The 56,968-nt window shown below is 53.3% G+C and carries 55 protein-coding genes, 3 tRNA genes, 1 pseudogene and 1 other annotated feature (2 of these 60 only partly in view); of the genes and pseudogenes, 29 read left to right on the top strand and 30 right to left on the bottom strand.

Annotated elements, in window-relative coordinates; all coding sequences use genetic code 11:
* Positions 1-769 carry the beginning of an EcoAI/FtnUII family type I restriction enzme subunit R gene (hsdR, locus tag OGX80_RS02040; protein WP_115182030.1) on the bottom strand. 1,655 nt of this gene lie to the left of the window's left edge, so only the first 769 of its 2,424 coding nucleotides appear in the window; its start codon is at positions 767-769; its stop codon lies off the left edge, out of view.
* Positions 770-910: 141 nt separating this feature from the next.
* Between hsdR and OGX80_RS22345 the strand changes: the two are divergent.
* Positions 911-1,879, top strand: a pseudogene (locus OGX80_RS22345) (hypothetical protein).
* A 117-nt stretch (positions 1,880-1,996) separates the two neighbouring features.
* Here OGX80_RS22345 and yjiA read toward each other — a convergent pair.
* From yjiA to btsT, 3 genes are all read right to left on the bottom strand, one after another.
* On the bottom strand, positions 1,997-2,953 hold the full coding sequence (yjiA, locus tag OGX80_RS02025) for a GTPase (protein WP_024130743.1): 957 nt from the start codon (positions 2,951-2,953) through the stop codon (positions 1,997-1,999).
* Between the two features lie 11 nt (positions 2,954-2,964).
* Positions 2,965-3,168, bottom strand: a complete 204-nt coding sequence (locus tag OGX80_RS02020) for a YbdD/YjiX family protein (protein WP_024130742.1) — start codon at positions 3,166-3,168, stop codon at positions 2,965-2,967.
* 131 nt (positions 3,169-3,299) lie between these two features.
* On the bottom strand, positions 3,300-5,450 hold the full coding sequence (btsT, locus tag OGX80_RS02015; protein WP_047459136.1) for a pyruvate/proton symporter BtsT: 2,151 nt from the start codon (positions 5,448-5,450) through the stop codon (positions 3,300-3,302).
* 366 nt (positions 5,451-5,816) lie between these two features.
* Here btsT and tsr point away from each other — a divergent pair, with 366 nt between their 5' ends.
* Positions 5,817-7,481, top strand: a complete 1,665-nt coding sequence (gene tsr / locus OGX80_RS02010; protein ID WP_012134223.1) for a methyl-accepting chemotaxis protein — start codon at positions 5,817-5,819, stop codon at positions 7,479-7,481.
* A gap of 134 nt (positions 7,482-7,615) precedes the next feature.
* On the opposite strand, the gene OGX80_RS02005 is transcribed toward tsr, so the two are convergent.
* From OGX80_RS02005 to OGX80_RS01975, 7 genes are all read right to left on the bottom strand, one after another.
* On the bottom strand, positions 7,616-8,131 hold the full coding sequence (locus OGX80_RS02005; protein ID WP_115182029.1) for a GNAT family N-acetyltransferase: 516 nt from the start codon (positions 8,129-8,131) through the stop codon (positions 7,616-7,618).
* Positions 8,132-8,197: 66 nt separating this feature from the next.
* Complete coding sequence (gene opgB, locus OGX80_RS02000; protein WP_115182028.1) at positions 8,198-10,489, bottom strand: phosphatidylglycerol--membrane-oligosaccharide glycerophosphotransferase; 2,292 nt, start codon at positions 10,487-10,489, stop codon at positions 8,198-8,200.
* Between the two features lie 254 nt (positions 10,490-10,743).
* Positions 10,744-11,235 (bottom strand): YjjA family protein, encoded by a 492-nt coding sequence (locus OGX80_RS01995; protein WP_104867807.1) that lies wholly within the window; start codon positions 11,233-11,235, stop codon positions 10,744-10,746.
* A gap of 63 nt (positions 11,236-11,298) precedes the next feature.
* The gene (gene dnaC, locus OGX80_RS01990; RefSeq protein ID WP_049008305.1) at positions 11,299-12,036 is read right to left on the bottom strand and encodes a replicative helicase loader DnaC; all 738 of its coding nucleotides are present in this window, start codon (positions 12,034-12,036) and stop codon (positions 11,299-11,301) included.
* Between the two features lie 2 nt (positions 12,037-12,038).
* The gene (dnaT, locus tag OGX80_RS01985) at positions 12,039-12,578 is read right to left on the bottom strand and encodes a primosomal protein DnaT (RefSeq protein ID WP_115182027.1); all 540 of its coding nucleotides are present in this window, start codon (positions 12,576-12,578) and stop codon (positions 12,039-12,041) included.
* Between the two features lie 124 nt (positions 12,579-12,702).
* A complete protein-coding gene (locus OGX80_RS01980) occupies positions 12,703-13,176 on the bottom strand; it encodes a threonine/serine exporter (RefSeq protein WP_012134217.1) in 474 nt (157 codons plus the stop codon).
* The gene (locus tag OGX80_RS01975) at positions 13,167-13,943 is read right to left on the bottom strand and encodes a threonine/serine exporter family protein (protein ID WP_024130740.1); all 777 of its coding nucleotides are present in this window, start codon (positions 13,941-13,943) and stop codon (positions 13,167-13,169) included. The genes OGX80_RS01980 and OGX80_RS01975 overlap by 10 nt, the downstream gene beginning before the upstream one ends.
* A gap of 569 nt (positions 13,944-14,512) precedes the next feature.
* On the opposite strand from OGX80_RS01975, the gene OGX80_RS01970 reads away from it, so the two are divergent.
* On the top strand, positions 14,513-15,235 hold the full coding sequence (locus OGX80_RS01970; RefSeq protein ID WP_058668534.1) for a LuxR C-terminal-related transcriptional regulator: 723 nt from the start codon (positions 14,513-14,515) through the stop codon (positions 15,233-15,235).
* Positions 15,196-15,864: a DNA-binding transcriptional activator BglJ gene (bglJ, locus tag OGX80_RS01965; RefSeq protein ID WP_049008312.1), complete on the top strand. Its 669-nt coding sequence runs from the start codon at positions 15,196-15,198 to the stop codon at positions 15,862-15,864. Before OGX80_RS01970 ends, bglJ begins: the two co-directional genes overlap by 40 nt.
* A 64-nt stretch (positions 15,865-15,928) precedes the next feature.
* Here bglJ and OGX80_RS01960 read toward each other — a convergent pair whose 3' ends face one another.
* Entirely contained in the window at positions 15,929-16,387 is a 459-nt protein-coding gene (locus OGX80_RS01960) for a YbaK/EbsC family protein (protein ID WP_012134213.1), read from the bottom strand.
* A 363-nt stretch (positions 16,388-16,750) separates the two neighbouring features.
* Between OGX80_RS01960 and OGX80_RS01955 the strand changes: the two genes are divergently transcribed.
* Positions 16,751-18,094, top strand: a complete 1,344-nt coding sequence (locus OGX80_RS01955) for a PTS sugar transporter subunit IIC (protein WP_115182026.1) — start codon at positions 16,751-16,753, stop codon at positions 18,092-18,094.
* A gap of 30 nt (positions 18,095-18,124) precedes the next feature.
* Here the strand turns inward: OGX80_RS01955 and fhuF are convergent, their stop codons facing one another.
* Positions 18,125-18,913, bottom strand: coding sequence for a siderophore-iron reductase FhuF (fhuF, locus tag OGX80_RS01950; RefSeq protein WP_115182025.1), 789 nt, complete (start codon positions 18,911-18,913; stop codon positions 18,125-18,127).
* A 122-nt stretch (positions 18,914-19,035) separates the two neighbouring features.
* Positions 19,036-20,103, bottom strand: coding sequence for a GGDEF domain-containing protein (locus OGX80_RS01945; RefSeq protein ID WP_012134209.1), 1,068 nt, complete (start codon positions 20,101-20,103; stop codon positions 19,036-19,038).
* Between the two features lie 252 nt (positions 20,104-20,355).
* Here OGX80_RS01945 and OGX80_RS01940 point away from each other — a divergent pair, with 252 nt between their 5' ends.
* On the top strand, positions 20,356-20,592 hold the full coding sequence (locus tag OGX80_RS01940; RefSeq protein WP_080516675.1) for a DUF1435 domain-containing protein: 237 nt from the start codon (positions 20,356-20,358) through the stop codon (positions 20,590-20,592).
* A gap of 39 nt (positions 20,593-20,631) precedes the next feature.
* Here OGX80_RS01940 and OGX80_RS01935 read toward each other — a convergent pair.
* The 4 genes from OGX80_RS01935 to rsmC all read right to left on the bottom strand — a co-directional run bounded on the left by OGX80_RS01935 (position 20,632) and on the right by rsmC (position 22,186).
* Positions 20,632-20,718, bottom strand: a tRNA-Leu gene (locus OGX80_RS01935).
* Positions 20,719-20,750: 32 nt separating this feature from the next.
* Positions 20,751-20,837, bottom strand: a tRNA-Leu gene (locus OGX80_RS01930).
* 27 nt (positions 20,838-20,864) lie between these two features.
* Positions 20,865-20,951: transfer RNA gene (locus OGX80_RS01925), tRNA-Leu, on the bottom strand.
* 206 nt (positions 20,952-21,157) lie between these two features.
* Positions 21,158-22,186, bottom strand: a complete 1,029-nt coding sequence (gene rsmC / locus OGX80_RS01920) for a 16S rRNA (guanine(1207)-N(2))-methyltransferase RsmC (RefSeq protein WP_047459087.1) — start codon at positions 22,184-22,186, stop codon at positions 21,158-21,160.
* A 103-nt stretch (positions 22,187-22,289) separates the two neighbouring features.
* Between rsmC and OGX80_RS01915 the strand changes: the two genes are divergently transcribed.
* The 8 genes from OGX80_RS01915 to OGX80_RS01880 all read left to right on the top strand — a co-directional run bounded on the left by OGX80_RS01915 (position 22,290) and on the right by OGX80_RS01880 (position 28,699).
* The gene (locus OGX80_RS01915) at positions 22,290-22,703 is read left to right on the top strand and encodes a DNA polymerase III subunit psi (RefSeq protein WP_024130737.1); all 414 of its coding nucleotides are present in this window, start codon (positions 22,290-22,292) and stop codon (positions 22,701-22,703) included.
* Positions 22,672-23,118: a ribosomal protein S18-alanine N-acetyltransferase gene (gene rimI, locus OGX80_RS01910; protein WP_012134203.1), complete on the top strand. Its 447-nt coding sequence runs from the start codon at positions 22,672-22,674 to the stop codon at positions 23,116-23,118. The genes OGX80_RS01915 and rimI overlap by 32 nt, the downstream gene beginning before the upstream one ends.
* 14 nt (positions 23,119-23,132) lie before the next feature.
* A complete protein-coding gene (yjjG, locus tag OGX80_RS01905) occupies positions 23,133-23,810 on the top strand; it encodes a pyrimidine 5'-nucleotidase (RefSeq protein WP_024130736.1) in 678 nt (225 codons plus the stop codon).
* A 92-nt stretch (positions 23,811-23,902) separates the two neighbouring features.
* Complete coding sequence (gene prfC, locus OGX80_RS01900) at positions 23,903-25,492, top strand: peptide chain release factor 3 (protein ID WP_012134201.1); 1,590 nt, start codon at positions 23,903-23,905, stop codon at positions 25,490-25,492.
* Between the two features lie 329 nt (positions 25,493-25,821).
* Entirely contained in the window at positions 25,822-26,439 is a 618-nt protein-coding gene (gene osmY / locus OGX80_RS01895; protein WP_115182024.1) for a molecular chaperone OsmY, read from the top strand.
* Between the two features lie 128 nt (positions 26,440-26,567).
* Positions 26,568-26,729 carry a DUF1328 domain-containing protein gene (locus OGX80_RS01890; protein ID WP_047459078.1) on the top strand — a complete coding sequence of 54 codons (162 nt, stop codon included), beginning with the start codon at positions 26,568-26,570 and terminating at the stop codon, positions 26,727-26,729.
* Between the two features lie 123 nt (positions 26,730-26,852).
* Complete coding sequence (locus tag OGX80_RS01885; RefSeq protein WP_047459075.1) at positions 26,853-27,926, top strand: patatin-like phospholipase family protein; 1,074 nt, start codon at positions 26,853-26,855, stop codon at positions 27,924-27,926.
* Entirely contained in the window at positions 27,923-28,699 is a 777-nt protein-coding gene (locus OGX80_RS01880; RefSeq protein ID WP_115182023.1) for a metal-dependent hydrolase, read from the top strand. Before OGX80_RS01885 ends, OGX80_RS01880 begins: the two co-directional genes overlap by 4 nt.
* A 126-nt stretch (positions 28,700-28,825) precedes the next feature.
* On the opposite strand, the gene OGX80_RS01875 is transcribed toward OGX80_RS01880, so the two are convergent.
* Positions 28,826-29,680: a YjjW family glycine radical enzyme activase gene (locus OGX80_RS01875; protein ID WP_115182022.1), complete on the bottom strand. Its 855-nt coding sequence runs from the start codon at positions 29,678-29,680 to the stop codon at positions 28,826-28,828.
* Between the two features lie 71 nt (positions 29,681-29,751).
* On the bottom strand, positions 29,752-31,338 hold the full coding sequence (locus tag OGX80_RS01870; RefSeq protein ID WP_115182021.1) for a YjjI family glycine radical enzyme: 1,587 nt from the start codon (positions 31,336-31,338) through the stop codon (positions 29,752-29,754).
* A gap of 263 nt (positions 31,339-31,601) precedes the next feature.
* Here OGX80_RS01870 and deoC point away from each other — a divergent pair, with 263 nt between their 5' ends.
* The 4 genes from deoC to deoD all read left to right on the top strand — a co-directional run bounded on the left by deoC (position 31,602) and on the right by deoD (position 35,934).
* Positions 31,602-32,381: a deoxyribose-phosphate aldolase gene (gene deoC, locus OGX80_RS01865; RefSeq protein WP_024130733.1), complete on the top strand. Its 780-nt coding sequence runs from the start codon at positions 31,602-31,604 to the stop codon at positions 32,379-32,381.
* 135 nt (positions 32,382-32,516) lie between these two features.
* Positions 32,517-33,839 (top strand): thymidine phosphorylase, encoded by a 1,323-nt coding sequence (gene deoA / locus OGX80_RS01860; protein ID WP_024130732.1) that lies wholly within the window; start codon positions 32,517-32,519, stop codon positions 33,837-33,839.
* Positions 33,840-33,891: 52 nt separating this feature from the next.
* Positions 33,892-35,115, top strand: a complete 1,224-nt coding sequence (gene deoB / locus OGX80_RS01855; protein ID WP_024130731.1) for a phosphopentomutase — start codon at positions 33,892-33,894, stop codon at positions 35,113-35,115.
* A 99-nt stretch (positions 35,116-35,214) separates the two neighbouring features.
* Entirely contained in the window at positions 35,215-35,934 is a 720-nt protein-coding gene (deoD, locus tag OGX80_RS01850) for a purine-nucleoside phosphorylase (protein WP_233644201.1), read from the top strand.
* Between the two features lie 58 nt (positions 35,935-35,992).
* Here deoD and OGX80_RS01845 read toward each other — a convergent pair whose 3' ends face one another.
* The 6 genes from OGX80_RS01845 to OGX80_RS01820 all read right to left on the bottom strand — a co-directional run bounded on the left by OGX80_RS01845 (position 35,993) and on the right by OGX80_RS01820 (position 42,616).
* Positions 35,993-36,559: a DUF1120 domain-containing protein gene (locus tag OGX80_RS01845; protein WP_047459063.1), complete on the bottom strand. Its 567-nt coding sequence runs from the start codon at positions 36,557-36,559 to the stop codon at positions 35,993-35,995.
* Positions 36,556-38,976, bottom strand: a complete 2,421-nt coding sequence (locus OGX80_RS01840; protein ID WP_286471082.1) for a fimbrial biogenesis outer membrane usher protein — start codon at positions 38,974-38,976, stop codon at positions 36,556-36,558. Before OGX80_RS01840 ends, OGX80_RS01845 begins: the two co-directional genes overlap by 4 nt.
* Positions 38,977-39,007: 31 nt before the next feature.
* Positions 39,008-39,718 (bottom strand): fimbria/pilus chaperone family protein, encoded by a 711-nt coding sequence (locus OGX80_RS01835; protein WP_047459060.1) that lies wholly within the window; start codon positions 39,716-39,718, stop codon positions 39,008-39,010.
* Between the two features lie 82 nt (positions 39,719-39,800).
* Positions 39,801-40,499, bottom strand: a complete 699-nt coding sequence (locus tag OGX80_RS01830) for a DUF1120 domain-containing protein (RefSeq protein ID WP_112001213.1) — start codon at positions 40,497-40,499, stop codon at positions 39,801-39,803.
* Positions 40,500-40,897: 398 nt separating this feature from the next.
* The gene (lplA, locus tag OGX80_RS01825) at positions 40,898-41,914 is read right to left on the bottom strand and encodes a lipoate--protein ligase (RefSeq protein WP_012134186.1); all 1,017 of its coding nucleotides are present in this window, start codon (positions 41,912-41,914) and stop codon (positions 40,898-40,900) included.
* A 54-nt stretch (positions 41,915-41,968) separates the two neighbouring features.
* A complete protein-coding gene (locus OGX80_RS01820) occupies positions 41,969-42,616 on the bottom strand; it encodes a YtjB family periplasmic protein (RefSeq protein ID WP_115182019.1) in 648 nt (215 codons plus the stop codon).
* Positions 42,617-42,733: 117 nt separating this feature from the next.
* On the opposite strand from OGX80_RS01820, the gene serB reads away from it, so the two are divergent.
* The 3 genes from serB to nadR all read left to right on the top strand — a co-directional run bounded on the left by serB (position 42,734) and on the right by nadR (position 46,573).
* Positions 42,734-43,702, top strand: a complete 969-nt coding sequence (gene serB, locus OGX80_RS01815) for a phosphoserine phosphatase (protein WP_024130729.1) — start codon at positions 42,734-42,736, stop codon at positions 43,700-43,702.
* 117 nt (positions 43,703-43,819) lie between these two features.
* Positions 43,820-45,202, top strand: coding sequence for a DNA repair protein RadA (gene radA / locus OGX80_RS01810; RefSeq protein ID WP_024130728.1), 1,383 nt, complete (start codon positions 43,820-43,822; stop codon positions 45,200-45,202).
* A gap of 138 nt (positions 45,203-45,340) precedes the next feature.
* On the top strand, positions 45,341-46,573 hold the full coding sequence (gene nadR / locus OGX80_RS01805) for a multifunctional transcriptional regulator/nicotinamide-nucleotide adenylyltransferase/ribosylnicotinamide kinase NadR (RefSeq protein ID WP_012134180.1): 1,233 nt from the start codon (positions 45,341-45,343) through the stop codon (positions 46,571-46,573).
* 88 nt (positions 46,574-46,661) lie between these two features.
* Here nadR and ettA read toward each other — a convergent pair whose 3' ends face one another.
* On the bottom strand, positions 46,662-48,329 hold the full coding sequence (gene ettA / locus OGX80_RS01800; RefSeq protein WP_024130727.1) for an energy-dependent translational throttle protein EttA: 1,668 nt from the start codon (positions 48,327-48,329) through the stop codon (positions 46,662-46,664).
* A 214-nt stretch (positions 48,330-48,543) separates the two neighbouring features.
* Here ettA and sltY point away from each other — a divergent pair, with 214 nt between their 5' ends.
* Positions 48,544-50,481, top strand: coding sequence for a murein transglycosylase (gene sltY, locus OGX80_RS01795; protein WP_012134178.1), 1,938 nt, complete (start codon positions 48,544-48,546; stop codon positions 50,479-50,481).
* 90 nt (positions 50,482-50,571) lie between these two features.
* Positions 50,572-50,901: a trp operon repressor gene (gene trpR / locus OGX80_RS01790; RefSeq protein ID WP_024130726.1), complete on the top strand. Its 330-nt coding sequence runs from the start codon at positions 50,572-50,574 to the stop codon at positions 50,899-50,901.
* Positions 50,902-51,092: 191 nt separating this feature from the next.
* Here the strand turns inward: trpR and yjjX are convergent, their stop codons facing one another.
* The gene (gene yjjX, locus OGX80_RS01785; RefSeq protein ID WP_012134176.1) at positions 51,093-51,608 is read right to left on the bottom strand and encodes an inosine/xanthosine triphosphatase; all 516 of its coding nucleotides are present in this window, start codon (positions 51,606-51,608) and stop codon (positions 51,093-51,095) included.
* A gap of 51 nt (positions 51,609-51,659) precedes the next feature.
* Between yjjX and gpmB the strand changes: the two genes are divergently transcribed.
* A complete protein-coding gene (gpmB, locus tag OGX80_RS01780) occupies positions 51,660-52,307 on the top strand; it encodes a 2,3-diphosphoglycerate-dependent phosphoglycerate mutase GpmB (RefSeq protein WP_012134175.1) in 648 nt (215 codons plus the stop codon).
* Here the strand turns inward: gpmB and robA are convergent.
* Positions 52,304-53,173, bottom strand: coding sequence for an MDR efflux pump AcrAB transcriptional activator RobA (gene robA / locus OGX80_RS01775; protein ID WP_012134174.1), 870 nt, complete (start codon positions 53,171-53,173; stop codon positions 52,304-52,306). The genes gpmB and robA overlap by 4 nt on opposite strands.
* 211 nt (positions 53,174-53,384) lie before the next feature.
* On the opposite strand from robA, the gene creA reads away from it, so the two are divergent.
* Positions 53,385-53,855 carry a protein CreA gene (gene creA, locus OGX80_RS01770; protein WP_024130725.1) on the top strand — a complete coding sequence of 157 codons (471 nt, stop codon included), beginning with the start codon at positions 53,385-53,387 and terminating at the stop codon, positions 53,853-53,855.
* Positions 53,856-53,963: 108 nt separating this feature from the next.
* Here creA and arcA read toward each other — a convergent pair whose 3' ends face one another.
* Complete coding sequence (gene arcA / locus OGX80_RS01765; RefSeq protein ID WP_001194359.1) at positions 53,964-54,680, bottom strand: two-component system response regulator ArcA; 717 nt, start codon at positions 54,678-54,680, stop codon at positions 53,964-53,966.
* A gap of 95 nt (positions 54,681-54,775) precedes the next feature.
* Here arcA and yjjY point away from each other — a divergent pair, with 95 nt between their 5' ends.
* The 4 genes from yjjY to thrA all read left to right on the top strand — a co-directional run.
* Positions 54,776-54,916: a YjjY family protein gene (gene yjjY, locus OGX80_RS01760; RefSeq protein ID WP_001541509.1), complete on the top strand. Its 141-nt coding sequence runs from the start codon at positions 54,776-54,778 to the stop codon at positions 54,914-54,916.
* Between the two features lie 398 nt (positions 54,917-55,314).
* Positions 55,315-56,001, top strand: coding sequence for a tRNA/rRNA methyltransferase (locus OGX80_RS01755; protein WP_115182018.1), 687 nt, complete (start codon positions 55,315-55,317; stop codon positions 55,999-56,001).
* A 212-nt stretch (positions 56,002-56,213) separates the two neighbouring features.
* Positions 56,214-56,279, top strand: a complete 66-nt coding sequence (gene thrL / locus OGX80_RS01750) for a thr operon leader peptide (RefSeq protein WP_060815970.1) — start codon at positions 56,214-56,216, stop codon at positions 56,277-56,279.
* Positions 56,215-56,335: a sequence feature (Thr leader region), on the top strand. Its footprint overlaps the gene before it by 65 nt.
* Before the next feature lie 25 nt (positions 56,336-56,360).
* A protein-coding gene (gene thrA / locus OGX80_RS01745; protein WP_112001209.1) for a bifunctional aspartate kinase/homoserine dehydrogenase I crosses the window boundary here: on the top strand, positions 56,361-56,968 show its 5' end (the start). It continues 1,855 nt past the right edge of the window; the window shows 608 of its 2,463 coding nt (coding positions 1-608); the start codon lies at positions 56,361-56,363; its stop codon lies beyond the right edge, outside the window.

The following is a 56,968-nucleotide window of genomic DNA, read 5'->3' as shown; positions in this document are numbered from 1 at the left end:
ATGCCGGGTCGATGGTGCGCCCGGTGACCTTGGTCATCGCCGTGCCAAACGGCAGGAAGTCATTATTTTTGGTCTGATCGACCAGAATGTTGCGATCGGCGAGGAACAGGATCCGCTTCTTACTTTTCGCTTTCCATAAGCGCCAGATAATCTGGAAGGCGGTGTAGGTTTTCCCCGTCCCGGTCGCCATCACCAGCAGAACGCGGTTCTGCCCGGCAGAGACCGCTTCAATCGTTTTATTGATGGCCTGTAGCTGATAGTAGCGCGGCGCTTTGCCACTGCCGTCATCGTAGTAGTCCTGGGTAATAACCGGAAGCTGAGTTTCGGTGTAACCTTTCCAGACGCAGTATTTTTGCCACAATTCGTCAGGCGTTGGGAATTCGTCGAGGGTAATTTCTCGCTCAATCGCGCCGATTGCCGTTTTATCGTGGAAGATAAAGCCATCGCCGTTAGAAGCAAACGCAAAGGGAACGTCCAGCAGGTGGGCATAACCCAGGGCCTGCTGCATGCCTTTGCCGATTTCATGTTTATTGGCTTTGGCTTCGATCACCGCCAGTGGCATGTTTAATTTGTGATACAGCACGATATCGGCAGATTTCACCGTTCTGCGCGCCGCGACTTTGCCGCGCACAATGACCTTACCGTCCCGGAGTTTGACCTCTTGTCTGATTTGCGTTGTGTCGTTCCAGCCAGCATCAAGGATGGCGGGCATAACGCGTTTGGTGATGATGTCTGCTTCCGTCAGGGTACTCAGGTTCAGGTCAGCCATTGGGGATTCTCATCAAATAGCGATGCGCGAATTCTACACAAAAAATCAGATGAAATCATTACACGCTATGTGCATTATTGGTGTTAAGTCTCTGTTTTAGATGAATTCGTGAATTCTGTACCCAACATATAAGGTTTTAATATGGAAGTTATTAATATTTGGAGATCCTTTCTTAAACATTTTAAACAGAAAAAATTAGACTCTGCGGTGGTTGTCTACGGCATGATCGCAATCTATTTAATTCCCTATAAGTTTCCTTTAAAAAGTTACTTGGTTGCATTTCTTTTTATATCTATTCTGATATTCTCTTGTACTCAAGAAAATCGAGTCAGGGAATATATTAGTTTCTTTATACGTACAGACAATAACCATTTATTGACTCGGTTTGCTGGTATTCTATCGCTAACTGCATGGCCAATTTTTTTGCTTTTGTTGTTGTCTGCTAATGTGTTTGTTAACACCATAACGTATTGGTTAGCAATTTTATTTTCAGTCTCTATCCTCATTAGTAGCATTTTGACTGTTTTAGATCTTGCCAGAAATAATACAGCAAAAACCCTTAAGGTAATCGGCCTGGCTGTTACCGCATTTTCAGGTATTTTTGCTTTTACTAGTAGTTACTCTGCCAGCATTTTCTGGTAAATTAGTAATCTGGCGCTATCCTCTTCTCCGTGGTTAGAATATTGTTGGAAAGCCACCGCATTTCTTATGTTTTTCTTGTGGTTATCACAACCTATTTGCTATGGGCTATTTCTGCGTTACGGTGATAAAGCAAAAGGGTATCGAATCTTTACATTAACGGGTGCCTTTATCATGTCAATATTTTTGTTTCTGCTTGTTCCTATGCTGATCGGTGATGCCACTTATTTTGTGCTAAAAAAGACCATCAACTATGAATGGCGTGATGAAGCAAAATGTGGTGAGCTAAAAATTAAGAATAAAAACGAAAAGTATTTTGATTTTAATACTAATAAATATACAGTCTTTTATTCAGATAAAAATGAAAAATGGGGGTTCTATGAGCTTACCTGCAAAAAAGGGAGTGACAGGAGAGATTCTTATATTGTAGAACCTTTGCCGGAATATAATATACCCTCGTGGTTAAGGTAGCTTGTATTTATCCTTATGTGGTGGTGTGCTGGTGATGGGAAGAGTACGACAACGGCGAATGGGGTGTTTCTTATCAGCTCAGCAGGGGCCACCATCCCGTGATGGCCCTGATACGCATTACTTCTTCAGCCCCGCAAACGCGGCTCTGATCTCGTCTTCCGGCAGTTGAATGCCGATAAACACCAGCGTGCTGTGCGGCTGTTCGTCGCCCCACGGGCGGTCCCAGTCGGCGCTGTACAGGCGCTGGACGCCCTGGAACAGCAGGCGGTTCGGTTCGCCTTCAATCCATAGCATTCCTTTGTAGCGCAACAGTTTCTCGGCGGACTCCAGCAGCAGGTTTTCCATGACGCGGGAAACGTCGCTGATGTCTACCGGATAATCCAGCTCCACCACAATTGATGAGATATCGTTTTGTTTGTCGGCGATAAAGTGGAAGCGCGGTGTGGCGCTGACCACGTTCTCCTCCAGCATAAAGCCGTTGGTGTCGAACAACAGGGAGAGGTCGATATCGCCGTGTGTGACGGTGTAAACCGGGGCGCGGGCATTGATGCGCGCTAAGCGTTCACGCAGTTTTTCGCTAACTCCCGCCACGTCGGTTTTGGTCAGCAGGATGCGGTCGGCATAACCGACCTGCGACTGGGCGATGGTGAACTGGTTCATCTGCTCGTCGGCGTGTACCGCATCGACCAGCGAAATCACGCCGTCCAGCAGGTAGCGCTGGCAAATCACGTCATGGGAGAAAAAGGTCTGAATGATCGGGCCGGGGTCGGCCATGCCGGTACACTCAATCACCAGACGGTCGAAATGGATGTTGCCCTGGTCGAGGTTGTCGAGCAGATCTAACAGCGCGTCTTCCAGTTCACTGGAGCGGGTACAGCAAATGCAGCCGTTAGTCAGGGTTTTGATCTGGGTGGCGCGATCGCCAATCAGCTGATCGTCAACGGAAACTTCGCCGAATTCGTTTTCGATAACGGCAATCTTGTAGCCGTGCTTTTCGTTAAGAATGTGGCGCAGCAGGGTGGTTTTACCCGCGCCGAGAAAACCGGTGAGTAGGGTAACTGCAATCGGGGTCATCAGTGCCTCCATTAACAGCAGCGCATGCCGCCTTTTCCGTCGCCGCCGTAACGTGCCTGCTGGCGCTCGCGGAAGAATTCTTCATAGCTCATGTACGGCTTGTCTGGATGGTTGGTTTGCATATGCTCGACATAGTTGTCGTAGTCTGGAATGCCAATCAACATCTTCGCCGCCTGGCCGAGATATTTTTTTGCCTGACCTAAGTTACCAAACATTTTCTCATCCAGATATGAATAAAGCCCAGCGAACCGGGCGTTGGTTTTGCCGGATGGCGGCTTGCGCCTTATCCGGCCTACGTTAACTGCATTTTGTAGGCCGGGTAAGCGTAGCGCCACCCGGCATCCGATTAATGGTGTGAAGAGGTCTTCACGCCGCCTTCCGGCACCGGTACATACGGCGTCTCTTTATCGGTACGACCGTTGATGGTGCGGGCTTTCTGCCAGGTACGGAACCCATAGAAGATGATGCTGTACACTACCACCAGGAACAGAATACTCAGGCCTGCGTTGGTGTAGTTGTTCACGACGATGTGGTTCATATTGGCAATTTGCTGCGCGGTCAGTTCGCTGCCGTTGGCAATCTTCTCTTTGTACTGGTTAGCCATGTAGAAGAAGCCTTCCATCTGCGGGTTGGTGCTGAACAGTTTCAGACCCAGCGCCCAGGTGGTGCAGATCAGCAGCCATACTGCCGGGATAACGGTAACCCAGATGTATTTGGTGCGCTGCATTTTAACCAGTACCACGGTGCCCAGAACCAGCGCCACGGCGGCCAGCATCTGGTTGGAGATACCGAACAGCGGCCACAGGCTCTTAACGCCGCCCAGCGGATCAACCACGCCCTGATACAGCAGGTAGCCCCACAGACCGACGCAACCCGCAGTACCGATGACGCCAGCAACCAGAGAGTCGGTTTTCTTCAGGAACGGGACGAAGTTACCCAGCAGATCCTGCAACATAAAGCGGCCGGAGCGGGTGCCCGCATCCAGCGCGGTCAGGATGAACAGCGCTTCGAACAGAATACCGAAGTGATACCAGAAGCCCATGTCAGCCATCGGCAACACTTTGTGGAATACGTGAGCGATACCGACTGCCAGCGTCGGTGCGCCACCTGCGCGGTTCAGTACCGACGGTTCGCCGATGTCTTTCGCGGTTTGCAGGATCTGCTCAGGCGAAATCACAAAGCCCCAGGAACTGACGGTTGCCGCCGCGTGTGCGGTGACGTCTTTCAGCTGCGCCATAATCAGCGGCGCGTTCTCGCCACCCATTTCGTGCAGGTTCGGCATGGTGATACCGAGGCCCGCCGGTGGGGTGTTCATCGCGAAGTAAAGACCCGGTTCGATGATAGACGCCGCAACCAGCGCCATGATCGCCACGAAAGACTCCATCAGCATTGCGCCATAGCCGATGAAACGCGCGTCGGTTTCACAAGCCAGCAGTTTCGGCGTCGTACCGGAAGAGATCAGCGCGTGGAAGCCAGATACCGCGCCACAGGCGATGGTGATGAACAGGAACGGGAACAGCGCGCCTTTCCACAGCGGGCCTGTACCGTCGATGTACTGGGTCATCGCTGGCATTTTCAGCTCTGGGTTGAGGATCAGAATCCCCAGCGCCAGACCGACGATAACGCCGATTTTCAGGAAGGTTGCCAGATAGTCGCGCGGGGCGAGGATCAGCCATACCGGCAGCAGTGCGGAAATAAACGCGTAACCGATCAGCGCGAAGGTAATGGTGGTGTCTTTAAAGGTCAGCGCCGGGCCCCAATACGGGTCGTGCGCAATCACGCCGCCGAAGTAAATAGAGGCAACCAGCAGCACGATGCCAATAACGGAGACTTCACCCACACGTCCCGGACGCAGGAAGCGCATGTAGATCCCCATAAACAGCGCGATAGGTACGGTTGAGCAAACGGTGAAGACGCCCCACGGGCTTTCGGCCAGCGCTTTTACCACGATCAGCGCCAGTACCGCGAGGATGATGATCATGATTAAGAAGCAGCCAAACAGGGCGATGGTGCCCGGCACCGGGCCCATCTCTTCTTTGATCATCTCACCGAGAGACGCGCCGTTACGGCGGGAAGAGATAAACAGCACCATGAAGTCCTGTACCGCACCGGCCAGCACTACGCCCGCCAGCAGCCACAGCGTACCCGGCAGGTAGCCCATTTGCGCGGCCAGAACCGGGCCGACCAGCGGGCCGGCGCCAGCGATAGCGGCAAAGTGGTGACCAAACAGTACGTAACGGTTTGTCGGGACGTAGTTCAGGCCGTCGTTATTAATGACCGCAGGCGTAGCACGCGTTGGGTCGAGTTTCATCACCTTCTGGGCGATGTACAGGCTGTAGTAGCGATAAGCCACCAGATAAACAGAGACGGAAGCGACCACGATCCACAGGGCGCTGACGTGCTCACCTCTGCGTAAGGCGACGACCGAGAGGCAGAATGCACCGATGATTCCAAGAATCACCCAGGGTATGTGCTTGAATATCTTTTTCGTATCCATAGTAAAACCTGGTTTTTAAGATTAATAATTGGCCGAAGCCGTTGGGTTTGAGTCTGTGTTTGAGGAGGTAAATTGACTGCTATGCTGAGGTGATCCTGCCAGAGATACGCGCGCGTAAAGTAAGGTAAATAAGTGAGTGGTTATATGTGGGCTTAAGCGGTCAGGAGTGTCAGTGAGTGGTTTTTCCGACGGAGGGATGCGGTCATTTATGTGATTGAGATCACTAATTAAAATCCAGCATTTCTTTTTCGTCGATCGTGAACGGAGAATCATTCGTGCTGATATCGTCCCAACCAGTACGAATTCGGTAAAGTTTTCCCTTTCCAGGCCGAAAATTCTGGTATCTGTCTAGCGGAAAGAGAAAACATGTTAAAACGAATCAAGATTGTGACCAGCTTGCTGCTGGTCCTGGCAATATTTGGCCTTTTACAACTCACCTCAGGCGGTTTGTTCTTTAACTCATTGAAGAATGACAAAGAGAACTTCACCGTTCTGCAAACCATTCGTCAGCAACAGTCCACGCTGAACGCCAGCTGGGTTGCGCTGCTGCAAACGCGAAACACCCTGAACCGGGCGGGTATCCGTTACATGATGGATCAGAACAATATTGGCAGCGGCGCGACCGTTACCGATCTGATGCAAATTGCGACGACCTCTCTGAAACTGGCGGAAAAACACTGGGCTGAGTACGAGGCGTTGCCTCGCGATCCGCGCCAGAGTGAAACGGCGGCAGTGGAGATCAAGCGTAACTACGATATCTACCATAATGCGCTGGCGGAGCTGATCCAGCTGTTGGGCGCAGGTAAGATCAACGACTTCTTCGATCAGCCCACTCAGGGTTATCAGGACGGTTTTGAGAAGCAGTATGTTAACTACATGCAGCAGAACGATCGTCTGTATGACATTGCGGTAGAAGATAATAACCGTTCATACAGCCAGGCGATGTGGGTACTGGCGAGCGTGTTAATCGTTGTGCTGCTGGTGATCGTCGCCGTCTGGTTCGGCATTAAGCTCTCCCTGATCGCGCCGATGAACCGTCTGATCGAAAGTATTCGTCATATTGCGAACGGCGATCTGGTGAAACGCATTGATGTGGAAGGCTCTAACGAAATGGGACAACTGGCGCAGAGCCTGCGTCATATGCAGGGCGAGCTGGTTCGTACCGTCGGTGATGTGCGTAACGGCGCGAATGCGATTTACAGCGGCGCCAGCGAAATCGCGATGGGCAACAACGATCTCTCTTCCCGTACTGAACAGCAGGCCGCCTCTCTGGAAGAGACCGCCGCCAGCATGGAAGAGCTGACCGCTACGGTGAAACAGAACGCCGAGAACGCGCGTCAGGCCAGCCATCTGGCATTGAGCGCGTCTGAAACCGCGCAGAAAGGCGGTAAAGTGGTGGATAACGTCGTGCAAACGATGCGTGATATTGCTTCCAGCTCGCAGAAAATTGCCGACATCATCAGTGTGATCGACGGTATTGCTTTCCAGACCAACATCCTGGCGCTGAACGCGGCGGTAGAAGCGGCGCGTGCGGGCGAACAGGGTCGTGGTTTTGCCGTGGTAGCGGGTGAAGTTCGTAACCTGGCGCAACGCAGTGCGCAGGCGGCGCGTGAGATCAAGAGCCTGATTGAAGACTCCGTCAGCCGTGTGGATGTGGGCTCAACGCTGGTCGAAAGCGCCGGTGAAACGATGGATGAAATCGTGAACGCGGTGACGCGTGTGACCGATATCATGGGGGAAATCGCCTCGGCATCTGATGAGCAAAGCCGTGGTATCGACCAGGTTGGCCTGGCGGTAGCGGAGATGGATCGCGTTACCCAGCAGAACGCCTCGCTGGTGGAAGAGTCTGCCGCCGCCGCTGCCGCGCTGGAAGAGCAGGCCAGCCGCTTGACGCAGGCTGTTGCCGTATTCCGCATTCAGCAGGAACAGCAGCGTGCGCGTGATGCCGCAGCGGTGAAACCGGCTTCTGCGTCTGTACTGCCGCGTAAAGCAGCCGTCGCGGATAGCGGTGATAACTGGGAAACCTTCTAAGCCGTCATGCCGGATGGCGCTGGCGCTTATCCGGCCTACGGGTAGGGAGCTGCTGTGATGCCGGATGAATCCGGCATACGGTATGGATGCGGTGCTATGTAGGCCCGATAAGGCGACAGCCGCCATCGGGCGCTTCAGACCAGCCTCAGGCGCATGGCGCAGCGTGATTCATACGCCAGACCGTGCGCCGCTTCTTCCTCTCGCTTTTGACGTAACCCTGGCGACAGGTTCTCATCATCCAGAACCTCAAATCCCATTCGCGCATAGAGCGGCGCATTCCACGCCACGTCCCGAAAGGTGGTAAGCGTCAGCGCATCAAAACCGCTGCTGCGCGCCTGCTCCGCGACGTACGCAATCAGTTGACGGCCAATGCCTTTTCCCTGCCATTCACACAGCAGAGACACCTCGGCGATAAACAGCGATGAATCCAGCGCTTCGGCCAGTAAAAAACCGACAGGACGCTCATCGGCCAGCGCCAGCCAGCTCAATCCTTTTGCGGTGTGTTCCCGGTGTTGTTCAACTGAAATAACAGGGCCGTCGGCTATCCATGCCAGCGCAGGCACGTCCCGAAAGCGTTGACCCGCAGAGCGTTCAATGGCGGGCATGACGGTGATATCAGCCAGCGTGGTAGGGCGAAAAGTCATCTTCATGCGCGGGAGTATAGCGTGGATTGCTCAGACCCGATAAACGTTGTGTTATCGGGCCTGTACTAAGGATTAGCCTTCGGCATTCACCACTTTAATCTCAACCATCCCGATACCGAGCTTACGCGGGGAGTGGCCGAGAATATTGCCTTCATTGGTCGATACCGGGTCGGGCGGCACAATCACCAGCGTACTGGCATTTGACGGGTTATCAAAATGCAGCGTTGTTGTGGTGACTTCGTTCTCTAACACCAGCGTCTGTTCTTCCTTGCCTACGCGAACAGGAATAGGGCGATTAGCATTCGCGCCAAAGGCTTTGGCGGTGATCACCAGATCGAATTTCTTCGGTAACGGCGTGTTGTATTCAATCTTCACCTCATCACCCAGTTGCGCATTAGACCAGCGCCCCCACGATTCCGGTCGTGAAATACCGCTGAACTGCTTCACCTCTTCCGGCGCGCCAGCCACGTTAAAGATAAAACTGTCGGCTTTATAACGAATGTCGTTATCGACGATCTTCAACGTATCAACGTTGCCTTTGTAACGTTCCATATCGATAACCGTATCTTTAAACGCCGTTTTGCCTTTCCACTGTGCTTTATCGACGTGCTGGACGCTTTGTTGCCCGCCCAGTTGCCCTTGTGAAACGCACCAGTCGGTGGAGAGCGCCAGCTCCGGCGCCCACAGCTGCGCCATTTTGTAGCAGCGATCGACCCAGACGAAGTTATCGCGCGGGGCAAAATTAGCCAGCTGGAAACGCAGCGGGGCGGAGTATTCACTTTCCGGCAGCGGTTCGACGCGCTTATCCGACACCCGCAACAGCAGCGGCAGGCGGAAGTGGCTTCCTGAGAAAGCGATCATGTCTTTATCCCGATCGACGGTAAAATCCTTCATCTCTTTCGGGAAGTTCCACAGGCGAATAATGTCCGGCTTCATCGCCAGGATTTTCTCTTTGCTGTTCAGGAAGACTTCCGACAGCGACTGACCGGAGAGGCTGCTGCGCCCCAGGCCGATAAAGTTATCCCCGCCCAGAATATCCAGCACGGTCGCGCCGTTATCCATCGTGTTGCGTTTCACCGCCAGCGTATCCTGCTGAGGCTGGTCGCCGCGCAGCACGAAAAACAGGTTGTTGCGATCCTGTTTGTTCAGGTACTTCCACGCGGTGTTGTTCATCGCCAGATGGTCGGAGGAAACCACGATGACGGTATTTTTAAACCACGGCGATGCTTTGATTTTATTGATAAATTCGGCAATGTTCTCCTGGCTGCAACTGACGGCGCTAAAGGACTGGTTCGGCTTACCGTCGAAGTCGTAACGCTTGCGGTTACAGGTGCGTGAGATAAACCCGTCCGGGTGGTGAGTATCCACCGTCAGCGTAAACAGCGAGAAACGCTGGCCGGAGCGAGAGAGTTCTTCAAACTTTTTCCATGCCTCGTCGAGCACCGTATCGTCGTAAAAGCCCCAGTCGTTACGGTAGCTCGGGTCTGCCACCACGGTTTTTAACTCTTCCGCACCATACAGGTGGTCGAAACCGTGGGATTTGAGGAACACGTCTTTTCCGGCGAAACGCAGATTTGCGCCCTGCACAAAATAGTTCTGATAGCCGGAGTTTTTCAGGATATCGCCCAGACAGATATTCTGCGGGAAGAAGCTGGATACGGAAGCCGACGCGTTGCCTTCAAACGGCGCAAACAGCGGGATGCCGCACTGCGAGGCGACCATTCCGGCGATGGTGTAATCTGTGCCCGGCAATTGCATGGTGTGGCTGAAATCCAGCCCTTCGTTTTTCAGCGCGCCGAGTTCCGGCGTGAGATCCGGGAAGGCATCGTTATCAAAATAGGTGCGCTCCAGGCTTTCACCGTAGATATAGACCAGGTTGAGCTGCGGATTCGGGATCGTTTTCGACGGCTCTTTGTAATAAGCCGGGAAGTCCGGGTCGCCATCGCGCGACTGGGATTTGACCAGTTCGGAGATCTGGCGAAATGCCGGGCTGGCATCCACCGATCCCAGCGCCAGTAAGAGCGCCAACAGGCTGTAGCCGAAATGGTGAGGATGGTGGCGACGCCTGCGCAGAACCCAGCCTAACGTGCCAAATACGGCGGCCAGCGCAAGTACGATGCCGGCGCCGGGCAGAATATATTTGCTGACGCCGGCACCCGTCAGGCTGTTGGTCAGCGTGTAGAGAACCGCATCGTTAATGCCGTCACCGGTAAAGTAATCACTGGCATAGAGCGTAATATTTAAGACAACAAAAAGCCCAAGTACCGCTAAAATGGCGGCAAACCACCAGGTGTTGCGACCCGCTTTCCACGCATAAATCAGCACGGACGCGAGAAACAGGGCGATGGAAAGTAACTCAGACAACTGATGATCCTCAATAAACCTGCATTCGGCAGGCGGCGTAATCTCTTTTCAGGACATACAATGTAATGGCGATGTCATATTGCTGCAATTATGGTGACATTAAAATGTGCAGTGATTAAGAATTGGTTTAGAACCTGGCTTTTTTGATCGTCGTCACTTCCCGTGATGCGGGGAAGGCGAGACAGAGAGAAGTAGAAAGAGAGAGGTCAGGCCGCGCTCAACGCTAAACGGTTGAAACGCGGCATGTTGGCGCATCAGGAAATGAAGTTCATCCCCTGTTTTAACACCAGGTCGCAGGCTTTGGTTTTCACTTTTTCCGCCAGCGGCGTGCTGCCAATGTTATCCAGGCTAAGCTGTTCGCCGTTTTGGGTATTCAGCAGACCCTGAATGCCATCCAGATAATTGGTGTCCTGCTTCTGTTCGGTGGCGCCGAGACCCAGTTTATCCAGCACCTGGTTTTTAACGTTTTCCGCATCGGTAACGGAAGTCAGTTTCTGTTTCGCGCAATACTGCAAAATACCTGCCGCGTTGTTCATGTTATCAGCGCTTAATGCCTGATTGCCGCCATTCAGCAGGCTGGTCAGAGAAGACAGCGACATGCCGCCCTGCTGTGAAGAGCTGCTTTGTTTGCTCAGTTCGCTGGCGGCGCTGGAGAGAGAATCCTGCCAGGACGCGGCGAAGGCGCTGGTGGCGATAAACGCGCTGGCGGCAACCGCGCAGCACAGAAGACGTTTTGTGGTTTTCATCGTTATGACTCGTGTGTGTGTACCTTTCGTCGCAGTATAGCGCTTGCCTGGGTCGGAATGGTCTTAATACTCTTTGCCGGTGACGCGGCTACGGTAGCTTTCCCAGTTGAAGATCACCCACAGACTGTTTCCCAGACGCATACGATCCATTACGCGCTCGCCAAGGAGTTTGGTCATCTCATCCATATTGCTGTTGGTTAACATCCCGGTAGGGCGTTTGGATGATGAACGGCGATCGACGATCTGGTTAATGATCACTTTTTCATAGCGGGATTCGGTCTGCATGCCGATCTCGTCGATCACCAGCAGATCCACATTGCTGAGATCGTTGAGCAACTGCTCTTCGCTGGTTTCGCGATTGCTAAAGGTGCCTTTCATCGCGGACATAATATCGGCGACGGTAATGATCAAAACCGATTTTCCGCGCAGCAGCAGTTCATTGCAGATTGCCGCCGCGAGATGGTTTTTCCCGGTGCCGGGTTTGCCCGAAAAGATAAAGCTGGCGATGTTGCCGTCGAACTCTTCGACGTACTGCCGCGCTTTGCTCAGCGCGTTCATCTGCCCGTCGTTCTCAACACGATAGTTATCAAACGAGCAGTTTTGATGCAGCGGACGGATGCCGGAACGGTTGAACGTGCGCTGCATTTTCATCGCCCGGTTTTCACGCGCCAGCGCTGCCGCACGCATTTCGCCTTGCTCTTTCTGCCATGCCAGCAGTTCTTCGCCCGTTTTGAATGCAGGCTCAACATTTGCTGGCATCATTTTTTGCAGACGTTTCATCAGGTCGCCAACGTTTTTCATCGTTACCCTCGAAAACCAGGTGGAATATGGTCGTCAGGTTCGCTGACGTTGTTCACATCACGTTTCGGCATACCGCCGTTACTGGCCCGGCTGATTTGCACGCTGCGCGCCAGTTTTTGCTGCCACTGGATGTGGTGAAAAATCTTACCTTCCGCTTGCCAGTAAGCCACAAACGAGGCCAGCTCTTCGGCGGTGACGGGTTCCCTTAGCGCGACGCCCCACAGCGCGGCCTGCCGCTGGAAGTCAGCATCCGGCTGCCAGTCTGCGTACATGGCGAATTTCCCCAGCGGAACGGCCACAGGCGCGGCCTGGGAGTCTTCGTAGAGTTGAGCATCCAGTGTGACATCGCTTCCCGGGTGCGATAACTTTTCCTCCAGTGCCAGCAGTTCCGCCAGACGTGCCGGCGTCACGGCATAAAACGCGGGCGCGTTATTGGCGAAGACCGCCACCGCGCCGCTTGCCGATTTTGCCAGCACCGCGTTGTGATCGTGTAATAAGGCGTCAATACCGATGACGTCCGGGGTCAAAATTCTGGAAGACATAATGTTTCTCAACAGGGAACCACAACCGAGAAGGAATACTGTTTTTATAGTAACACACAGACGGGAGATATCGGCAGGGTGAGGGAAAGCGGCCTCACCCTGCCTGAGCGCAGGGAGAAAAGCATCACACCCGTGGGCGTTTGCGATACAGCCACAGACCGGGAACGGAAAGCCCGATGGAAAGCGCGCCGACAATAGAGGAGGCTTTCAGGAAATTGGTCAGCAAAGTGATCATCAACGGTTCGCTGTAGCCAAAGTGGCTGATTTTAACGGCGGAGATCATTGCCGTATAGGCGGATATCCCCGGAAACATCGGGATGACTGCCGCGACGGTAAAGACTTTGGGGTGCGCCAGATACCAGCGCGACCACTGAATGCCGATGCTCCCTACCAGCAGCGAGGCCATAAATGTCGACCATTCGATATTAAACCCGGCGGTCATCATTACCATGCGTGAGCCGTGGCCCAGCGCGCCGAGCAACGCACACCAGGGGAGCGCCCGGTGCGGCACGTTGAACACCATCGCAAAGCCCACTGCCGGGATTGCGGAGAGGATCATGTCCTGCATCAGCGCCAGAAGAAAATCGATTACACCCATCCGCGTAGCCCCCACAGCGTCATCGACATCACCACGCCGACGCACGTCGCCAGCGTTAACAGACTGGCAATCGCCCAGCGCGCCAGACCGGTATTAATGTGGCCCTTAAACATATCCGCGACGGAATTAATCAGCGGAAACCCCGGCACCAGCAGTAAGACGCTGGCGGCCATGGCGATGGTCGGGGTATGGCTGAAAGTGGGCAAGCGAAGCAAAAGGCCGGAAATGGTGGTGGCGACAAAAGCGGTGATGCAAAAGTTGATTTGTGGGTGTAAATGCCGGTGCGCCAGCATCTGGCGAATATACATCGCCACCATGCTGGCGAAAAAGGTGATCACCGCGCCATCCCATCCGCCGTTATTCAGTTTGCAGAAACAGGCGCAGGAAAGCCCGACCATCAGCGACACCAGCCACCGCGGGTAGCGCAACGGTCTGAGCTGGCTAAAGCGCTTCTCTACGCCTTTTATATCCAGCAAATTATGTTCGGCCAGGATGACAATATGCTGCACCTCCGTGACAACGTGCATATTAATGCCGCGATCCTGGTTCTTACGTGTCGATGTCAGACACTGCCCATCTTTAATGGTGGTGAGAACGATAGCGTTGGAGGAGATGGCGCTTTCCACGCTGTCCATCCCTAACGCCAGCCCCAGGCGGGTGGAGAGTTCATCAACCAGCGCGCTCTCCGCGCCGTGTTGCAGTAAAAAAAGCCCGCATTGAATACATAACCGTGTAACCGTTCGCTGTAACGACTGCTCTGTTTGCATGACTCGCCCTGACTGAAAAGACGCGTTGCGTACCATCTGAATGACGAAAGTCTTCTTTGTATCATGAAGCCCGACCCTTTTGGCTCTGGCTAAGATCAATTTTGTGATGAAAAAAGAGGCAGGATGCCAGACAATCAGTCGCTGAATGTTATAATTGCAGTATATTGAATGCCTTACGTCGGAAGTGAATGACAGGGAATGAAGTATCGTCTGTAACCTCTGAAATTAATGAGACGATATTCTTTTCTTGTGCTTCCTGAAAGCATAACTATCTGATGCGAAACATAGCGTGAGTTTATTAAATTCCCCTTGCATATGTTAGAAATGCTAATGATCTAATTTAGTTAATTTAATTGTACCGCAATTATTTTTAGCGGTAATTATGCAATAATAGTTTGGTGATTTTATACTATGCGGATCATTGTATAGAGTCGTTATTGCTATAACATTTCAAATAAAAGCCAAGGATAAACAATTCACTTCGTCTATTACCACGTCTGTTTTTCTCATTAATTATATTATTTATTAATGAGTGAACAGGAGGGGAGACCTGTGGATATGGAGGAGATATGTTGCCAGGATGCCGCAAAAACATAATTATTATCAGTAAAATACCTGTTATACAGACGGGGTTAAAAGAGGTGGTGCAGGGCCATTTCCCTGCTTATGAACTGATGTACTGCCGTTCCGTAGAAGAACTGACATTAATGCAGCTGCGCCGCTCCGATGTAGTGATTACGGATTTAACGGGAGAATGTAAACATCCCCGCGCTGTCTGCGAGCAATTTTACGCTTTATTATCTCAATACCATGATATTCACTGGATATTTCTTGTTTCCCGTGCGTTTTACTCACAGGCGATTGAGCTTCTGATGAGCCCCTTCAGTACGTTGCTGTCTGACGTTGAACCGGTTGAGAATCTGGTAAACGTGATTGAAGCAGGCAATGCCCATACGGACAGGATCAGTAAGACGCTGCTATCTCCCGCTCTGCCAGACGTCTCGAGTTTTGGCCATCGTCCGGTTGTTCTTACGCTGTCGGAACGGAAAGTGTTACGGCTTCTGGGTAAGGGTTGGGGGATTAATCAGATAGCGATGTTGCTTAAGAAGAGTAATAAAACGATTAGCGCGCAGAAAAACAGTGCGATGCGGCGTCTGTCAATACACAGCAATGCTGAGATGTATGCCTGGATAAACAGTTCTCAGGGAGCAAGAGAATTGAATTTACCTTCAGTTTATGGAGATGCTACTGAATGGAAAACAGAATTGCCAAGGGAAATGTCGCACTCATAGAGAAGTGCGTAATGAGCAGTATTGGAATGAAGAGTTTATTTGACGCGTTTCCTGATTGCCAATATAAACTTCATATTTTTCCAACTCAATCTGCTTTCCAGAAAGCGATGTTAAGTACTCCCTTTTCCGTCGTTATTTTTTCACTTTCTGCGATGCGGGAAGATCGCCGGATGGGGCTGGCTTATCTGGCGGAACTGGCTGTGAATTTTCCTCGTGTGCGCCGACTGGTCATCGCGGATGATGATGCGGAAGCCCGGTTAATTGATTCGCTGTCGCCTTCGCCGTTAGATGGGGTCTTAAGTAAAGCGTCGTCACTGGCCAGTTTGCAGGAAAAGCTCTTTTTATTATTGAACAGTAAGCGAGAGGTGACGGAACACACTCTGAACCTCTGGTATCTCAATCAGAGTCGAATGATAAGCCCCACTGAGCGTGAAATTCTGCGTTTTATGTCGAATGGTTATTCGATGCCACAGATAGCCGTCCAGCTGGAACGCAATATCAAGACGATTCGCGCCCATAAATTTAATGTGATGTCTAAACTGGGCGTCAGCTCAGATGCCGGATTGCTTGATGCGGCGGATATCCTGCTGTCTCTGCGCGCCGAAAAGCCGGGTCGCTTATCCGCGTAATTCTGTAGTCGCTCTGTATTTACAGGTTGCTTGTGCCGGGTTTATCGCCCGGGCACAAATAGCATCACTGGCACACATCAATCCAGGTTGCTGAAGTGAGTTCTGCCATTCTGTCGGGGGAAATTCGGACTGCACTGTGCGTTGCCCCTGCTGCTGGTAAGACTTCAGCATAATGTTTTAATGAGACGTCGCAATAGACGGGCAGAGGCGTTTCCAGCCCGAAAGGGCAGACACCGCCGACCGGGTGCCCTGTGGCGATCACTACTTCATCGCTGCTGAGCATTCGCGCTTTTGCGCCAAACGTGCTCTTGAGTTTCTTATTGTCCAGGCGAGCATCGCCTTTGGCGACAACCAGAATAATGTCGTCTTTCACCTTAAGCGAAAGCGTTTTCGCTATCTGTCCTGGCGCGACATTGTGCGCTTTCGCTGCCAGTTCCACCGTCGCCGTACTCTGATTTAATTCGATGATTTCAATATCCGGGGCACGTTCGGCCAGAAACTGCCGTACCGATTGCAGACTCATTCTTTTCTCCTGACGCTGTATTAGCAGTCCTGTTTTTCAGAAAACCGCGTGGCGTAATTTGTCATAAGGAAAGCGGCACTGTAAATAATTTATGTAATAAACCAGCAGCATGAGCGATTTTTCGATCGTCTTCACATTCACAGAAACCGGTTACAGTAACCGGTTGCAGTCCGGCGGGCGGGGATTAATACTGAACCTGTCACTTCCTCTGTATCACATAATAAGAGCCATTTATGAAACTTCATTCTCTCTGCTGTATCGCTGGTGTTCTCCCCGGCGCGGTCGCGAAAAGTAGTAATGGACCCTTACACGGCGGTGCTGCTGCCAGCACGTCTATGTTGTTTTGACTGACAGGAGAACGCTATGTCTACCAACCATGCTGTGTTTAATGTGATTTTTCGGTTTGTCGAAAACTACGTAAGTCCCGTTGCCGGACGTATTTCCTCACAACGTCATGTTATGGCTATTCGTGATGGCTTCATTTCGGCAATGCCGTTTATGATTGTCGGCTCCTTCCTGCTGGTTTTCGCCTATCCTCCTTTCTCACCGGACACCACCTGGGGATTTGCCCGTGGCTGGCTGGCGCTGGCGAAACAGTTTGAAAGCCAGATTTTGACGCCGTTTGATATGACGATGGGGATCATGTCCATCTATATCTGTGCGGCCATTGCCTATAACCTGGGCAAACACTATGTTAAATCGCATCAGTTAGATCCGTTTATGTGCGCCATGCTCTCGATCATGGCCTTCTTGCTGGTTGCCGCGCCGAAAACAAACGGCACTATGCCAGTTGACAGCCTGGGCGGAACGGGGATTTTTACCGCGATTCTGGTGGCGATTTACTGTGTTGAAATGATGCGCTTCCTGAAGGCGCATAACATTGGCATTCGCCTGCCCGACCAGGTGCCGCCGATGATCAAGAACTCCTTCGATCTGCTGATTCCGGTGCTGGTGGTGGTTCTGACCTTGTATCCGCTGAGCCTGGCGGTCCAGTCGCAGTTCGATATGCTGATCCCACAGGCGATCATGGCGATCTTTAAACCGCTGGTTTCCGCTGCGGATTCGTTGCCCGCTATTTTGCTGGCGGTGCTGATTGGGCATCTGCTGTGGTTTGCGGGGATTCACGGAGCGGCGATTGTCTCCGGGATGCTGCAAATGTTCTGGCTGACCAATCTCGGTATGAACCAGACCGCGTTGGCGCAGGGGGCGCCGTTGCCGCACATTTTCATGGAAGCCTTCTGGACTTTCTTCATCGTCATTGGCGGTTCTGGCGCTACGATGGGGCTGGTGATTTGTTATTTACGCAGCCGTTCCGTACATTTGCGCTCTATTGGCCGCTTAAGCGTCGTGCCGAGTATCTTTAATATCAACGAACCGGTTATTTTCGGGACGCCGATTGTGATGAACCCGGTGTTCTTTATCCCGTTCCTGCTGGCGCCAATGGTGAACGCCGTGCTGGCGTGGGCGGCGATGAAGCTGGATCTGATTGGGCGGGTGATTTCCGTGGTGCCGTGGACTGCGCCCGCACCGGTTGGCGCTGCGTGGGCACTGGGCTGGGACTACCGTGCGGCGATCCTGGTGGTCATACTGGCGCTGGTGTCCGCCATCATATACTTCCCGTTCTTTAAGGTTTATGAGAAGCAGCTTCTGGCGCAAGAGGCAGAAGAGGCCGGGCGTGCAGAAGAGGAGAGTCAGCAGATGGCCTGACGTGTTGAACAAGGCGCTGCGGCGCCTTGTTTATTTCAGCGTACAGTCACCGCATTGCTGAACGTCTGGCAACCGGTAGCGTTGACAGCAGGTTCGGCGCACCAGCAGACCTTCACGAGGGACGACGGTACGCCACAGCGGGTTATCCTGACCGCTGGAAAGTTGCTTTTCGAAGAAGCAGCTCTGGCGCAGCGTTGCCAGCAAGGCTTCGCCAAGTAGCGGTTTCATTTCGGTCAGATACCAGTTGATCAGATACCCGGTGTTACTCCAGATAAGCTTACCGTTAATATCGCCGGTTGATTCCAGTGCCTGAACGACCGGCATCAGCGCAGAGACGATCAGCGTTTCCATTCTCTGTTGAGGAGAATGCGCGGTTGCCCGCTCGTCCTGATGCACATCAACCCAAAAACAGGCTGCGCGTCCGGTTTCGTGAAACTCAACGTGCATGTGCTCGGGCGAAACGTCAATGGCCCTTTCCTGGGTGAGCAGGGCAAGCATCAGAGGCGGTACCATCAGACCGATATACCATTGCGCCCAAAGTGAAATGAGCGGCTTATTTTCGCGTGGTTGCGTCGGTTGATGACGATAAATATGGTCGGAATAGATAGCCAGCAGGGAGCGCATCGTACCCGGTCGAGCCCACTGCGCCAGCGTCATGGCACCCGTTGGGTGCGGTTCGTCCAGCCGAATAAAATCAAGCAGATGTTCGCGCGTCCGGGTTATCGTTTCATGCACGGCTTCAGCCAGCGAGGGCATCTCAGGCTGGAGATGGGCTCGCCAGGTGACATCTTCAATGATCGGTGCGGAACGGTAAGGCATAGCGCTGTATATAAGGATAGTAATCTAAATGATAATGATTGCTAATCCTAATGATAGCGATAGTCGATGGCAAGCGCTTTGTCGTGACGCTGTGCGCGGTAGCACGATGATATCGCCCTGTGTCAGACCGTACGCAGTTCGTCACTCGCAAGAATGTTGTTGCGCCCCAGGTTTTTGGCTTCATACAGCGCTTTATCCGCCTTGACGATTGCAGCCTCCATGTCCTGACCCAGTAGCGGCGCGATGCCAACGCTGATGGTGACATTGGTCGCCACGCTGACATTAAACATATGTGGGATTTTGAGATCGTAGACCTTCTGGCGAATACGTTCGGCGGTCGTGCGCGCCTCCTGTGGATCGGTCGCGGTCAGCAGGACCATAAACTCTTCGCCGCCAAAACGGGTGACAATATCCCGGGAACGGACAGCGTCACGAATCGCGGCTGAAACGCGAATGAGAGCCTGGTCGCCCATCATGTGCCCATAGTGATCGTTATAAGCTTTGAAGTGATCGATATCCAGCAGCAATACGTAGTGTTCTTCGTGCGTTTCCAGAGCAAGGAGCGTATTCAGCTTATTTTGCAGGCCGCGGCGATTATACAGGCCAGTCAAAGGATCGAGCATACTCAGCCCGTTCAGCGTTTCTCTCTCTTCCAGCAGTTTGTACATCAGCTGTTGAGCGAAATCGTCATAGCGTTTTTGAATAACATGCTGGATGGCAATGCCCGCCATCGGGAGCGCCATGAGATAAATAATCCGTATGCCGTGTTCGCTGCCATTAAGCCACAGGCAGGCCAGAACGGAAGGCAATGAATGGAACGTAAACGCAATGATATTATTAGCAAAGGCGATGGAGCCAATAAATAACACGCAGAGAAGGGCGATGAGTAGAAAAGTATAATCGCTATGGTTCATAGCATTATATTTCAGTGTGATATGCCAGGCCCACAATATGCCTGATATAACAGAAATAAAGGGGATATTAATCTTTTTATGCGTATATTTTCCGTGCCATATCAGAAGTAACGTACTTGCAACAAAGAGCAGTATTGCCGGGACTGAGACAGCCCTGACCTCATAAAGAGGAAAGACAAGCGTAAACAGCCCGGACACCGCATTGAGAAACAGAAAAAGGCGTAAAGAGAATTGATATTTTTTGGTGCGTAGCGCGCGCCAGGATTGAGCTGTCATATCTGAATGTCGTTATTTATCTATGAATTACGCTGGTTGGGGCCAAAATGAAAAATAACGTGCGGGAAAAAGCCCGCATAAATAAACGTTTTTATTGTTTGTAAGTTAACCACTGCCCAATCTATCACCTTGCTGAATTCATGTCATCAATTGTTAAGACAATCTCATACAAGGAAGTGTGACGAACTGCTGACAAATGAGAAATTTTATCATATGCTATTGGTTATCATTATCGGTATCAGAGGTAAAGCCATGTTGCAGCGTACACTGGGCAGTGGATGGGGGATATTGTTGCCGGGTATTTTTATTACCGGACTGGCGTTTGCCGGCCTCTCCATTGACGCATGGAAGGTACTGATTGTATTAGGATTACTGCTGACTTCGTTGATGCTGTATCACAAACGCTTACGGCATTTCGTCCTGCTGCCGTCATGTGTCGCGCTGATCAGCGGCATGGTGCTGGTTATGATGAATTTGAATCAGGGATGAACAAACAAGGCGTAAAACAGAGAAGGGAAATAAGATAATTGGTGCGAGGGGGGGGACTTGAACCCCCACGTCCGTAAGGACACTAACACCTGAAGCTAGCGCGTCTACCAATTCCGCCACCTTCGCACAGTCATCTTACTTTTTTGATATCGCCTCGTTGGTGCGAGGGGGGGGACTTGAACCCCCACGTCCGTAAGAACACTAACACCTGAAGCTAGCGCGTCTACCAATTCCGCCACCTTCGCCCAGTGCGAGCAATATCAACGTGGTTTTGGTGCGAGGGGGGGGACTTGAACCCCCACGTCCGTAAGGACACTAACACCTGAAGCTAGCGCGTCTACCAATTCCGCCACCTTCGCATACCATCGATTCTTAAAAAGAATCGCTACCACGGAGGCGCATTCTAGTGGTTTTCAGCTTTTCGTCAATAGTTAATTACGCAGGATGGATTGATTGCTGCAAAAATGGGCGCTAACCGTAGGCCGGATAAGCGAAGTGCCATCCGGCATCCGCAAACCATGCCGGATGGCGGTGCAGGCACCTTATCCGGCCTGCGATGACCACTCTACTTCTTCGCCTGGCGTGTCATCACCGTGCGGTAAACTTTAAAGCGCCCGGTTTGCGCAATCACTTCGTGGAAGCCAAACGTTTCATCCAGCACTTTCGGGTAGGGCAGGAAGGCGTTAGCCACGATGCGCAGCTCACCGCCGCTGTTGAGGTGGCGAACCGCGCCGCGAATCAGCGTTTGCGCGGCATCCAGGCTGGTTTGTATTCCATCGTGGAACGGCGGGTTAGAGATGATCATATCAAAACGCCCTTTTACGTCAGAAAAGACGTTACTGGCGAACACCTCACCCTCAACGCCGTTTGCCGCAAGCGTTGCGCGACTGGCCTCAACGGCAGGCGCGGAAACATCACACAGGGTTAAACGCACTTTTGGCGAGTGGCTGGCTAAGGCCGCAGAGAGCACGCCTGCGCCGCAACCGACATCCAGCACTTTGCCTTTGGTATGTGGCGTCAGCGTGGAAAGCAGCAACTGGCTGCCGACATCCAGACCGTCGCGGCTGAAAACGCCGGGCAGCGTTTTGATGGTCAGATCGTTAATGCGGTACTCGCCCCAGTATTTTTCCGCATCAAAGACGGGCTGTTTTTCCAGACGGCCATGATACAGCCCGCAGCGGCGTGCGCTGTCGATTTTGTTCAGCGGCGCGTAGTCGGCCAGCATTTGCTCTGCGCTGCGAACGCCGCTACGGTTTTCGCCCACCACGAAGATGTCGGTGCCGAGCGGCAGCAGCGACAGGATATTCATCAACTGGAACTGGGCTTCAGGTTTATTTTTCGGCCAGTAGTAGATCAGCGTGTCGCAGTCCGCGACGTCGTCAGCGTGGGCGACCAGGCTAAAGCGCGCCTTCTCGCCCATCAGCTGGCTTAACAGCTGCCAGTGGTGGAATTGTTGCGTATGCACGCGGCTGGCGGCGCTTTCGAAGCGGGCTGGCAGGTCATCCTGCAAATCTCCGGCAAACAGAATACGGCTTTGTTCGAAATCATCACTGTGGCGCAGCAAGACTTCACTTGCCGGGGTAAAAGCAGACATGAAAGGTTCCTCTATTGTTCCTGGCGGCGATTATAGTTGTTTGTTGGCGCAGTTTCGACGAATTTGCTATATTTGCGCCCCTGACAGACAGGAGCGTTTCGCTATGACATCCCGACGAGACTGGCAATTACAGCAACTGGGCATTACCCAGTGGTCGCTGCGTCGCCCTGGCGCGCTACAGGGGGAAATCGCGATTTCCCTTCCGGCGCACGTTCGTCTGGTGGTCGTGGCGGAAGAATTACCGGCGCTGACCGAACCCTTGATGAGCGATATTTTGCGCGCATTGACCGTCAGTCCCGACCAGGTATTACCGTTGACGCCTGACCGCGTCGCCATGCTGCCGGAAGGCAGCCGGTGCAACAGCTGGCGGCTGGGTACTGAAGAGCCTTTGCTGCTGGAAGGCGCTCAGGTGACAAGTCCTGCGTTTAATGAATTACGGGCAAACCCAACGGCACGCGCCGCACTATGGCAACAAATTTGCGCATATGAACACGATTTCTTCCCTCAATCCGACTGATTTACCTGCTGCGTTTCTGATTGAAAAACGCGCCCATGCGTTTCCGTGGAGTGAAAAAACCTTTGCCAGCAATCAGGGCGAACGTTACCTCAACTATCAACTGACGGTCGGCGGAAAGATGGCGGCGTTCGCGATTACGCAGGTGGTGCTGGATGAGGCGACGCTGTTCAATATTGCGGTCGACCCGGATTTTCAGCGTCGGGGGCTGGGGCGAGAACTGCTGGAACATCTGATTGATGAACTGGAAAAACGCGGCGTCCTGACGTTATGGCTGGAGGTGCGCGCCTCAAATGCCGCCGCCATCGCACTCTATGAAAGTTTAGGTTTTAATGAGGCAACGGTGCGCCGTAATTACTACCCGACGGCTGACGGGCGTGAGGACGCGATAATCATGGCATTGCCAATCAGTATGTAAGACAAGGTGGAATGATGAAGTGGGACTGGATTTTCTTTGATGCCGACGAAACGCTGTTTACGTTTGACTCGTTTACCGGCTTGCAGCGGATGTTTCTCGACTATAGCGTCACCTTTACCGCTGAAGATTTTCAGGACTACCAGGCTGTCAATAAACCGCTGTGGGTGGATTATCAGAACGGCGCTATCACTTCGCTTCAGCTTCAGCGCCAGCGCTTTGTCGGCTGGGGCGAGCAGCTGAACGTCCCACCTGAAGAGTTAAATGATGCGTTTATGAATGCTATGGCGGAGATTTGCGCACCGCTGCCGGGTGCGGTTTCGCTGGTTAACGCCCTGCACGGTAAGGTGAAGATGGGCATCATCACCAACGGATTCACCTCATTGCAGCAAATTCGCCTTGAACGAACAGGGCTTCGCGATCGTTTTGATCTGCTGGTTATTTCTGAAGAAGTGGGCGTGGCGAAGCCCGATCCGCGCATCTTTGATTACGCGCTGGAGCAGGCGGGCAGCCCTGACCGCTCTCGCGTGTTAATGGTCGGCGATACCGCAGAGTCTGATATTCTCGGCGGCATTAACGCCGGGCTTTCCACCTGCTGGCTGAATGCGCACCATCGCGAGCAGCCTGCGGGCATTGAACCGACCTGGACCGTGGCGTCATTAAGCGAACTGGAGCAACTCCTGTGTAAACACTGATTGCCTCCCCCCCGTTGATGGGTAAAATAGCCGCAATTTTTCGTATTCAACATGCGTGGTCAGACGCCGCGCTTACTCAAGAAGATTGAACTATGACGTTGTCTCCTTATTTGCAAGAGGTGGCTAAGCGCCGCACTTTTGCCATTATTTCTCACCCGGATGCCGGTAAAACCACTATCACTGAGAAGGTATTGTTGTTCGGACAGGCTATCCAGACTGCCGGGACGGTAAAAGGCCGTGGCTCCAGCCAGCATGCAAAATCTGACTGGATGGAAATGGAAAAGCAGCGTGGTATTTCTATTACCACGTCGGTAATGCAGTTCCCGTATCATGATTGCCTGGTCAACCTGCTGGACACCCCCGGGCACGAAGACTTCTCGGAAGATACCTACCGCACGCTGACGGCGGTGGACTGCTGTCTGATGGTGATTGACGCGGCAAAAGGCGTCGAAGATCGTACCCGTAAGCTGATGGAAGTAACCCGCCTGCGCGATACGCCGATCCTCACCTTTATGAACAAACTCGACCGTGACATCCGCGACCCGATGGAGCTGCTGGATGAAGTTGAGAACGAGCTGAAAATCGGCTGTGCGCCGATCACCTGGCCGATTGGCTGCGGTAAGTTGTTCAAAGGCGTCTATCACCTTTATAAAGACGAAACTTACCTGTACCAGACCGGTAAAGGCCACACCATCCAGGAAGTGCGCATTGTAAAAGGTCTGGATAACCCGGAACTTGACGCTGCCGTAGGGGAAGACCTGGCGCAGCAGCTGCGCGACGAGCTGGAACTGGTGCAGGGCGCATCCAACGAGTTCGACCATGAGCTGTTCCTGGCTGGTGAAATCACCCCGGTCTTCTTTGGTACAGCGCTGGGTAACTTCGGCGTTGACCATATGCTGGATGGCCTGGTGGAGTGGGCGCCTGCGCCGATGCCGCGCCAGACCGATACCCGTACGGTAGAAGCGAAAGAAGAGAAGTTCACCGGTTTCGTGTTTAAGATTCAGGCCAATATGGACCCAAAACACCGCGACCGCGTGGCGTTTATGCGAGTGGTCTCCGGTAAGTACGAGAAAGGCATGAAAATGCGCCAGGTACGTATCGGCAAAGACGTGGTGATTTCTGATGCGCTGACCTTTATGGCGGGCGACCGTTCTCACGTTGAAGAGGCGTATCCGGGCGATATTCTGGGCCTGCACAACCACGGCACCATTCAGATCGGCGACACCTTCACTCAGGGCGAAATGATGAAGTTCACCGGTATTCCGAACTTCGCGCCGGAGCTGTTCCGTCGTATCCGCCTGAAAGATCCGCTGAAGCAAAAACAGCTGCTGAAAGGGCTGGTTCAGCTGTCTGAAGAAGGCGCGGTACAGGTGTTCCGTCCGATCGCCAACAACGATCTGATCGTGGGCGCCGTCGGTGTGTTGCAGTTTGACGTGGTGGTTGCCCGTCTGAAGAGCGAATACAACGTTGAGGCTATCTATGAGTCCGTCAACGTCGCCACCGCACGCTGGGTTGAATGTACTGACGCGAAGAAATTTGAAGAGTTCAAGCGTAAGAACGAAGTACAACTGGCGCTGGATGGCGGTGATAACCTCACTTATATCGCACCAACAATGGTGAACCTGAACCTGACGCAGGAACGCTACCCTGACGTTCAGTTCCGTAAAACGCGCGAACACTAATTGTCCCTCCAGGGCGCGTCATCCGGCGCGCCCTGTTACTTTCCCTGCCTTTTTAACCGCTTGCGGAATGTTCTTAAATCCCTCAGTTTTTCTTATGGTTGCTTGTTTTTTAAGCGTATCAGCAAGCGATTTTGCGATTGTGATCTATATTTAACAAAGTGATGACATAAATGACGACTTTTAACACTGTTCAATGCGTGAATACTGGTTGTTAAGGCCGTCATTTATCTTGTCTGCGATATTAATAACTGAATAAAGATGGGATTAGCGCCGCGATTCTGCATAAGTATGTTGATTGTGACGGCTGCCATCCATACAGGAATGAATCGATGACGACGACAAGACTGAAGATTTCTAAAACTCTCCTGGCCGTAATGTTGACCTCCGCTGTCGCGACCGGTTCTGCATTTGCGGAAACCTCTACGCTGGATAAGGCACAGTCCAGCGCAGAAAGCGCGGGACAGAAAGTCGATAGCTCTATGAATAAAGTCGGTAACTTCATGGATGACAGCGCCATCACCGCAAAAGTGAAAGCGGCGTTGGTGGATCATGAAAGTATTAAGAGCACCGATATCTCGGTCAAAACCGATAACAAAGTGGTGACATTAAGCGGCTTTGTTGAAAGCCAGGCTCAGGCTGAAGAAGCCGTGAAAGTGGCGGAAGGCGTTGAGGGTGTGACCTCCGTCAGCGACAAACTGCATGTTCGCGACAGCAAGTCCGGCACGATGAAAGGCTATGCCGGGGATACGGCCACTACCAGCGAGATCAAAGCGAAACTGTTGGCGGATGACATCGTGCCTTCCCGCAAAGTGAAAGTCGAAACCACCGACGGCGTGGTGCAGCTCTCAGGAACCGTAGATTCTCAGGCGCAAATCGACCGTGCTGAAAGTATCGTAAAAGCGGTTGATGGTGTGAAAAGCGTCAAAAATGACCTGAAAACTCAGTAATTCGTCTTAATTCGCCCTCCCGACGTTTGTCGGGAGGCGCAATGTACACCACACTAAAAATATCGCGAATGAGCAACCTGAACGCTCATATCAAGCGGTCGACATTAACTATGGTAAAGGAGAAGCTTATGTTTCGTTGGGGCATTATATTTCTGGTTATCGCGTTAATTGCCGCCGCTCTGGGTTTTGGTGGACTGGCAGGCACCGCGGCTAGCGCAGCGAAAATTGTCTTCGTCGTCGGGATTGTCCTGTTCCTGATCAGCCTGTTTATGGGCCGTAAACGACCCTAGCACGTCACCTGTAATACCCATGATTCATGCTAAGCCAGTCCATCGGACTGGCTTTTACGGTTTTAGCTATCGCGAATTTGCGTTACTTTGTCATTCTATAAAATAAAACACAGGAAGGCAGAGGTGGGGCAGCGAATACCCGTGACGCTCGGCAATATTGCGCCATTATCATTAAACGCGTTCCGACCAGGCCGAATGGCTCTGGTGTGCGAGGGCGGAGGGCAGCGGGGAATCTTTACCGCTGGCGTGCTGGATGAGTTTATGCGCGCGAAGTTCAATCCATTCGACCTCTACCTCGGCACCTCTGCCGGGGCGCAAAACCTTTCTGCCTATCTCTGTAACCAGCCCGGCTATGGGCGCAAAGTTATTATGCGTTACACCACGAAGCGGGAGTTCTTCGACCCGGTGCGTTTTGTTCGCGGGGGGAACCTGATCGATCTCGACTGGCTGGTGGACGCGACATCCGGGCAGATGCCGCTGGCGATGGACACCGCCGCGCGTCTGTTCGATAGCGGAAAATCCTTCTATATGTGCGCCTGTCGTGGGGATGACTACACGGCGAACTATTTCTCGCCGACGAAGCAAAACTGGCTCGATATTATTCGTGCGACCAGCGCGATTCCGGGGTTCTACCGTACAGGCGTGGCGCTGGATGGCATCAATTATCTGGACGGCGGGATCAGCGATGCGATCCCGGTACAGGAGGCGGCAAAGCGTGGCGCGAAAACGATTGTGGTGATCCGCACGGTGCCTTCGCAAATGTACTATACGCCGCAGTGGTTTAAGCGCATGGAGCGCTGGCTGGGGGAGAGCAGTTTGCAGCCGTTGGTGAATCTGGTACAGCACCACGAAACCAGCTATAGCGCCATTCAGCGTTTTATTGAGAAGCCGCCGGGTAAGCTGCGTATCATTGAAATTTACCCGCCGAAACCGCTGCAAAGCATGGCGTTGGGCAGCCGTCTTCCTGCGCTGCGCGAAGATTACAAAATTGGACGCCTGTGCGGGCGCTATTTTCTGGCGACGGTGGGGAAACTGCTGACGGAGAAACCGCCGCTCTCCCGCCACACGCCGAAGATTGTCATTCCTGGCCCGGTGGTGGTGCCTCCGGCGGCGGTGGCCAACGATATGCATGTAGCAACGGTCAGCGGCGCAGCGCAGGCCAACGACACTACCTTCAATAATGAGGATCTGGCGTGAGTTGCCGATTTATCGACACGCATTGTCATTTTGATTTTCCGCCTTTCACCGGCGATGAAGCGGCCAGCATTCAGCGTGCCGCTGACGCGGGGGTCGGCAAAATCATTGTTCCGGCGACGGCTGCGGCCTGTTTTTCACGCGTGCTGGCGCTGGCGGAACGCTTCCCGCCGTTGTTCGCGGCGCTGGGGCTGCACCCTGTGTTTATTGAGCAGCACGCAGATGACAGTCTGGATCGCCTGCAACAGGCGCTGGATCAACGCCCGCAGAAAGTCGTGGCGGTAGGGGAGATCGGGCTGGATCTTTACCGCGATAATCCTCAGTTCGATGAGCAAGAACGGCTCCTGGAGGCGCAGCTTAAACTGGCGAAACGCTACGATCTGCCGGTGATCCTTCACTCGCGTCGCACCCATGACAAGCTGGCAATGCATCTCAAACGCCACGCCCTGGCGCGAACCGGGGTGGTACACGGTTTTTCCGGCAGCCTACAACAGGCGGAACGCTTTGTTCAGTTAGGCTACAAAATTGGCGTTGGCGGCACGATTACTTATCCGCGCGCCAGTAAAACGCGTGATGTGATGGCGCAACTACCGCTGGACGCATTGCTGCTGGAGACCGACGCGCCGGATATGCCGCTAAATGGTTTTCAGGGGCAGCCAAACCGCCCGGAACAGGCGGCACGGGTATTCAGCGAGCTGTGCGCGCTACGCGATGAACCCTCTGAGGTGATAGCCGAAACGCTGTATCGCAATACGGCGGCGTTATTTCGTCTCTGATTGCCGGATGCGACGCAAAAGCGTCTTACCCGGCCTACGGGCCGACATCATTTGTGGGCCGGATAAGGCGGCCAACGGGTCGACATCATTTGTAGGCCGGATAAGGCGCAGCCGCCATCCGGCGATTCATAAATATAAAGCAGGGAAAATCAGGTTATGCACCCCGTGCGCCCATAATGCGTTTGCCAGCTGTTGCACGTCGTCAGGCGTTGCGCCCGGCCACGCTTTTGCTTCGCCATACACCCCATGCGCATGGAAAGCGTTTAACCGGACGGGAATATCGCCCAGACGGGAGACAAACGCGGCCAGCGGCGCTATCTGTTGCAGGTAATCCACCTGACCAGGAATCACCAGTAGCCGTAGCTCGGCCAGCTTGCCATGCTCCGCCAATATCCTGATGCTGTGCTTGATCTGCGCGTTATCCCGCCCGGTAAGACGCTGATGGCAGGCGCTATCCCAGGCTTTTAGATCGAGCATCGCGCCATCACAAACGGGCAGCAGTTTCTGCCAGCCTGTTTCGCTCAACAGGCCATTGCTGTCGACCAGACACGTCAGCGTACACAGCTGCGGGTCAGCCTTGATCGCGGCAAACAGCGCGCAAATAAACGGTAACTGGGTGGTGGCTTCGCCCCCGCTGACGGTGATGCCTTCAATAAATGGCGATGCCTTACGGATATGGCCCAGCACTTCATCGACGCTCATCGTCTGCGCCATCGGCGTGGCCTGCTGCGGGCACATCCGTAAACAGGTATCGCACTGCTCGCAGACGTCAGCCTGCCACACCACTTTCCCCGCGCTGAAGCCCAGCGCCTGATGAGGGCACTGGGGAACGCACTCACCGCAGTCGTTGCAGCGCCCGATCGTCCACGGATTATGGCAATTCTTACAGCGCAGATTGCACCCTTGTAAGAACAGAGCCAGACGACTGCCGGGGCCGTCCACGCAGGAGAACGGTATGATTTTACTGACTAAACACTTCATCCTTCGAACTGCCTCTTTGTTGGCTGCACTTATTCACCCCAGTCACGTACTACGTGTACGTGACTGGGGATTCATTCGCTTGCCGCCTCGATGCCTCTCGAATGATTTTGCGTTAGGAAGCGCATCTGCTGTTCATGACTTATTACGCGTGCTTGTCGTTCCAGAATGCGCGTATTGCGCGCGGCTTCTTCCCCCAGCCAGGTGGTGTTTGTTCGCGATCCTTCGGCGCGATATTTTTCCAGATCCGACAGGCGCACCATATACCCGGTAACGCGCACCAGATCGTTGCCGCTGACGTTGGCGGTAAATTCACGCATGCCGGCCTTGAACGCGCCCAGACAAAGCTGCACCAGCGCCTGAGGATTCCGCTTGATGGTTTCGTCCAGCGTCAGGATGTCGCTGATCCCGGCATGGTAGTGCGCATGATGGGGGGCGACGGTTTGCAGGTGGGTAATGGGGTCGGGTTCATCGCCGTACGGTAAACGCGCGCCCGGCGTCGTACCGATATCGGAGCTGATGCCTGACTGGGCATGCAGCATCGCCCGCTGTTTCCAGCCATGCTTAACGGGCGTGTTTGCGACGAAATCGGCCAACTGCGCGCTGATGCGATAGCCCAGCGCATTGGCCGCGTCGTCTTTCCCGTAGCGCGCGTTCATCCCCGCGTTTTCACACAGCAGGTTTACCGCTTCGGCCAGGCCATACATCCCAAACATCGGTACAAAACGTCCGGGATCAAGCAACCCTTCCTGCACCAGGAAGCTACTCTCAAAGAAATGTGATTGTTCATAGAGGAAGTCACATCGGGCATCAATGATGGCGATCTGCTGCTGGCAGTAGTGCGGTAGCGTGCGCGTAAAGAAGTCATCGACAGAGGTGCTGCGCTCTGCAACGGCTTTCAGATTGATCCTGACCAGCGTGCTGCCGCCGCCCGCAAGCGGCAGAGAGTTGTAACAACTGACGACGCCATATTGACCTTTTGTGAAAATTTTATCATTTACCGGGCCATTAGAAATATGCGGTTTGCTGCATTCACAAATGTTTTTAGCGACATCAAGCAGTAAATTATCCGGTGTGATATCGGGATCGTAGATAAACGTCAGGTTAGGTGAAACCTGCTTTAACTCAGCATCGGCACGTAAAATAGCGCGGGTGACAGGCGTGTCGGCCGGGCCAATATTGGCATGCATAAAGGCGTCCGGCAGCGTTCTGTCGAGATAGCGCCAGAAACGTTTTATTCGAATATCGATCTCGTCTTGTGTTAGAATTTTAACATACGGCTGCAACAGCGCATCCAGTTGCCCCAGATAGACCGGCATCGATGTTACGGAAGGAACGTGATGGTAGAGGATGGTCAGCAAAGATAGCGCGTCATCCAGATCTTTTGCGCCTTCCAGCTCCAGCCACTGTGAGCCATTAGCCAGAAAACGGGCGTAATCGGGCAAAACATAACGAGGTTTGAACGGGGCATGACCTTCGAACATATCGCAGATAACCCCGTCGTCCAGCGCCTGGCGAGCCTCTGCGGGCAAGGCCGGATAAGGCAAAGCGTTCTCAGCTTCCAGCGCCAGAAAATGACGTTTTTGTTCGGGGCTGAGCACCGGACTGGTCACAATTTGCTGGCAACGATGTTGCAGCGCGGTTTCGCATGAAGTGGGCATCTTCGTTTCCTTTTTTGTGCCGAAGGTTAAGCGCCATTGTAGGAAGTTGCGTGATGATGGCTTTTGATCAGGATGCGCCTGTTGCCCACTCGCGAGGCCGGGAAAGGTCATTTATTTGAAGTAGATCTCGTTACAGTAATGCAAATTTGTACGTAGTTTTCATTAACTGTGATGTATATCGAAGTGTAATGGCGAGCGGATGTTAGAATACTAACAAACTCGCAAGGTGAAATTTTATACCGGCGATGAGCCAGGAGAATGTAATGACTGATTTAACCGCAAGCAGCCTGCGTGCGCTGAAACTGATGGACCTGACCACCCTGAATGACGACGACACCAATGAAAAAGTGATCGCGCTGTGTCATCAGGCGAAAACCCCGGTTGGGAATACTGCCGCTATCTGCATCTACCCGCGTTTTATTCCGATTGCGCGTAAGACTCTGAAAGAGCAGGGCACGCCGGATATCCGCATTGCGACCGTCACCAACTTCCCGCACGGTAATGACGACATCGACATCGCGCTGGCAGAAACCCGCGCAGCCATCGCGTACGGCGCGGACGAAGTTGACGTGGTATTCCCGTACCGCGCGCTGATTGCCGGTAACGAGCAGGTGGGCTTCGATCTGGTGAAAGCCTGTAAAGACGCCTGTGCGGCGGCAAACGTGCTGCTGAAAGTGATCATTGAAACCGGTGAGCTGAAAGAAGAAGCGTTAATCCGTAAAGCGTCTGAAATTTCCATCAAAGCCGGTGCGGATTTTATCAAAACCTCTACCGGTAAGGTTCCGGTTAACGCAACGCCGGAAAGCGCACGCATCATGATGGAAGTGATCCGCGATATGGGTGTTTCCAAAACCGTTGGTTTCAAACCGGCTGGCGGCGTGCGTACCGCTGAAGATGCACAGCAGTTCCTGGCCATTGCTGACGAACTGTTTGGCGCTGACTGGGCGGATTCCCGTCACTACCGTTTCGGCGCATCCAGCCTGCTGGCAAGCCTGCTGAAAGCGCTGGGTCACGGGGACGGCAAGAGCGCAAGCAGCTACTAAGCCTTATATTGCCGGAGTTGTAGTGACGTAGGCCGGATAAGGCGCAGCCGCCATCCGGCATCAATACGACTGCCGGGTGGCGCGTTGCTTACCCGGCCTACAATGGCCTTCTACTCTTTTCCCCTGGGGGTTACCGTGTTTCTCGCACAAGAAATTATTCGTAAAAAACGTGATGGTCATCCGTTAAGCGACGAAGAGATCCGCTTCTTTATCAATGGTATTCGTGATAACACCATCTCTGAAGGGCAGATTGCCGCTCTGGCGATGACCATTTTCTTCCACGATATGTCGATGCCTGAGCGTGTGTCGCTGACCATGGCGATGCGAGATTCAGGAACCGTTCTGGACTGGAAGAGTCTCAACCTTAACGGCCCCATTGTTGACAAACACTCCACCGGCGGCGTGGGTGATGTGACTTCGCTGATGCTTGGCCCTATGGTGGCGGCATGCGGCGGCTACATTCCGATGATCTCCGGGCGCGGCCTTGGTCATACCGGCGGTACGCTCGACAAACTGGAAGCGATCCCGGGATTTGATATTTTCCCGGACGACAACCGTTTCCGCGAAATCATTAAAGACGTGGGTGTGGCGATTATTGGGCAGACCAGTTCGCTCGCACCGGCGGATAAACGTTTTTACGCCACCCGCGACATTACCGCGACGGTGGACTCCATCCCGCTGATCACCGCTTCAATCCTCGCGAAAAAACTGGCGGAAGGGCTGGATGCACTGGTGATGGACGTGAAAGTGGGCAGCGGCGCCTTTATGCCGACCTACGAACTCTCTGCCGCGCTGGCTGAAGCCATCGTTGGCGTTTCCAACGGTGCAGGCGTGCGCACAACTGCGCTGCTCACCGACATGAATCAGGTGCTGGCCTCCAGCGCCGGTAACGCCGTCGAAGTGCGCGAAGCGGTGCAGTTCCTGACAGGTGAATACCGCAACCCGCGTCTGTTCGACGTCACGATGGCGCTGTGCGTGGAGATGCTGATCTCCGGCAAGCTGGCGAAAGATGACGCTGATGCGCGAGTGAAACTACAGGCGGTGCTGGATAACGGCAAAGCGGCGGAAATCTTTGGTCGCATGGTAGCGGCACAGAAAGGGCCGAGCGATTTCGTTGAAAACTACGCGAAATACCTGCCGACGGCGATGCTCAGCAAAGCCGTCTATGCCGATACTGAAGGTTTTGTATCCGCAATGGACACTCGCGCGTTGGGCATGGCGGTGGTCTCAATGGGCGGCGGTCGTCGCCAGGCGTCGGACACCATTGATTACAGCGTCGGCTTTACCGACATGGCGCGTCTGGGCGACAGCGTTGACGGGCAGCGTCCGTTGGCTGTTATCCACGCCAAAGACGAAGCCAGCTGGCAGGAAGCGGCGAAAGCCGTCAAAGCGGCAATCAGCCTTGACGACAAAGCGCCTGAAATTACACCGACAGTCTATCGTCGTATTACCGAATAGCTGTATACTGATCTGATCGCTTTTTTGCAGCGCAAGATGTATGGAGAACAAGATGAAACGTGCATTTATTATGGTGCTGGACTCCTTTGGTATTGGTGCAACTGAAGATGCGGATCGCTTTGGCGACGTAGGTTCAGATACCCTGGGCCATATTGCAGAAGCCTGCGCCAGGGGCGAGGCCGACAATGGCCGTAAAGGCCCACTGAATTTGCCTAACCTGACCCGCCTGGGTCTGGTGAAAGCGCATGAAGGTTCTACCGGTAAAATTGCTGCGGGTATGGACGGCAATGCGGAAGTGATTGGCGCGTACGCGTGGGCGCACGAGCTCTCTTCCGGTAAAGATACCCCGTCTGGCCACTGGGAAATCGCGGGTGTTCCGGTTCTGTTTGACTGGGGCTACTTCAGCGACCATGAAAACAGCTTCCCGCAGGAACTGCTGGATAAGCTGGTAAAACGCGCCAACCTGCCGGGTTATCTCGGTAACTGTCACTCTTCCGGTACGGTCATTCTGGATCAATTGGGTGAAGAGCATATGAAAACCGGTAAACCGATTTTCTATACCTCCGCTGACTCCGTATTCCAGATCGCCTGCCATGAAGAGACCTTTGGGCTGGATAAACTGTACGAGCTGTGCGAAATCGCCCGTGAAGAGCTGACCGAAGGCGGCTACAACATTGGCCGCGTTATCGCGCGTCCGTTTATCGGCGATAAGGCCGGTAACTTCCAGCGTACCGGCAACCGTCACGATCTGGCTGTTGAACCGCCGGCGCCGACCATCTTGCAGAAACTGGTCGACGAGAAAAAAGGGCACGTGGTTTCCGTCGGTAAGATTGCGGATATCTACGCCAACTGCGGCATCACCAAAAAAGTGAAAGCCACTGGCCTGGACGCGCTGTTCGACGCCACCCTTAAAGAGATGAAAGAAGCGGGCGACGAGACGATCGTCTTTACCAACTTTGTTGATTTCGACTCATCCTGGGGGCATCGTCGCGACGTAGCGGGCTATGCTGCGGGTCTGGAGCTGTTTGACCGTCGTCTGCCGGAACTGATGGAACTGGTCGGTGAAGATGACATTCTGATCCTGACCGCCGACCACGGTTGCGACCCGACCTGGACCGGTACGGACCATACTCGCGAGCACATTCCGGTGCTGATTTATGGCCCGAAAGTGAAAGCGGGCTCGCTCGGTCACCGTGAAACCTTCGCGGATATCGGTCAGACGCTGGCAACGTACTTCGGTACGTCGCCGATGGACTACGGCAAAAACATGCTGTGATGCAATTGCCCGGTGGCGCAAGCTTACCGGGCCTACGGTTTTGTAGGCCTGATAAGGCGTAGCTGCCATCAGGCAATAACAACGAGATAAGGATAAAAGATGGCAACTCCACATATTAACGCAGAAATGGGTGATTTCGCTGACGTCGTTTTGATGCCGGGCGACCCGCTGCGTGCGAAGCACATTGCTGAAACTTTCCTTGAAGACGTGCGTGAAGTGAACAACGTTCGCGGCATGTTAGGTTTCACCGGGACGTACAAAGGCCGTAAGATCTCCGTCATGGGTCACGGTATGGGTATCCCGTCCTGCTCCATCTATACCAAAGAGCTGATCACCGATTTCGGCGTGAAGAAAATCATTCGTGTCGGTTCCTGCGGTGCGGTATGCAACGATGTGAAACTGCGCGATGTGGTGATTGGTATGGGTGCCTGCACCGATTCCAAAGTTAACCGTATCCGCTTCAAGGATCATGATTTTGCGGCGATCGCTGACTTTGATATGGTGCGCAACGCGGTAGACGCGGCGAAAGCGCTGGGTGTTGACGCGCGCGTGGGCAACCTGTTCTCCGCCGATCTGTTCTATTCTCCTGACGGCGAAATGTTCGACGTGATGGAAAAATACGGCATCCTGGGCGTGGAAATGGAAGCGGCGGGTATCTACGGCGTAGCGGCTGAGTTTGGTGCGAAAGCGCTGACCATCTGCACCGTGTCTGACCATATCCGTACTCACGAGCAGACCACTGCTGCTGAACGTCAGACGACCTTCAACGACATGATCAAAATCGCGCTGGAATCTGTTCTGCTGGGCGATAAAGAGTAAAAAAAGAAGGGGCAGTTTGCCCCTTTTTCCTGCCTGTTTATTTACCGCCCTTTGGCGATTAATGCGTTAGCAATTCCCAGCTTAAATTACTCTCCATCTCAGTATTGTCGCTGACGTTACGGAACTGCTTTTCGTTCAGCACTGGCGTTAGCGTTAACGTAAAGTTCAACTGCTGCCCGCGCGCGGCTTCATTGTTCTCGATAGCGATAATGGCTTCATTATTGTGCAGCAGCTGTGTATCGGCATGGCCGTCTGCGGGAATGAACTCATTGCGATCGGTTGTTTTCCCGATCATATAGCTGCGGCCATCCAGTATCATTTGGCTGGCTTTCAACGCCAGCCCCCCGCCGTTACCGAAAAGAAATCGCCCTTGTGGGCCCGCGGCGCCATGTACAAATAGCGCCATCACCTGTGGTTGCGGGCAATAGATGCTGACATTGATATCGCGCGAGGGCATTTTAAACCAGTTTTGCTGTGAGCCGACGTTGTCATTTCGCTGCATCGGGGGAAAGGCTACGGTAGCGCGAGAGAGCGATACCTGGCAGTTCTCGTCTGCCCATGCCATGCGTGATCCCAGCGCTGCTAACGTACATAATGCAATGATCCACTTTCCGTATGACTTCATTGGCAAATACCCTCCGCCGTTTCGTAAAACGCCTCTTTATTCTGCACATTGTTTAATGTGTAAGTGATTTTGCAGATACGGTTCATATTGTCATCAACGCTATAGAGCGTTGGCGTTTCGTCAATATTGCTAATAAAGACGCGGCCGCTGTCCACTGCGCTGACCAGGTAGTTTCCTTTTTCATCAACAACAGACGTGCCTTTAGGAAGCCAGGATCCATCCTGCTGTTTTATCTTCAGCATGACGCGACGGGTGTTTAGCACGTTAAAATCCAGGTCGCTGACGGTGGCATGAGCGGGCACCAGTAGCTTTGTTCCATTAGCCAGATCCATATTTTTGGGCAGCGTATTTGCATTCACCTCAATACGTGACTTACGCCACTCCGTCAGTCCAGGCACCACGGCCTGCCCCCAGAAATCTGTCCAGACCGGGCCTTGCGGTGTTGCGATTTCGATGCCGCTTTCCGGTTCGCTCAGGTGGGCAATACCAAAGGTATCTTTAATGGTATAGGGGGAGAAGGTTACCCCCTGGCGATGCAGGGCAATGCCGCCCGACAGCATTGCGCTGTAGGTACGCTGATCGTCATTGTTGGTTGTTGCGCCAACGCTCATCTGCGTGTAGTGCAGGTTGCTGTTGATGTTGCCGTTGAGGGTGTTGAGATCGTTTCCGATATCGCGATCCGCCGAAACGGAATAGCTGGTATTGTCGCTGAGAGGGCCACTGCTGCGTAAGCCATATGTCGTTCGGTCGCCCTGATTACGCATATATGCGTTAATCGACTGCGACTGGAAAGGAATGTTGAGGTTGATGTAAAACACATCATCGTCATAGTTGTCATCGTTGATGTCGTCATTATCGTTATCGTTGCTAACAGAGTGCTGCCAGTTCACGTTTATTGACGCGTATTTAAATGTTTTTCCCCATGAAAGACTCACGTAACTGGAGTCTTCATAATCATCCGTGGCCTGATTATAGCTATAGGCTAACGAGAAGGTTCCTGCTGTTCTGCCGCTCCAGTTCACATTGGCGCTATAGCTGCTTTGATAGCTTGCGCTGTCGTCGTCCATCGCCTCGGACAACTCACGATAGTCGTCAGAATAACGTGCGGTGCTGACCCCAACAGAGACATGGCCGGGAAGCGTCAGCTGGTTTTGAATTTCCGCCTTTATACCGCTGCGCGTATCACCGAAGGATTCGCGGCTGCCCAGCAGACTGGCAAATACTTGCCATTTCTCGTTTGAACTCCACTCCAGCATTGCACCGCTTGCCTGATAATCCTCGGCAAGAACCCCTGCCGCCAGTAAACTTGTTTGTGGGGTAAGGCGCCAGCCGTCTGAAATGTTATATACCCAGGGGTCGCTGTAATCGCTGTCGACGTTGCGCACCTGGCCTACTGACATCATAAGCCCTTGTGGTCGCGGAAGGCCGTTCAGGTTGATTGAGGAGGCAGGTACGATGAAACTGGTTGTGACGTTGTCGGTTTCGACGATGCTGACCTGAAGATCGGCGTTATTTAACAGGATAGGGACATTGTCCAGCCTGAATGCCCCCGCGTTTACCAGCGTGGAATAAACAAGCTGCCCCGCCTGGCGGACTTCTACTCGCGCCTGGTTCGTGCGGGCAATCCCCGTCACGGTGACGCCTGAATTATCAGAGGTCATGCTGGACTCGGGGAGTAACTGAATGCCGCTGAGGGATGTTCCAGAAAACAGCGCCGATCTGGAGCTGATCTGCCCAACCTGGACACGCATCTGTTGCGCTTCAAAAACGTGTTCGCCATAAGTGAATAAATTTTTAGCGCTGCGATCGCCGTCAGAGTCCAGCAGAAAATAGCGGCTGCGCAATGCCCAGTTGGCCAGATTGGCGCCCGCTTCGAGATCGCCCTGCGTGTAGTTATGGCTGTCGCCGCCGTTGTATTCATTTCGCGTGGAAAACAGGCTGTAGTTGAGCAGCCCGGCGCTGCCGCCGTGGCTATAGTTTTTCTCCCGGGACGCGCTATTTTCCAGTGCGTCGGGCGGGACAGTTAACTCCAGCATCTCCTTACCGGGAAGGGACTTTATGACGGCGGAGGGATAATCTTTTTGCAGGTCATGACAGTGTTCTTGCAGGGAAATCCCCAGAGGACGTAGCCCGATCGCTGTCAGAAAATCGTCATCTACGCAGAGTTGCCCTTGTTCGTCAAATTTGGCGCCCAGCGAACCTTTTTCTGACCCGTTTACGTTGATTAGAACGCTATGTACACCGGGCAAAAAACGCGGCTCTTCTGCGAAGTAATTTGCGATATTTTTACTGATGCCCCGCGTATTGAGTATATCGGTACTGAACGTTACCTCACGGGCTAACGCCGTTGAGGTTAATAACGTACATGAATATAACGCGATCTGAATATGGCGAGACAGCAGGTTGATTCCTTTCATATACACTTACTTTGTCCCCGTTTTTTATTGATTATGGTGTTAACGGCGCAGTGAAATTGGGTATGTCGATGCCGTAGCGGCTGGCCGGGAAGAAGCGTACAGATTGATCGGAAATGATGGATTTCTTGACGGTTACATCCAGAACTTCTCCGGGTAAAATATAGGTTTTTGCAATTTCCCCGGCCGTTTGCGAAGGTAAAAAAATCACCTGTTGCGCCAGGCGCACCACATAGGCGGAAGGGTTGCTGACTTTAATATGCTGCCCGGAGCCGGACCATTTCAGCAGCTTCCACGCATCGGTGACGACCGGTAAATTTTTGGGGCGAATTAATACCGGCAGATCCTGACGCAAATTGAAGTTAACTTTCATTGCGCCTTTAGACACGCCTGATGGCGGGATGCCTTCAAAGGTGACGCGTTTATAGTGCTCTTTGGTTAGCGGGGCGCTGCTTTCCATAATAAAGCGGACCTGCTGTTCCTGACCGGGTTCCACGCGTACGACGGGCTGGGTGACGTTGACGGTGATACCACTGTCATCTTTTACATCTTCTATTGTGGTGTACAGCAACATCGGAACCGTATCGCTGTTTTTGACATTTATCGTTCCGCCATTATGGCTTTCTTCAATAACCAGTAGCGTGGAGGCGGGAACCATTCCTGCCGCATAAGCCTGAGATAAAGGTAAACAGAGAAGCGTGGCGGCAAATATATACGCTTTAACGGTACAAGATTTGTCAGACATTATTGTAATTCCTTCTATTGGAAAAACTCCCCACCCATCCATGTAGGGAGTTGTTGTACAGATATGATTAATAACGATGTGATTAGATATATCTCAGGGTAATGGTGGCGGAACCTGAAATATCGGTATCATCGCTAATGGCCAGTTTGGTGGTATTATCTACAGCCAGAGAAACCTTAAGCGGATAAGTTGCATTGCTATAGGCTGCTGGTTCCAGCGTGCCTTTGGCGCCGACGGTGATGATATCCTGCGTCCCTTCCTGGTTCCGAAAAGAAGTTGCCGTTGTCGCCTTAGCCCACGAACCCATACTTGCGGCGGCGCCTATAATATAGTCAACGTCAAAGGTGTCTTCGCCATTGACGGCTTGCGCGCTTGCTGCCTTGGCAGAATCGATGGATACGGCATAGGCGCCAATGTTGACATTGCCTGCTGTTTTACCTACGCCGAATGAGACTCCTTTACCTTTAATGATGCCGGTTATCCAGATCTCTGCGTTGCTATCCGCTTTGTTATCGGTCAGCGTCCAGCCTACTTTTGTGGCGCTGGGGCACTCGATGACCAGATCGGTGTCTTTCGTGGCGATATCGTTGACGGCCGTTGAGCTAAGGTCGCTGATCAGATGCGAGCCGAAGTCAAGTGCGTTGCCGCCGTTGACAGTCGCGGTACAGCCACCGACCAGCAGTTTCCCCGTTACGCGCAGTTCAGTAGTGCTGCCATCGGCCGCCCATGCGTTAGACATGGTCAGTGCCGCGATTGCGGTGGCAAGAAGTGCTTTTTTCATTTGTTGATCCTTAACTTGAATTGTGTGATGGTACGAAAAGGCATGTTACTTGCCTTCTGAATACGTTTTATATCAACCAGATAGCTATGGAATATGGTTGGGATAGAGTTATATTTCAGAAGTAATATATTATCTGGACACAGCAGACAGTGGTTTTAGTTTTATTTAAAACTGATTTCTGGTGATCTTTGTTATTTTTTGTTTTAGAGTTGCTGCTATTTTGTATGCGGTTGGAATGTGGCGAGAGTGTATGTTTATATATTCATGCGGTGAATATTATTGATAAATAATATGCCAGCCTGAGCGTTAATCGGCAGGCTTTTAATGTATTGCTGATGGTTATTGAGAAAATAACGTGCCGCCCTTGTTAAGGGGAAACGGGCACGTCCTGGAGAGGGTTAACGCACCGCCCGCGCAATCCACGCCGACAATTCCCGTAGCTCTTTTTCCTGCTCTGGAAAATCGACTAACAGCGCATCACACTCCTGTTGCAGCATATCCGCACGGTACAGACACCCCTGTAAACGGCCCGCCAGCGCTTCCAGCGGCGCAGGGTTAAGGCTGTCGGTAAAAACCTGAGTGCGCGTGATGTGCCCTTTTTCAACGTCGAAGTGCAGTTCAACGCCGCCCCAGATAAAGCGTTCGTCCAGAAGATGCGTAAAGGCTGGCGCCTGGCCGAAGTTCCATTCCCAACTGCTCTGGCGAGCGAACGTTTCGGCAAAATTGGGCAGATCCGGCGTTTTATCTGGAGAGATTATTTCGGCTTCCACGCGTTCGCCGTAGTGGCTGAAGAACGCCTCGGTAATGGCGTCGCAGATGTGTTCATGGGTAATGCCAGGCAGCAGTTCGACCAGATTGGCGACGCGCCCGCGTACGGAGGCGATCCCTTTGGCCTGTAATTTTTTCTTATCAGGATTGAGGTAGTTCGCCAGACGGCTGAGATCGGCATTCAACAGCAATGTGCCGTGGTGGAAGCCGCGATCTTTGGTTTCCCGATAGGCGGAGCCGGAAACCTTGCGGTCGCCTTCCGGCGTTTTCACCACCAGATCGTTACGACCGGAAGCCTCTGCGGTAACGCCCAGCGCGTTCAGCGCATTGAGCACTATCGCGGTGGAGATCGTTTTGTCGTACTCCGGCTTCCCGGCCATAAATGTAAAACAGGTATTGCCGAGATCGTGGAACACCGCGCCGCCGCCGCTGCTGCGACGCGCCAGCCGGACATTGTCTTCTTCCATGCGCCGGGTGTTGCACTCTTTCCACGGGTTTTGCGCCCGCCCGATGACGACCGTATCAGCGTTGCGCCACAGGAACAAAACGCGCTGTGTCGCGGGCATCTGGCGAAAAATACACTCTTCAACCGCCAGGTTGAACCAGGGATCGTAAGAGTCAGAGATAAGCAGACGTAATGTCGTCATGGCAGTATTCCTTTTCGTGGTCTCAACTATATTAACGACAAAGCGGCGGCTATCCTATGGTTCTTTCTTCTCGCTCTCTTCCTCTTCCGGTACGGATTTACTGGCGGTGAGCAGGAAAGGCGATTGCTGCCAGCGCGTGCGTTTGCCCTGTAGCAAGATGCGCGTGAGCACCACGCCAATTGCCAGTGACAGGAGCAGCATCAGGCGTAAAATGTTGGTGGTGTTATCGACCTGTTTCGCTTCGGTCGCCAGCGTATGCGTATCCAGCGTCAGGCGCAGGTAGCCCAGCGGGCCATTTTTACCCTGAATAGGTTCGACAATCTGCTGATTAAAATAGCCGCCCGCTTTTTTACCGTCCAGCGCCAGCCTGTCGCGCACATTGACGCTTTCGCCTGCGCGCGTAATAAGATCGCCTTGCTCGTCGTAGACGCCAGCATCCAGAATGCGGCTCTCTTCCGTTAGCTGGCGGAGTACGACGGCGATCCGCTTCTCATCCGGCGTTTCGGTGCGCATCAGCGGCGCGATATTTAAGGTCACCTGGCGCGCCAGCGTGCGGGCCAGTTCTTCGAGCTGCGGATTGCGCTGCCGTTGATGGTTTTGACTGAACCAGGACGCCCCCTGCATCAGCCCGACGAGCAGTGCGAGACAGAACAATACAATCACTGCACGATGAAGCCGGAATTTCAGTTTTGCGCGAGCCATATTCCACCTGCTGAAAATTTGAGGCTTAATGTTGCCAGAAGCGATGGTTACAGGGTAGCCTCATGCGTTATTTTCCCCAGGATGATTCCCGACCCGAACGATTTTACAGGAGCTTTAATGCCTAACATTACCTGGTGCGATCTGCCTGAAGATGTTTCTTTGTGGCCTGGTTTACCCCTTTCATTAAGTGGTGACGAGGTGATGCCACTGGATTACCACGCAGGCCGTAGCGGCTGGCTGCTGTACGGTCGCGGGTTGGATAAGCAGCGCTTAACGCAGTACCAGAGCAAGCTGGGCGCGGCGATGGTGATCGTGGCGGCCTGGTGCGTTGAAGATTATCAGGTGATTCGTCTGGCAGGTTCCTTAACGCCGCGCGCGACGAAACTGGCGCACGGCGCCGGGCTGGACGTCGCGCCGCTGGGCAAAATTCCGCATCTGCGTACGCCAGGCCTGCTGGTTATGGATATGGATTCGACGGCGATTCAGATCGAATGCATCGATGAAATCGCGAAGCTGGCCGGGACGGGCGAAATGGTTGCGGAAGTCACGGAACGCGCGATGCGCGGCGAACTGGATTTTACCGCCAGCTTACGCAGCCGTGTGGCGACGCTGAAAGGCGCGGATGCCGATATTCTGCGCCAGGTGCGCGAGAATTTGCCGTTGATGCCGGGTCTGACGCAACTGGTGCTGAAGCTGGAAACGCTCGGCTGGAAAGTGGCGATCGCCTCCGGCGGGTTTACCTTTTTTGCGGAATACCTGCGTGAAAAGCTGCGTTTAACTGCGGTGGTGGCGAACGAGCTGGAGATCATCGACGGGAAATTTACCGGCAATGTCATTGGCGATATCGTCGATGCCCAGTACAAAGCTAACACGCTGACCCGACTGGCGCAGGAGTATGAAATTCCCGTGGCGCAGACGGTGGCGATTGGCGATGGCGCTAACGATCTGCCGATGATCAAAGCGGCCGGGCTGGGGATTGCGTACCACGCTAAACCGAAAGTGAATGAAAAGACGGAAATCACGATTCGTCACGCTGACCTGATGGGGGTGTTCTGCATTCTCTCCGGCAGTATGAATCAAAAATGATTGAATTGCCCGATGGCGCAGGGCCTACGGAAAAGTGACTGTAGGCCGGATAAGTATTCTGTAGGCCGGATAAGCGCCAGCGCCATCCGGCAAAAGCGTTAACGAAAGAGGTAAACCGTGGCAAAAGCTCCAAAACGCGCCTTTGTTTGTAATGAATGCGGGGCCGATTATCCGCGCTGGCAGGGGCAATGCAGCGCCTGTCATGCCTGGAACACCATCACCGAGGTGCGTCTTGCCGCGTCGCCAACGGTGGCGCGTAATGAGCGACTCAGCGGCTATGCCGGTAACGCAGGCGTGGCAAAGGTGCAGAAATTGTCTGACATCAGCCTTGAGGAGCTGCCGCGTTTTTCCACCGGGTTTAAAGAGTTCGACCGTGTGCTGGGCGGCGGTGTCGTGCCCGGCAGCGCCATCCTGATTGGCGGCAACCCCGGTGCGGGGAAATCCACGCTGCTGCTGCAAACGCTTTGCAAACTGGCCGAGCAGATGAAAACCCTGTACGTCACGGGCGAAGAGTCCCTGCAACAGGTAGCGATGCGCGCGCATCGGCTGGGATTGCCGACGGCTAACATGAATATGCTGTCAGAAACCAGTATTGAACAGATCTGCCTGATTGCGGAAGAAGAACAACCGAAGCTGATGGTGATCGACTCCATCCAGGTGATGCATATGGCGGATATCCAGTCCTCGCCGGGCAGCGTGGCCCAGGTGCGTGAGACGGCCGCTTATCTGACGCGCTTTGCCAAAACGCGCGGCGTGGCTATCGTGATGGTTGGTCATGTGACCAAAGACGGCTCGCTGGCAGGCCCGAAGGTGCTGGAGCACTGCATTGACTGCTCGGTGCTATTGGATGGCGACGCTGACTCCCGTTTTCGCACGCTGCGTAGCCATAAAAACCGTTTTGGCGCGGTAAACGAGCTGGGCGTTTTTGCGATGACGGAGCAGGGGCTGCGTGAAGTCAGCAACCCGTCCGCAATTTTCTTAAGCCGTGGCGATGAGGTGACTTCCGGCAGTTCGGTCATGGTGGTGTGGGAAGGGACGCGCCCGCTGCTGGTAGAGATTCAGGCGCTGGTCGATCACTCGATGATGGCGAATCCGCGTCGCGTGGCGGTCGGTCTGGAACAAAACCGTCTGGCGATCCTGCTGGCGGTGCTGCACCGTCATGGCGGATTGCAGATGGCCGATCAGGATGTATTCGTCAATGTCGTGGGCGGCGTGAAGGTCACGGAGACCAGCGCGGATCTCGCGCTATTGCTGGCGATGGTCTCCAGTCTGCGCGACAGGCCGCTGCCGCAGGATCTGGTGGTGTTTGGCGAAGTGGGGCTGGCGGGGGAAATTCGCCCGGTGCCCAGCGGTCAGGAACGTATTTCTGAAGCGGCTAAACACGGTTTCCGCCGCGCTATCGTACCGGCTGCCAACGTGCCGAAAAAGCCGCCGGAAGGGATGCAGGTTTTTGGCGTTAAAAAGCTTGCGGATGCGTTAAGTGTGTTTGACGACTTATAATCATCTGTATGTACTGATGTTGTATAATTTGCCGGATAGCGACGCAGTGCGTCTTATCCGGCCTACGGATTGATGTTGTAGGCCTGATAAGCGAAGCGCCATCAGGCATTGTTACGCGTTTTTTAGCAGGAGGCTCTTGTGTCATCGTTCGACTATCTCAAAACCGCGATCAAGCAAAAGGGGTGTACCCTGCAACAGGTGGCGGATGCCAGCGGCATGACCAAAGGGTATTTGAGCCAACTTCTGAACGCGAAGATTAAAAGCCCCAGCGCGCAAAAGCTGGAGGCGCTGCATCGTTTTTTGGGGCTGGAGTTTCCCCGGCAGCGGAAAAACATCGGCGTGGTGTTTGGCAAGTTCTACCCCCTGCATACCGGGCATATCTATTTGATTCAGCGCGCCTGTAGCCAGGTGGATGAACTGCATATCATTATGGGTTATGACGATACCCGTGACCGCGAACTGTTTGAAGACAGCGCCATGTCGCAACAGCCTACCGTGTCGGATCGTCTGCGTTGGCTACTACAGACCTTTAAATATCAGAAGAATATTCGTATTCATGCCTTCAATGAGGAAGGGATGGAGCCGTACCCGCACGGCTGGGATGTGTGGAGCAACGGTATCAAAGCCTTTATGGAAGAGAAGGGGATTCAGCCCAACTGGATCTACACGTCCGAGGAAGCCGATGCGCCGCAGTATCTCGAACACCTGGCTATTGAAACGGTGCTGGTCGATCCGAAACGAACCTTTATGAGTATCAGCGGGGCGCAGATCCGTGAAAACCCGTTCCGCTACTGGGAATACATTCCGACGGAAGTGAAGCCCTTTTTCGTGCGCACCGTGGCGATATTAGGCGGGGAGTCGAGCGGGAAATCCACGCTGGTGAACAAGCTTGCCAATATTTTTAATACCACCAGCGCGTGGGAGTACGGGCGCGACTATGTCTTCTCGCATCTGGGCGGTGACGAGATGGCGTTACAGTATTCTGATTACGATAAGATCGCGCTGGGCCATGCACAATATATTGATTTTGCGGTGAAATACGCCAATAAAGTGGCCTTTATCGATACCGATTTCGTTACCACGCAGGCCTTTTGTAAAAAATACGAAGGGCGCGAGCATCCGTTTGTACAGGCGTTGATCGATGAATACCGCTTTGATCTGGTGATCCTGCTGGAGAACAATACGCCCTGGGTCGCGGATGGGTTACGGAGTCTGGGCAGTTCGGTGGATCGTAAAGAGTTCCAGAATCTGCTGGTGGATATGCTGCGGGAGAACAACATCAATTTCGTCCACGTAGAAGAGGCCGATTACGATGGTCGATTTTTGCGCTGCGTGGAGTTAGTGAAAGAGATGATGGGCGAGCAGGGTTAAGCCTGAAGCGCCGGATGGCGGCCTACAAGGTGTAGGCCGGATAAGTCTGTAGGCCGGATAAGCGTAGCGCCATCCGGCATCTGATACATTACTTGGCGATACGTTTGTACTTGATACGCTTCGGCTCCAGCGCGTCGGCGCCCAGCGTGCGTTTCTTGTACTCTTCGTACTCGGTGAAGTTACCTTCGAAGAACTCCACTTTGCCTTCATCCTGGTAATCCAGAATGTGCGTGGCGATACGGTCGAGGAACCAACGGTCGTGCGAGATAACCATTGCACAGCCCGGGAACTCCAGCAGGGCGTTTTCCAGCGCGCGCAGGGTTTCGATATCCAGGTCGTTGGTCGGTTCATCGAGCAGCAGCATATTGCCGCCAACCTGCAACAGCTTCGCCAGATGCAGACGACCGCGCTCACCGCCGGACAGTTCGCCCACGCGTTTACCTTGATCGACGCCTTTGAAGTTAAAGCGGCCCACATAGGCGCGGCTTGGCATTTCGGTGTTGCCGATCTTCATGATATCCAGCCCGCCGGAAACTTCTTCCCACACGGTTTTGCTGTTATCCATCGCGTCACGGAACTGGTCAACGGAAGCCAGTTTTACGGTTTCCCCCAGAGTGATGGTGCCGCTATCCGGCTGTTCCTGACCGGACATCATGCGGAACAGGGTGGATTTACCCGCGCCGTTCGGACCGATGATGCCGACAATCGCGCCTTTCGGTACTGAGAAGCTGAGATCGTCGATCAGCAGGCGATCGCCGTAGGATTTACGCAGGTTGCTGACTTCAACGACCTTGTCGCCCAGACGTGGTCCAGGTGGAATAAACAGTTCGTTGGTTTCGTTACGTTTCTGGTATTCGGTGCTGTTCAGCTCTTCAAAGCGCGCCAGACGGGCTTTGCCTTTAGACTGACGGCCTTTAGTACCCTGACGCACCCACTCCAGCTCTTTCTCAATGGATTTACGGCGGGCCGCTTCCTGAGAGGCTTCCTGCGCCAGACGCTGATCTTTCTGTTCCAGCCAGGAGGAGTAGTTGCCTTCCCACGGGATCCCTTCGCCACGGTCAAGTTCGAGGATCCAGCCCGCCACGTTGTCGAGGAAGTAACGGTCGTGGGTAATCGCCACAACTGTGCCTTCGAAGTCGTGCAGGAAGCGTTCCAGCCACGCGACGGATTCCGCATCCAGGTGGTTGGTCGGTTCGTCGAGCAGCAGCATGTCCGGTTTTTCCAGCAGCAGACGGCACAGCGCGACGCGGCGGCGCTCACCACCGGAAAGATTCGCGATTTTGGCATCCCAGTCCGGCAGACGCAGGGCGTCAGCGGCGCGCTCCAGCTGTACGTTCAGGTTGTGGCCGTCATGCGCCTGGATGATCTCTTCCAGCTTGCCCTGTTCGGCGGCCAGCTTGTCAAAGTCCGCATCTGGATCGGCGTACAGCGCGTACACTTCATCCAGGCGTTTCAGGGCGCCGACCACTTCAGCCACCGCCTCTTCGATCGATTCGCGAACGGTATGCTCAGGGGTGAGCTGAGGTTCCTGCGGCAGGTAGCCAATTTTGATGCCTGGCTGTGGGCGAGCTTCGCCCTCAATATCTGTATCGATGCCAGCCATAATGCGCAGCAGGGTAGACTTACCGGCGCCGTTCAGACCCAGTACGCCGATTTTCGCCCCAGGGAAGAAGCTCAGCGAGATGTTTTTCAAAATATGACGTTTCGGCGGAACCACTTTGCCGACACGATGCATGGTATAAACGAATTGAGCCACGTTGGACTTCGCCTCTATAGGTTTATCGTGATGAAGAATAATTTTCAAAGGCGAAGTGTAGCCTTTTTCCCGGGCTAATCCCAGCCAGCAACTCTCACTCGCAATAAAAGTAAAAAAGTGTCCGTAACGTGGCGCATTTAGCAATGTCTGGTTAGCATAAATTCATTACGCGGCATGATGCTGCACTGATGTATCACGACAAGAGGAAGAGCTTGTGGACAAAGCCAAACCATTTACCTGGCGTCTTATCGCCGCCAGCGTATGTCTGCTGACGGTAAGTCAGGCGGCGCGAGCGGATTCTCTGGATGAGCAGCGCAATCGCTATGCGCAAATCAAACAGGCCTGGGATAACCGACAGATGGATGTCGTTGAGCAGATGATGCCTGGCCTGAAGAATTACCCGCTGTATCCCTATCTTGAGTATCGCCAGATCACCGACGATCTGATGAACCAGCCTGCGGTCACCGTCACCCAGTTTGTGCGCGCCAACCCTACGCTTCCTCCTGCGCGTACGCTGCAATCGCGTTTCGTTAATGAGCTAGCGCGTCGCGAAGACTGGCGTGGACTGCTAGCGTTCAGCCCCGAGAAGCCGGGCACCACCGAAGCGCAATGTAATTACTACTACGCGAAATGGAATACCGGGCAGACGGAAGAGGCCTGGCAGGGGGCGAAAGCGCTTTGGCTGACCGGGAAAAGCCAGCCGAACGCCTGTGACAAACTGTTCAGCGTCTGGCGCGCTTCCGGCACCCAGGACCCGCTGGCCTGGCTGGAGCGCATCCGCCTGGCGATGAAAGCAGGCAACACGGGGCTGGTAACGGTGCTGGCCGGGCAGATGCCTGCGCAGTACCAGACCATTGCTTCGGCGATCATCGCGCTGGCGAACGATCCCAATAGCGTGATGACTTTTGCGCGTACGACCGGCGCGACCGATTTTACCCGTCAGATGGCGGCAGTGGCCTTTGCCAGCGTGGCGCGTCAGGACGCAGAGAATGCGCGTTTGATGATCCCGTCACTGGTGCAGGCCCAGCAGCTTAATGAGGAGCAAACTCAGGAACTGCGCGATATCGTCGCCTGGCGGCTGATGGGGAACGATGTGACCGATGCGCAGGCGAAGTGGCGCGATGATGCGATTATGCGCTCGCAATCCACCACGCTGGTGGAACGCCGCGTGCGGATGGCGCTGGGCACCGGCGATCGGCGTGGGCTGAATACCTGGCTTGCCCGACTGCCGATGGAAGCGAAGGAGAAGGATGAATGGCGCTACTGGCAGGCGGATTTGTTGCTTGAGCGCGGGCGTGAGGCTGAGGCAAAAGAGATCCTCCATGCGCTGATGCAACAGCGTGGTTTCTACCCGATGGTCGCCGCGCAAAAGCTGGGTGAAGCGTATGTGCTGAAGATCGACAAAGCGCCGACGACAGTGGACGCTTCGCTTACGCAGGGCGCGGAAATGGCGCGAGTACGCGAACTGATGTACTGGAACCTGGATAATACGGCGCGCAGCGAGTGGGCGAATCTGGTCTCCAGCAGGACGAAGTCGGAACAGGCGCAGCTGGCGCGTTATGCCTTCAATAACCACTGGTGGGATCTGAGCGTACAGGCGACGATCGCAGGAAAACTGTGGGATCATCTGGAAGAGCGTTTCCCGCTGGCGTACAAGGATCTTTTCGCCCGTTACACCGGCGGCAAAGCGATCTCGCAAAGTTACGCTATGGCGATTGCGCGTCAGGAGAGCGCCTGGAATCCGAAAGTGAAATCCCCGGTAGGGGCCAGCGGTCTGATGCAAGTTATGCCGGGCACGGCGACGCATACGGTGAAAATGTTCTCGATACCGGGCTACAGCAGCCCCAGCCAGCTGCTTGACCCGGAGACGAACATCAACATTGGCACCAGTTATCTGCAATACGTTTATCAACAGTTTGGTAATAACCGTATTTTCTCTTCAGCGGCTTACAATGCCGGGCCGGGGCGCGTTCGTACCTGGCTTGGCAACAGCGCAGGGCGCATCGACGCCGTCGCGTTTGTTGAAAGTATTCCGTTCTCAGAAACGCGGGGCTACGTGAAGAACGTGCTGGCTTATGATGCCTACTATCGCTACTTCATGGGCGATAAACCAACGTTGATGAATGACGCAGAATGGCAGCGCCGTTACTGATCGCATCGGTTATGTTATGCTATCGTACTCGTTAAAGAGTACAATCGGGGGAGGCAGATACGTTTCCCCCTGCAACGATGGCGACATTCTATGACTCAGCAATCACCCTATTCAGCAGCGATGGCAGAACAGCGTCACCAGGAGTGGTTACGCTTTGTTGAGCTGCTCAAGCACGCTTGTGCGGAAGACCTGCATCTTCCCTTACTCAATTTGATGCTGACGCCGGATGAGCGTGAGGCGCTGGGAACGCGCGTGCGTATCATTGAAGAGTTGTTACGCGGTGAAATGAGCCAGCGCGAGCTTAAAAATGAGCTGGGGGCGGGCATCGCCACCATTACGCGCGGTTCCAACAGCCTGAAATCCGCACCGGTAGAGTTACGCCAGTGGCTGGAGCAGGTGTTGCTCAAGAGCGAAAGGTAATTTCGCCTGATGGCGCTATGCTTATCAGGCCTACAGGAATGGTGAACGCTCATGCCTGATGGCGCTACGCTTATCAGACCTACAGGAATGACGGACGTTCACGCCTGATGGCGCTACGCTTATCAGGCCTACAGGAATGATGAACGTAGGCCGGATAAGGCGAAGCCGCCATCCGGCGTGGATCGCGAGCCCTACCGATACACCGCATTATGAAACGGACTGAGCGCCAGAATCACCGCCTGGTGATAAACGCTGGAGCGGGTCAGTTTTCCGGCGGTAAACACCCCGATAGCCCCCTCTTTACGGCCAATCTCATCAATACCGGTATACTGCGACATCACCGGGCCGAGCGCTTCACCCTGACGAACTTTTTCAAGGATAACCGCAGGAAGCGGCAGCGTTGCCGATCGCGCCTCGCCTCGCTGGGCGGCATTCTCTATTACCACCCAACTGAACGTACTGTCATCATCAATCCCCGCTTCGATAGCCACCCAAAAATCGGCCTGAGGACGCAGACAGCGCGCATTTTCTACCCGATTCCGTGCGCCAGCGCGCGTTTCCTGACTTCCAAAAGGTTGTTCCGGCACGCCGCTCTCGACGGAGACGGACTCAATATGGCAGGATCCTTCACCGAAAATCTCGTTAAATGCTTGCAGAATTGCCTGAATTTTAGCGGGATTGGTGGTTGCTGAGACAACATGGTGCATAATCAGAATTACTCAGAAATGAATGTCATCGCAGTATAACGGATAAAAAGCATGTTACAGGTATACCTTGTTCGCCACGGTGAAACGCAGTGGAACGCCGAGCGACGTATTCAAGGCCAGTCTGACAGTCCGCTGACCGCTAAAGGTGAGCAACAAGCTATGCAAGTGGGAGAACGCGCCAGAACGCTCGGCATCACCCATATCGTCAGTAGCGATCTCGGTCGCACCCGCCGCACGGCTGAAATCATCGCCCAGGCATGCGGTTGCGATATCACTTTCGACGCCCGCCTGCGTGAGCTGGACATGGGCGTGCTGGAAAAACGGCACATCGACACTCTCACCGAAGAAGAAGAGAACTGGCGTCGCCAGTTAGTGAACGGTACGGTTGACGGGCGCATTCCTGATGGCGAATCCATGCAGGAACTGAGCGATCGCGTCAATGCCGCTCTCGCGTCCTGTCTGGAACTGCCGCAGGGCAGCCGCCCGCTGCTGGTCAGTCACGGTATCGCGCTGGGTTGCCTGGTCAGCACCATTCTGGGATTACCGGCCTGGGCGGAGCGTCGGTTACGTCTGCGTAACTGCTCTATTTCCCGCGTCGATTATCAGGAAAGTTTGTGGCTGGCGCCTGGTTGGGTCGTTGAAACGGCAGGGGACGTCTCGCATCTTGATGCCCCTGCGTTAGATGAGCTACAGCGTTAACGGCGAACGGGGATCAGGAATTCGCAACGCAGGTTAATAGGGCGACCGCCTGTTTTGGCATCTTCTGCCGGGTAGTATCGCTCTATATCCTGCCCTTTACGGCGGGTCAGGTTCAGCATCGGCATACAGGTGCCGTATACCGTCAGGATAAACTCCTGTACCCCGGTTCCTAAACCTTCGTAGGTGAACATCACATATTCGCCGCCCTGTAGGGTAACAGGCTGCGCTGACGGCACATACCCGTTGGCATGTTCTTGCGGTAGCGCGGTGGTGTAGAACACCTCCTGTTCGTCATCTTTCTCAAGGCTGGGGCGCGTTTCGTTAAGGCCGTAGAGCAGCGGAGGAATCGTTGGCGCCTGGCTGAGAAAGTCTTGCCAGAACTGTACGCGCATTTCGTGTCGAAAATCGGAGATTTGCTCCAGTGAACAGGAATAGCTCTGGGTGGTGCCGAGCAGTTGCGTATCTTCCAGGGTGACAAACTGATGTTCAGGCATGGCGAACTCACCCAGACGCATCGGCGGACGAATGCCAAAGGCGCTCCATTCTGGAGAACGGCGATATAACGCCGGCGTCTGAGAAAACTGCTTTTTAAACGCGCGGGTAAAGGTTTGCTGAGAATCGAAGCGGTACTGCAACGCGATATCCAGAATCGGACGCGCCGTCAGGCGCAGGGCCACGGCGGATTTAGATAAGCGGCGAGCGCGGATGTAAGCGCCAATAGCATGGCCCGTCACGTCCTTAAACATTCTTTGCAGGTGCCACTTGGAATAACCTGCTTTTGCCGCCACATTGTCAAGCGACAGAGGCTGATCCAGATGGCCTTCCAGCCAGGTTAAGAGGTCGCGAATAATGCCAGCCTGATCCATAAAATATCCTCATCCTTTCCACAACGAGCACCTGACATCAGGTAAGTGGATAATAGCATTTTTTGCTGTTTTAGCATTCGGTGTTTTTTTTGCTCATCTGTGCTTTTTTGGGGCACACTAAAGCATGATTATTCTAATCCTGTGATCTGTAAACAGTTTATCCAGACGTGTCGAATAATTGCGCAGTGTAACTTTTATGAATGGTAACAATATGAAATACAAGAGCTTAATACTTTCCTCAATTCTGTTGATGCTGGGGCAGTTTGCGCATGCAGAACAGGTGGGTTCCGTCGATACCGTATTTAAAATGTTTGGGCCTGACCATAAAATCGTCGTCGAAGCGTTTGACGATCCCGACGTCAAAAATGTGACGTGCTATGTAAGTCGGGCGAAAACGGGGGGGATTAAAGGCGGTCTGGGACTGGCCGAAGATACCTCCGACGCGGCGATCTCCTGTCAGCAGGTAGGGCCGATTGAGCTGAGCGATAAAATTAAGAACGGGAAAGCGCAAGGGGATGTCGTTTTTCAGAAGCGCACGTCGCTGGTGTTTAAAAAATTACAGGTCGTGCGTTTTTATGATGCCAAACGCAATACGCTGGCGTATCTGGCCTATTCTGACAAGGTCGTTGAAGGGTCGCCAAAAAATGCCATAAGCGCGGTGCCCGTTATGCCGTGGCGGTAACGTTCCTGACGCGTCTCTGGAAGTGATTCCCGTTCTGGTCGGATAACCCATTGACAGACAATAAAAAACGGCGCGTTTTGCGCCGTTTTTGCTGCCGGTGGTAACCGATTAGTCCTGTAGATCACCGCAGAAACGGTAACCTTCACCGTGAATGGTCGCGATGATTTCCGGGGTATCCGGCGTGGATTCGAAATGCTTACGAATACGACGGATAGTCACGTCAACAGTACGGTCATGCGGCTTCAGCTCGCGACCGGTCATTTTCTTCAGCAGTTCTGCACGAGACTGGATCTTGCCCGGGTTCTCGCAGAAGTGAAGCATGGCGCGGAATTCGCTGCGTGGCAGTTTGTACTGCTCACCATCTGGGCCGATCAAAGAACGGCTGTTGATGTCGAGTTCCCAACCGTTGAACTTGTAGCTTTCGACGCTACGGCGCTCTTCACTGACCGTACCCAGATTCATAGTACGGGACAACAGGTTGCGCGCACGGATAGTCAGTTCGCGTGGGTTAAACGGCTTGGTGATGTAATCGTCTGCGCCGATTTCGAGGCCGAGGATTTTATCGACTTCGTTATCGCGGCCAGTCAGGAACATCAACGCAACGTTAGCCTGTTCGCGCAGTTCACGCGCTAACAGAAGACCGTTTTTCCCTGGCAGGTTGATATCCATGATCACCAGGTTGATGTCATATTCAGAGAGGATCTGATGCATTTCCGCGCCATCTGTCGCTTCGAATACATCATAGCCTTCCGCTTCGAAAATACTTTTCAACGTGTTGCGTGTTACCAACTCGTCTTCAACGATAAGAATGTGCGGGGTCTGCATGTTTGCTACCTAAATTGCCAACTAAATCGAAACAGGAAGTACAAAAGTCCCTGACCTGCCTGATGCATGTCGCAAATTAACATGATCGGCGTAACATGACTAAAGTACGTAATTGCGTTCTTGATGCACTTTCCATCAACGTCAACAACATCATTAGCTTGGTCGTGGGTACTTTCCCTTTGGACCCGACAGTGTCAAAAACGGCTGTCATCCTAACCATTTTAACAGCAACATAACAGGCTAAGACGTACCGGACACCCAATAAAACTACGCTTCGTTGACATATATCAAGTTCAATTGTAGCACGTTAACAGTTTGATGAAATCATCGTATCCAAATGCTAGCGTTCATCACAAATTTGCAATAATCCAACTAGTTGCGCATGCCAACTAATAAATGTAATGAATCCAATAGGTGTGATTCATTCTAAATTAAATTATCCTAAATAAACAGAAGGATATGTAGTATTTCTTAACATAAAACGCAATAGTAAAGATAAGAAATAGTTTAGTGCCTTTTACTGAATGTGAAATGGTTTTTCAACGATTTTCGTTAAAAAATTGTAAATTCGTGCTGCGTAATATGTTGACATTGGTCACATTATTGCCAGCGGCTGGTCAAAAAGAGAATCGAAATGCGTGTAACAATTATTCTGGTCGCGCCGGCCAGAGCGGAAAATATTGGCGCGGCGGCACGGGCAATGAAGACGATGGGTTTTGGCGATATGCGTATTGTCGACAGCCAGGCGCACCTGGAGCCGGCGACCCGTTGGGTCGCACATGGTTCCGCTGATGTTATTGATAATATTAGTGTTTATCCAACACTGGCGGAAGCGCTGCACGATGTTGATTTCACTGTCGCCACCACGGCCCGCAGTCGCGCGAAGTTCCACTACTACGCAACGCCCGCAGAACTGCTGCCGCTGTTACAGGAAAAATCGCAGTGGATGAACCATGCGGCGCTGGTTTTTGGCCGGGAAGATTCGGGCCTGACGAATGAAGAACTGGCGCTGGCGGACGTTTTAACCGGCGTACCAATGGTTGCTGATTATCCTTCACTCAATTTAGGGCAGGCGGTAATGGTGTATTGCTATCAATTAGCAGGCTTAATGCAACAACCGGCGAAACAAACAGAGGCGACTGACGCGCCTCAATTGCAGGCGTTACGCACACGCGTTTCGCAGTTACTGGCGACGCTGGATGTTGCTGATGACATCAAACTGGCGGACTGGCTGCAACAACGACTGGGGCTGTCAGGGCAGCGCGACACGGCCATGCTGCACCGTTTATTGCATGATATTGAGAAAAATATAACAAAATAAAATCTTGTTGAATTGCTTGATGTGAGATTTTAAATCTGGTTTCAAGAGGTTGCTTCATTCCGTATTGGTTGAAAATAAATGCGCAAGCAGCAGCTCGTGAACATGTTGCGGAATGTGATCAAATTAAAAATTTATTGACTTAGGTCACGAGATACTTTAACCCTTTAAAGATACAAGACAGACAGATAATAATTACAGAGTACACAACATCCATGAATCGCATCAGCACCACCATTACCACAACCATCACCATTACCACAGGTAACGGTGCGGGCTGACGCGTACAGGAAACACAGAAAAAAGCCCGCACCTGAACAGTGCGGGCTTTTTTTTCGACCAAAGGTAACGAGGTAACAACCATGCGAGTGTTGAAGTTCGGCGGTACATCAGTGGCAAATGCAGAGCGCTTTCTGCGTGTTGCCGATATTCTGGAAAGCAATGCCAGGCAGGGGCAGGTAGCGACTGTTCTCTCTGCCCCCGCCAAAATTACTAACCATCTGGTGGCGATGATTGAAAAGACCATCAGCGGTCAGGATGCTTTACCGAATATCAGCGATGCCGAACGTATTTTTTCCGAACTTCTTACGGGTCTTGCAGCCGCTCAGCCGGGGTTCCCGCTGGCGCAGTTGAAAGTTTTCGTTGAGCAAGAATTTGCGCAAATCAAACATATCCTGCACGGAATCAGCCTGCTGGGCCAGTGCCCGGATAGCATCAATGCTGCGCTGATCTGCCGTGGCGAGAAGATGTCGATCGCGATCATGGCTGGCCTGCTGGAAGCGCGCGGTCATGGCGTGACGGTTATCGATCCGGTCGAAAAATTGTTGGCGGTCGGGCATTACCTCGAATCGACCGTTGATATCGCCGAATCTACGCGCCGTATCGCGGCGGGCCGCATTCCGGCTGACCACATGGTGCTGATGGCAGGTTTCACCGCCGGTAACGAAAAAGGCGAGCTGGTCGTGCTGGG

The sequence above is a fragment of the Citrobacter sp. CK194 genome, assembly GCF_030333395.1.
Taxonomy (GTDB): domain Bacteria; phylum Pseudomonadota; class Gammaproteobacteria; order Enterobacterales; family Enterobacteriaceae; genus Citrobacter_B; species Citrobacter_B koseri.
This window is presented reverse-complemented; position numbering and strand designations above follow the sequence as displayed.

Bases quoted from the DNA above. Each gene is read 5' to 3' on its own strand.
- yjiA (WP_024130743.1), bottom strand. From the start codon at position 2,953: ATGACCCCGATTGCAGTTACCCTACTCACCGGTTTTCTCGGCGCGGGT.
- OGX80_RS02020 (WP_024130742.1), bottom strand. From the start codon at position 3,168: ATGTTTGGTAACTTAGGTCAGGCAAAAAAATATCTCGGCCAGGCGGCG.
- btsT (WP_047459136.1), bottom strand. From the start codon at position 5,450: ATGGATACGAAAAAGATATTCAAGCACATACCCTGGGTGATTCTTGGA.
- tsr (WP_012134223.1), top strand. From the start codon at position 5,817: ATGTTAAAACGAATCAAGATTGTGACCAGCTTGCTGCTGGTCCTGGCA.
- OGX80_RS02005 (WP_115182029.1), bottom strand. From the start codon at position 8,131: ATGAAGATGACTTTTCGCCCTACCACGCTGGCTGATATCACCGTCATG.
- OGX80_RS01995 (WP_104867807.1), bottom strand. From the start codon at position 11,235: ATGAAAACCACAAAACGTCTTCTGTGCTGCGCGGTTGCCGCCAGCGCG.
- dnaC (WP_049008305.1), bottom strand. From the start codon at position 12,036: ATGAAAAACGTTGGCGACCTGATGAAACGTCTGCAAAAAATGATGCCA.
- dnaT (WP_115182027.1), bottom strand. From the start codon at position 12,578: ATGTCTTCCAGAATTTTGACCCCGGACGTCATCGGTATTGACGCCTTA.
- OGX80_RS01980 (WP_012134217.1), bottom strand. From the start codon at position 13,176: ATGGGTGTAATCGATTTTCTTCTGGCGCTGATGCAGGACATGATCCTC.
- OGX80_RS01975 (WP_024130740.1), bottom strand. From the start codon at position 13,943: ATGCAAACAGAGCAGTCGTTACAGCGAACGGTTACACGGTTATGTATT.
- OGX80_RS01970 (WP_058668534.1), top strand. From the start codon at position 14,513: ATGTTGCCAGGATGCCGCAAAAACATAATTATTATCAGTAAAATACCT.
- bglJ (WP_049008312.1), top strand. From the start codon at position 15,196: ATGGAAAACAGAATTGCCAAGGGAAATGTCGCACTCATAGAGAAGTGC.
- OGX80_RS01960 (WP_012134213.1), bottom strand. From the start codon at position 16,387: ATGAGTCTGCAATCGGTACGGCAGTTTCTGGCCGAACGTGCCCCGGAT.
- OGX80_RS01955 (WP_115182026.1), top strand. From the start codon at position 16,751: ATGTCTACCAACCATGCTGTGTTTAATGTGATTTTTCGGTTTGTCGAA.
- fhuF (WP_115182025.1), bottom strand. From the start codon at position 18,913: ATGCCTTACCGTTCCGCACCGATCATTGAAGATGTCACCTGGCGAGCC.
- OGX80_RS01945 (WP_012134209.1), bottom strand. From the start codon at position 20,103: ATGACAGCTCAATCCTGGCGCGCGCTACGCACCAAAAAATATCAATTC.
- OGX80_RS01940 (WP_080516675.1), top strand. From the start codon at position 20,356: ATGTTGCAGCGTACACTGGGCAGTGGATGGGGGATATTGTTGCCGGGT.
- rsmC (WP_047459087.1), bottom strand. From the start codon at position 22,186: ATGTCTGCTTTTACCCCGGCAAGTGAAGTCTTGCTGCGCCACAGTGAT.
- OGX80_RS01915 (WP_024130737.1), top strand. From the start codon at position 22,290: ATGACATCCCGACGAGACTGGCAATTACAGCAACTGGGCATTACCCAG.
- rimI (WP_012134203.1), top strand. From the start codon at position 22,672: ATGAACACGATTTCTTCCCTCAATCCGACTGATTTACCTGCTGCGTTT.
- yjjG (WP_024130736.1), top strand. From the start codon at position 23,133: ATGAAGTGGGACTGGATTTTCTTTGATGCCGACGAAACGCTGTTTACG.
- prfC (WP_012134201.1), top strand. From the start codon at position 23,903: ATGACGTTGTCTCCTTATTTGCAAGAGGTGGCTAAGCGCCGCACTTTT.
- osmY (WP_115182024.1), top strand. From the start codon at position 25,822: ATGACGACGACAAGACTGAAGATTTCTAAAACTCTCCTGGCCGTAATG.
- OGX80_RS01890 (WP_047459078.1), top strand. From the start codon at position 26,568: ATGTTTCGTTGGGGCATTATATTTCTGGTTATCGCGTTAATTGCCGCC.
- OGX80_RS01875 (WP_115182022.1), bottom strand. From the start codon at position 29,680: ATGAAGTGTTTAGTCAGTAAAATCATACCGTTCTCCTGCGTGGACGGC.
- OGX80_RS01870 (WP_115182021.1), bottom strand. From the start codon at position 31,338: ATGCCCACTTCATGCGAAACCGCGCTGCAACATCGTTGCCAGCAAATT.
- deoC (WP_024130733.1), top strand. From the start codon at position 31,602: ATGACTGATTTAACCGCAAGCAGCCTGCGTGCGCTGAAACTGATGGAC.
- deoB (WP_024130731.1), top strand. From the start codon at position 33,892: ATGAAACGTGCATTTATTATGGTGCTGGACTCCTTTGGTATTGGTGCA.
- deoD (WP_233644201.1), top strand. From the start codon at position 35,215: ATGGCAACTCCACATATTAACGCAGAAATGGGTGATTTCGCTGACGTC.
- OGX80_RS01845 (WP_047459063.1), bottom strand. From the start codon at position 36,559: ATGAAGTCATACGGAAAGTGGATCATTGCATTATGTACGTTAGCAGCG.
- OGX80_RS01840 (WP_286471082.1), bottom strand. From the start codon at position 38,976: ATGAAAGGAATCAACCTGCTGTCTCGCCATATTCAGATCGCGTTATAT.
- OGX80_RS01835 (WP_047459060.1), bottom strand. From the start codon at position 39,718: ATGTCTGACAAATCTTGTACCGTTAAAGCGTATATATTTGCCGCCACG.
- OGX80_RS01830 (WP_112001213.1), bottom strand. From the start codon at position 40,499: ATGAAAAAAGCACTTCTTGCCACCGCAATCGCGGCACTGACCATGTCT.
- lplA (WP_012134186.1), bottom strand. From the start codon at position 41,914: ATGACGACATTACGTCTGCTTATCTCTGACTCTTACGATCCCTGGTTC.
- OGX80_RS01820 (WP_115182019.1), bottom strand. From the start codon at position 42,616: ATGGCTCGCGCAAAACTGAAATTCCGGCTTCATCGTGCAGTGATTGTA.
- serB (WP_024130729.1), top strand. From the start codon at position 42,734: ATGCCTAACATTACCTGGTGCGATCTGCCTGAAGATGTTTCTTTGTGG.
- trpR (WP_024130726.1), top strand. From the start codon at position 50,572: ATGACTCAGCAATCACCCTATTCAGCAGCGATGGCAGAACAGCGTCAC.
- yjjX (WP_012134176.1), bottom strand. From the start codon at position 51,608: ATGCACCATGTTGTCTCAGCAACCACCAATCCCGCTAAAATTCAGGCA.
- gpmB (WP_012134175.1), top strand. From the start codon at position 51,660: ATGTTACAGGTATACCTTGTTCGCCACGGTGAAACGCAGTGGAACGCC.
- robA (WP_012134174.1), bottom strand. From the start codon at position 53,173: ATGGATCAGGCTGGCATTATTCGCGACCTCTTAACCTGGCTGGAAGGC.
- creA (WP_024130725.1), top strand. From the start codon at position 53,385: ATGAAATACAAGAGCTTAATACTTTCCTCAATTCTGTTGATGCTGGGG.
- arcA (WP_001194359.1), bottom strand. From the start codon at position 54,680: ATGCAGACCCCGCACATTCTTATCGTTGAAGACGAGTTGGTAACACGC.
- yjjY (WP_001541509.1), top strand. From the start codon at position 54,776: ATGACTAAAGTACGTAATTGCGTTCTTGATGCACTTTCCATCAACGTC.
- OGX80_RS01755 (WP_115182018.1), top strand. From the start codon at position 55,315: ATGCGTGTAACAATTATTCTGGTCGCGCCGGCCAGAGCGGAAAATATT.